Origin of the sequence: Bacillus sp. 17RED48 (assembly GCF_019837545.1) — a bacterium.
Lineage (GTDB): Bacteria > Bacillota > Bacilli > Bacillales > Bacillaceae_G > Bacillus_A > Bacillus_A wiedmannii.
Map to the genome: position 1 here is coordinate 1077999 of NZ_JADAXG010000001.1, position 57671 is coordinate 1135669.

At 36.3% G+C, this 57671-nt stretch carries 55 protein-coding genes, 2 pseudogenes and 1 riboswitch (2 of these 58 cut by a window edge); of the genes and pseudogenes, 49 read left to right on the forward strand and 8 right to left on the reverse strand.

Annotated elements, in window-relative coordinates:
• The 28 genes and pseudogenes from hslU to dpaB all read left to right on the forward strand — a co-directional run.
• Positions 1-454, forward strand: the 3' portion of a protein-coding gene (gene hslU, locus ILT06_RS06045) for an ATP-dependent protease ATPase subunit HslU (RefSeq protein ID WP_222654922.1). It extends 938 nt beyond the left edge of the window; only the last 454 of its 1392 coding nucleotides appear in the window; its start codon lies off the left edge, out of view; it ends in the stop codon at positions 452-454.
• A 77-nt stretch (positions 455-531) separates the two neighbouring features.
• The gene (gene codY / locus ILT06_RS06050; protein ID WP_000421290.1) at positions 532-1311 is read left to right on the forward strand and encodes a GTP-sensing pleiotropic transcriptional regulator CodY; all 780 of its coding nucleotides are present in this window, start codon (positions 532-534) and stop codon (positions 1309-1311) included.
• 350 nt (positions 1312-1661) lie between these two features.
• Complete coding sequence (gene rpsB / locus ILT06_RS06055; RefSeq protein WP_000111485.1) at positions 1662-2363, forward strand: 30S ribosomal protein S2; 702 nt, start codon at positions 1662-1664, stop codon at positions 2361-2363.
• 103 nt (positions 2364-2466) lie between these two features.
• Positions 2467-3354, forward strand: coding sequence for a translation elongation factor Ts (tsf, locus tag ILT06_RS06060; protein WP_098110641.1), 888 nt, complete (start codon positions 2467-2469; stop codon positions 3352-3354).
• Positions 3355-3420: 66 nt separating this feature from the next.
• A complete protein-coding gene (pyrH, locus tag ILT06_RS06065) occupies positions 3421-4143 on the forward strand; it encodes a UMP kinase (RefSeq protein ID WP_000042666.1) in 723 nt (240 codons plus the stop codon).
• Between the two features lie 2 nt (positions 4144-4145).
• Entirely contained in the window at positions 4146-4703 is a 558-nt protein-coding gene (gene frr / locus ILT06_RS06070; protein WP_000531506.1) for a ribosome recycling factor, read from the forward strand.
• Between the two features lie 85 nt (positions 4704-4788).
• Positions 4789-5565, forward strand: coding sequence for an undecaprenyl pyrophosphate synthase (gene uppS / locus ILT06_RS06075; RefSeq protein WP_064475012.1), 777 nt, complete (start codon positions 4789-4791; stop codon positions 5563-5565).
• Between the two features lie 17 nt (positions 5566-5582).
• Positions 5583-6374 carry a phosphatidate cytidylyltransferase gene (gene cdsA / locus ILT06_RS06080; RefSeq protein WP_064475013.1) on the forward strand — a complete coding sequence of 264 codons (792 nt, stop codon included), beginning with the start codon at positions 5583-5585 and terminating at the stop codon, positions 6372-6374.
• Between the two features lie 23 nt (positions 6375-6397).
• Positions 6398-7540, forward strand: a complete 1143-nt coding sequence (gene dxr, locus ILT06_RS06085; RefSeq protein WP_064475014.1) for a 1-deoxy-D-xylulose-5-phosphate reductoisomerase — start codon at positions 6398-6400, stop codon at positions 7538-7540.
• 17 nt (positions 7541-7557) lie between these two features.
• Positions 7558-8814, forward strand: a complete 1257-nt coding sequence (gene rseP, locus ILT06_RS06090) for an RIP metalloprotease RseP (protein WP_142315321.1) — start codon at positions 7558-7560, stop codon at positions 8812-8814.
• Positions 8815-8923: 109 nt separating this feature from the next.
• Positions 8924-10624, forward strand: a complete 1701-nt coding sequence (locus tag ILT06_RS06095) for a proline--tRNA ligase (protein ID WP_064475016.1) — start codon at positions 8924-8926, stop codon at positions 10622-10624.
• A gap of 124 nt (positions 10625-10748) precedes the next feature.
• A complete protein-coding gene (locus ILT06_RS06100; RefSeq protein ID WP_064475017.1) occupies positions 10749-15050 on the forward strand; it encodes a PolC-type DNA polymerase III in 4302 nt (1433 codons plus the stop codon).
• A gap of 333 nt (positions 15051-15383) precedes the next feature.
• Entirely contained in the window at positions 15384-15854 is a 471-nt protein-coding gene (gene rimP / locus ILT06_RS06105; RefSeq protein WP_000359098.1) for a ribosome maturation factor RimP, read from the forward strand.
• 17 nt (positions 15855-15871) lie between these two features.
• A complete protein-coding gene (gene nusA, locus ILT06_RS06110) occupies positions 15872-16978 on the forward strand; it encodes a transcription termination factor NusA (RefSeq protein WP_000102596.1) in 1107 nt (368 codons plus the stop codon).
• A gap of 11 nt (positions 16979-16989) precedes the next feature.
• A complete protein-coding gene (gene rnpM, locus ILT06_RS06115; protein WP_000071127.1) occupies positions 16990-17262 on the forward strand; it encodes an RNase P modulator RnpM in 273 nt (90 codons plus the stop codon).
• Complete coding sequence (locus ILT06_RS06120) at positions 17263-17574, forward strand: YlxQ family RNA-binding protein (RefSeq protein WP_001286521.1); 312 nt, start codon at positions 17263-17265, stop codon at positions 17572-17574.
• Between the two features lie 4 nt (positions 17575-17578).
• Entirely contained in the window at positions 17579-19639 is a 2061-nt protein-coding gene (infB, locus tag ILT06_RS06125) for a translation initiation factor IF-2 (RefSeq protein ID WP_064475018.1), read from the forward strand.
• A complete protein-coding gene (locus ILT06_RS06130; RefSeq protein WP_000582364.1) occupies positions 19636-19917 on the forward strand; it encodes a DUF503 domain-containing protein in 282 nt (93 codons plus the stop codon). The genes infB and ILT06_RS06130 overlap by 4 nt, the downstream gene beginning before the upstream one ends.
• Positions 19918-19932: 15 nt before the next feature.
• On the forward strand, positions 19933-20289 hold the full coding sequence (rbfA, locus tag ILT06_RS06135; protein ID WP_000776445.1) for a 30S ribosome-binding factor RbfA: 357 nt from the start codon (positions 19933-19935) through the stop codon (positions 20287-20289).
• A gap of 86 nt (positions 20290-20375) precedes the next feature.
• Entirely contained in the window at positions 20376-21299 is a 924-nt protein-coding gene (truB, locus tag ILT06_RS06140; protein ID WP_076539679.1) for a tRNA pseudouridine(55) synthase TruB, read from the forward strand.
• A gap of 43 nt (positions 21300-21342) precedes the next feature.
• Positions 21343-22314 (forward strand): bifunctional riboflavin kinase/FAD synthetase, encoded by a 972-nt coding sequence (gene ribF, locus ILT06_RS06145; RefSeq protein WP_064475019.1) that lies wholly within the window; start codon positions 21343-21345, stop codon positions 22312-22314.
• A gap of 100 nt (positions 22315-22414) precedes the next feature.
• Positions 22415-22684: a 30S ribosomal protein S15 gene (gene rpsO / locus ILT06_RS06150; RefSeq protein ID WP_001229392.1), complete on the forward strand. Its 270-nt coding sequence runs from the start codon at positions 22415-22417 to the stop codon at positions 22682-22684.
• 160 nt (positions 22685-22844) lie between these two features.
• Entirely contained in the window at positions 22845-24983 is a 2139-nt protein-coding gene (gene pnp, locus ILT06_RS06155; RefSeq protein WP_046957398.1) for a polyribonucleotide nucleotidyltransferase, read from the forward strand.
• A gap of 152 nt (positions 24984-25135) precedes the next feature.
• On the forward strand, positions 25136-26035 hold the full coding sequence (locus tag ILT06_RS06160; protein WP_064475020.1) for a polysaccharide deacetylase family protein: 900 nt from the start codon (positions 25136-25138) through the stop codon (positions 26033-26035).
• Positions 26036-26121: 86 nt separating this feature from the next.
• On the forward strand, positions 26122-27363 hold the full coding sequence (locus ILT06_RS06165; RefSeq protein WP_000593005.1) for a M16 family metallopeptidase: 1242 nt from the start codon (positions 26122-26124) through the stop codon (positions 27361-27363).
• Between the two features lie 130 nt (positions 27364-27493).
• On the forward strand, positions 27494-27745 hold the full coding sequence (locus tag ILT06_RS06170) for a YlmC/YmxH family sporulation protein (RefSeq protein ID WP_064475021.1): 252 nt from the start codon (positions 27494-27496) through the stop codon (positions 27743-27745).
• 274 nt (positions 27746-28019) lie between these two features.
• Complete coding sequence (gene dpaA, locus ILT06_RS06175; protein WP_000954740.1) at positions 28020-28922, forward strand: dipicolinic acid synthetase subunit A; 903 nt, start codon at positions 28020-28022, stop codon at positions 28920-28922.
• Positions 28919-29344 (forward strand): annotated as a pseudogene (dpaB, locus tag ILT06_RS06180) (dipicolinate synthase subunit B); the annotation flags it as partial. The gene dpaA and the pseudogene dpaB, both read left to right, overlap by 4 nt.
• Positions 29345-29376: 32 nt before the next feature.
• On the opposite strand, the gene ILT06_RS06185 reads toward dpaB, so the two are convergent.
• The 4 genes from ILT06_RS06185 to ILT06_RS06200 all read right to left on the reverse strand — a co-directional run bounded on the left by ILT06_RS06185 (position 29377) and on the right by ILT06_RS06200 (position 32771).
• On the reverse strand, positions 29377-30924 hold the full coding sequence (locus tag ILT06_RS06185) for a recombinase family protein (protein ID WP_098110637.1): 1548 nt from the start codon (positions 30922-30924) through the stop codon (positions 29377-29379).
• A gap of 135 nt (positions 30925-31059) precedes the next feature.
• Positions 31060-31851, reverse strand: a complete 792-nt coding sequence (locus ILT06_RS06190) for a hypothetical protein (RefSeq protein WP_222654923.1) — start codon at positions 31849-31851, stop codon at positions 31060-31062.
• Between the two features lie 20 nt (positions 31852-31871).
• The gene (locus ILT06_RS06195; RefSeq protein ID WP_222654924.1) at positions 31872-32321 is read right to left on the reverse strand and encodes an ImmA/IrrE family metallo-endopeptidase; all 450 of its coding nucleotides are present in this window, start codon (positions 32319-32321) and stop codon (positions 31872-31874) included.
• 12 nt (positions 32322-32333) lie between these two features.
• Positions 32334-32771, reverse strand: a complete 438-nt coding sequence (locus ILT06_RS06200) for a helix-turn-helix domain-containing protein (protein ID WP_098111232.1) — start codon at positions 32769-32771, stop codon at positions 32334-32336.
• Positions 32772-32965: 194 nt separating this feature from the next.
• On the opposite strand from ILT06_RS06200, the gene ILT06_RS06205 reads away from it, so the two are divergent.
• The 3 genes from ILT06_RS06205 to ILT06_RS33025 all read left to right on the forward strand — a co-directional run bounded on the left by ILT06_RS06205 (position 32966) and on the right by ILT06_RS33025 (position 33843).
• On the forward strand, positions 32966-33157 hold the full coding sequence (locus ILT06_RS06205) for a helix-turn-helix transcriptional regulator (protein WP_222654925.1): 192 nt from the start codon (positions 32966-32968) through the stop codon (positions 33155-33157).
• 11 nt (positions 33158-33168) lie between these two features.
• Positions 33169-33417 carry a hypothetical protein gene (locus ILT06_RS06210; RefSeq protein ID WP_222654926.1) on the forward strand — a complete coding sequence of 83 codons (249 nt, stop codon included), beginning with the start codon at positions 33169-33171 and terminating at the stop codon, positions 33415-33417.
• A gap of 90 nt (positions 33418-33507) precedes the next feature.
• The gene (locus tag ILT06_RS33025; RefSeq protein ID WP_374452347.1) at positions 33508-33843 is read left to right on the forward strand and encodes an N-acetylmuramoyl-L-alanine amidase C-terminal domain-containing protein; all 336 of its coding nucleotides are present in this window, start codon (positions 33508-33510) and stop codon (positions 33841-33843) included.
• A gap of 46 nt (positions 33844-33889) precedes the next feature.
• Here the strand turns inward: ILT06_RS33025 and ILT06_RS06225 are convergent, their stop codons facing one another.
• The 4 genes from ILT06_RS06225 to ILT06_RS06240 all read right to left on the reverse strand — a co-directional run bounded on the left by ILT06_RS06225 (position 33890) and on the right by ILT06_RS06240 (position 36769).
• Positions 33890-34318, reverse strand: coding sequence for an SMI1/KNR4 family protein (locus ILT06_RS06225; protein WP_088047308.1), 429 nt, complete (start codon positions 34316-34318; stop codon positions 33890-33892).
• A 601-nt stretch (positions 34319-34919) separates the two neighbouring features.
• The gene (locus ILT06_RS06230) at positions 34920-35153 is read right to left on the reverse strand and encodes a hypothetical protein (RefSeq protein ID WP_179876798.1); all 234 of its coding nucleotides are present in this window, start codon (positions 35151-35153) and stop codon (positions 34920-34922) included.
• A 163-nt stretch (positions 35154-35316) separates the two neighbouring features.
• A complete protein-coding gene (locus ILT06_RS06235; protein WP_000273069.1) occupies positions 35317-35730 on the reverse strand; it encodes a hypothetical protein in 414 nt (137 codons plus the stop codon).
• Positions 35731-35743: 13 nt separating this feature from the next.
• Positions 35744-36769: a WXG100 family type VII secretion target gene (locus ILT06_RS06240; RefSeq protein ID WP_098111236.1), complete on the reverse strand. Its 1026-nt coding sequence runs from the start codon at positions 36767-36769 to the stop codon at positions 35744-35746.
• Between the two features lie 382 nt (positions 36770-37151).
• Here ILT06_RS06240 and spoVFB point away from each other — a divergent pair.
• The 18 genes and pseudogenes from spoVFB to ILT06_RS06330 all read left to right on the forward strand — a co-directional run.
• Positions 37152-37346, forward strand: a pseudogene (spoVFB, locus tag ILT06_RS06245) (dipicolinate synthase subunit B); the annotation flags it as partial.
• Between the two features lie 150 nt (positions 37347-37496).
• On the forward strand, positions 37497-38543 hold the full coding sequence (gene asd, locus ILT06_RS06250; RefSeq protein ID WP_000414854.1) for an aspartate-semialdehyde dehydrogenase: 1047 nt from the start codon (positions 37497-37499) through the stop codon (positions 38541-38543).
• A 23-nt stretch (positions 38544-38566) separates the two neighbouring features.
• Entirely contained in the window at positions 38567-39799 is a 1233-nt protein-coding gene (dapG, locus tag ILT06_RS06255) for an aspartate kinase (protein ID WP_064475022.1), read from the forward strand.
• Between the two features lie 11 nt (positions 39800-39810).
• The gene (dapA, locus tag ILT06_RS06260; protein ID WP_000564777.1) at positions 39811-40689 is read left to right on the forward strand and encodes a 4-hydroxy-tetrahydrodipicolinate synthase; all 879 of its coding nucleotides are present in this window, start codon (positions 39811-39813) and stop codon (positions 40687-40689) included.
• Positions 40690-41465: 776 nt separating this feature from the next.
• Positions 41466-43136 carry a ribonuclease J gene (locus tag ILT06_RS06265; RefSeq protein WP_000823080.1) on the forward strand — a complete coding sequence of 557 codons (1671 nt, stop codon included), beginning with the start codon at positions 41466-41468 and terminating at the stop codon, positions 43134-43136.
• A gap of 104 nt (positions 43137-43240) precedes the next feature.
• Positions 43241-43990: a translocation-enhancing protein TepA gene (gene tepA / locus ILT06_RS06270; protein ID WP_000139828.1), complete on the forward strand. Its 750-nt coding sequence runs from the start codon at positions 43241-43243 to the stop codon at positions 43988-43990.
• On the forward strand, positions 43987-44190 hold the full coding sequence (locus ILT06_RS06275; protein ID WP_000605035.1) for a YlzJ-like family protein: 204 nt from the start codon (positions 43987-43989) through the stop codon (positions 44188-44190). The genes tepA and ILT06_RS06275 overlap by 4 nt, the downstream gene beginning before the upstream one ends.
• Positions 44191-44402: 212 nt before the next feature.
• The gene (locus tag ILT06_RS06280) at positions 44403-46787 is read left to right on the forward strand and encodes a DNA translocase FtsK (RefSeq protein ID WP_222654927.1); all 2385 of its coding nucleotides are present in this window, start codon (positions 44403-44405) and stop codon (positions 46785-46787) included.
• A 203-nt stretch (positions 46788-46990) separates the two neighbouring features.
• A riboswitch (purine riboswitch) is annotated at positions 46991-47092 on the forward strand.
• Between the two features lie 232 nt (positions 47093-47324).
• The gene (locus ILT06_RS06285; RefSeq protein ID WP_064475023.1) at positions 47325-48050 is read left to right on the forward strand and encodes a GntR family transcriptional regulator; all 726 of its coding nucleotides are present in this window, start codon (positions 47325-47327) and stop codon (positions 48048-48050) included.
• 89 nt (positions 48051-48139) lie between these two features.
• The gene (locus ILT06_RS06290) at positions 48140-49216 is read left to right on the forward strand and encodes a BMP family lipoprotein (protein WP_064475024.1); all 1077 of its coding nucleotides are present in this window, start codon (positions 48140-48142) and stop codon (positions 49214-49216) included.
• Positions 49217-49334: 118 nt separating this feature from the next.
• Positions 49335-50867 (forward strand): ABC transporter ATP-binding protein, encoded by a 1533-nt coding sequence (locus ILT06_RS06295; RefSeq protein WP_064475025.1) that lies wholly within the window; start codon positions 49335-49337, stop codon positions 50865-50867.
• Positions 50860-51918 carry an ABC transporter permease gene (locus ILT06_RS06300; RefSeq protein WP_001085261.1) on the forward strand — a complete coding sequence of 353 codons (1059 nt, stop codon included), beginning with the start codon at positions 50860-50862 and terminating at the stop codon, positions 51916-51918. The genes ILT06_RS06295 and ILT06_RS06300 overlap by 8 nt, the downstream gene beginning before the upstream one ends.
• The gene (locus ILT06_RS06305; RefSeq protein ID WP_000008857.1) at positions 51919-52878 is read left to right on the forward strand and encodes an ABC transporter permease; all 960 of its coding nucleotides are present in this window, start codon (positions 51919-51921) and stop codon (positions 52876-52878) included.
• A gap of 198 nt (positions 52879-53076) precedes the next feature.
• A complete protein-coding gene (yfmF, locus tag ILT06_RS06310; protein WP_000772421.1) occupies positions 53077-54351 on the forward strand; it encodes an EF-P 5-aminopentanol modification-associated protein YfmF in 1275 nt (424 codons plus the stop codon).
• Positions 54352-55638: an EF-P 5-aminopentanol modification-associated protein YfmH gene (gene yfmH / locus ILT06_RS06315; protein ID WP_064475027.1), complete on the forward strand. Its 1287-nt coding sequence runs from the start codon at positions 54352-54354 to the stop codon at positions 55636-55638.
• A gap of 255 nt (positions 55639-55893) precedes the next feature.
• Entirely contained in the window at positions 55894-56607 is a 714-nt protein-coding gene (gene ymfI, locus ILT06_RS06320; protein ID WP_048563302.1) for an elongation factor P 5-aminopentanone reductase, read from the forward strand.
• Positions 56608-56682: 75 nt separating this feature from the next.
• Positions 56683-56931, forward strand: a complete 249-nt coding sequence (locus ILT06_RS06325) for a DUF3243 domain-containing protein (RefSeq protein ID WP_000114455.1) — start codon at positions 56683-56685, stop codon at positions 56929-56931.
• Positions 56932-57070: 139 nt separating this feature from the next.
• Positions 57071-57671, forward strand: partial view of a DUF3388 domain-containing protein gene (locus ILT06_RS06330; protein WP_000574107.1) — the 5' portion only. The gene runs 185 nt beyond the window's last position; 601 of the gene's 786 nt are visible here — the first part of the coding sequence; it begins with the start codon at positions 57071-57073; its stop codon lies off the right edge, out of view.

The window sequence follows — 57671 nt, forward strand, 5'->3', positions numbered from 1 at the left end:
ATACGGATCAGTAAAAACGGATTATATTTTATTCGTTGCAGCTGGAGCGTTTCATATGTCTAAACCGTCGGATTTAATTCCGGAACTGCAAGGGAGATTTCCGATTCGAGTAGAGTTAACAAAATTATCGACAGATGATTTTGTTAAAATATTAATCGAGCCTGACAATGCGTTAATTAAACAATATATGGCTTTATTAGCGACTGAAGGTATAGAAATTGAATTTTCAGACGAAGCTATTCGTAAGATTGCTGAGATTGCTTATCAAGTTAATCAGGATACAGATAATATTGGAGCAAGAAGACTTCATACGATTATGGAGAAACTCCTTGAAGATTTATCGTTTGAAGCATCTGAAATTACGTTAGAGAAAATAACGATAACACCTCAATACGTTGAGGAGAAATTAGCAACGATTGCTAAAAATAAAGATGTGAGCCAGTTTATTTTGTAATAGTGTCATCAGGTGACTCGCCCTAGTTTCCAAGTGATGAAAAAATATGTAAGTAACATGTAGGAGGAACTTTTGAAATGGAATTATTAGCAAAAACAAGAAAATTAAATGCGTTATTACAGAGCGCAGCAGGAAAGCCTGTAAACTTTAGAGAAATGTCTGACACAATGTGTGAAGTAATCGAAGCGAACGTATTCGTAGTAAGTCGTCGTGGTAAATTACTAGGTTATGCAATTCACCAACAAATTGAGAATGAGCGTATGAAACAAATGCTTGCAGAGCGTCAATTCCCGGAAGAATACACGCAAAGCTTATTCAACATTACAGAAACATCTTCGAACTTAGATGTAAACAGTGCTTACACAGCATTCCCAGTAGAAAATAGAGAATTATTCGGTCAAGGTTTAACTACAATCGTACCAATCGTTGGTGGCGGTGAGCGTTTAGGCACATTAGTGTTAGCTCGTCTTGGTCAAGAGTTCTTAGACGATGATTTAATCCTTGCTGAATACAGTTCAACTGTAGTAGGTATGGAAATCTTACGTGAAAAAGCAGAAGAAATCGAAGAGGAAGCACGTAGTAAAGCTGTTGTTCAAATGGCGATTAGCTCATTATCTTACAGTGAGTTAGAAGCAATCGAGCATATCTTCGAAGAATTAAATGGAACAGAAGGTTTACTTGTTGCAAGTAAAATTGCTGATCGCGTAGGAATTACTCGTTCTGTAATCGTAAATGCACTACGTAAATTAGAAAGTGCTGGTGTTATTGAGTCTCGCTCTTTAGGTATGAAAGGAACATACATTAAAGTGCTAAACGACAAATTTCTACAGGAACTTGCTAAATTAAAAACAAACTAATTTATAAAACTCTCCTCGTTTTTTGAGGAGAGTTTTTTGTGTATAAAAGATTAATGGTGTTTGTAAAAAGCGTCATAATCGTGTTCTTTGGAAAAGCTATGAATTGCATTTCATTTTTTTGCTTAAAAGAAATGCAGGTTGGTAATACTAGAATTCGAGTATAAACAAAGAAAGTTTTACATTGTTCGCATTTTCGACTTGATTGTAATATTTCAGTATGATATAGTAAGCAGTGGTGTCAGTACAAAGTACACACGTTTACTGATTTAAGTGTTGGTGCTACGTTTGTAGTTTCGCTTAGAGATGAAGTAAACGGAGGATATCAAAAACCATTTAGGAGGAACTATATTATGTCAGTAATTTCTATGAAGCAATTGCTTGAAGCTGGTGTTCATTTCGGACATCAAACTCGTCGTTGGAACCCAAAAATGAAGCGTTACATTTTCACAGAGCGTAACGGTATCTACATCATCGACTTACAAAAAACTGTGAAAAAAGTTGAGGAAGCTTACAGAACGATGCGTGACATCGCTGCTGAAGGTGGAGACATTTTATTTGTAGGTACTAAAAAACAAGCACAAGAAGCTATTAAAGAAGAAGCAACTCGTGCTGGTATGTACTTCGTTAACCAACGTTGGTTAGGTGGAACTTTAACAAACTTCCAAACAATCCAAAAGCGTATCAAGCGTCTTAAAGACATCGAAAGAATGCAAGAAGATGGTACTTTCGAAGTACTTCCTAAGAAAGAAGTTGTTCAACTTAAAAAAGAGTTAGAGCGTCTTGAGAAATTCTTAGGCGGTATTAAAGATATGAAAGGTCTTCCAAGTGCATTATTCGTAGTAGACCCTCGTAAAGAGCGTATTGCAGTTGCTGAAGCGCGCAAATTACACATTCCAATCATCGGTATCGTTGATACAAACTGTGATCCAGACGAAATCGATCACGTTATCCCAGCAAACGATGATGCAATTCGTGCTGTAAAACTTCTTACATCTAAAATGGCAGACGCGATCCTTGAAGCAAAACAAGGTGAAGAAACTGTTACTGCGTAACAAATTTGGAAAGGTGATAAGGGGTTCGGCCTTTTATCACCTTTTTTAAGGTATAAACACCTTTATAAAAGGTATAAATACATATTTTAGGAGGATGAAAAATATGGCAATCACTGCACAAATGGTAAAAGAACTTCGTGAAAAAACAGGCGCAGGTATGATGGACTGCAAAAAAGCTTTAACAGAAACTAATGGCGACATGGAGAAGGCAATTGACTTCTTACGTGAAAAAGGTATTGCGAAAGCTGCTAAAAAAGCAGACCGCATTGCTGCTGAAGGTTTAACTTTCATCGAAACAAACGGTAACGAAGGTTTAATCTTAGAATTAAACTCTGAAACTGATTTCGTTGCGAAAAACGAAGGTTTCCAAGCATTAATTAAAGAATTAGCTGCTCACTTATTAGCTAACAAACCAGCTAACGTTGAAGAAGCTATGGCTCAAACAATCGAAGGCGGTAAAACAGTAGAAGAGCACATCAACGAAGCAATCGCTAAAATTGGTGAAAAACTTACACTTCGTCGTTTCGAAATCGTAACAAAAACTGATGCAGATGCATTCGGTGCTTACCTACACATGGGTGGACGCATCGGTGTATTAACAGTTCTTGAAGGTTCTACTGATGAAGCAGCTGCTAAAGATGTAGCAATGCATATTGCAGCAGTTAACCCTAAATACATCGACCGCGATGCTGTAACAGCTGAAGAAGTTGAGCATGAGCGTCAAGTATTAACACAACAAGCTTTAAACGAAGGCAAGCCTGAAAAAATCGTTGCAAAAATGGTTGAAGGCCGTCTAGGCAAATTCTTCGAAGAAATTTGCTTACTTGACCAATCATTCGTTAAAAACCCTGATATGAAAGTTCGTCAGTTCGTTGAGTCTAAAGGCGGAACATTAAAAGGATTCGTTCGCTACGCTGTTGGTGAAGGTATCGAAAAACGCGAAGACAACTTTGCTGAAGAAGTAATGAACCAAGTAAAAGGTAGCAACTAATAAAGATTAGGGAACACATTGTGTTCCCTTTTTTAAAATAAAGATGTAAGCAATTGGAGGTTCATTATGAGTAAACCGAAATATAATCGTGTCGTATTAAAGCTAAGCGGAGAAGCGTTAGCTGGCGAACAAGGATTTGGAATTAACCCGTCTGTTATTAAATCAGTTGCGGAACAAGTGAAAGAAATTGCAGAACTTGATGTAGAGGTTGCTGTTGTTGTTGGTGGCGGAAACATTTGGCGTGGAAAAATCGGAAGTGAAATGGGAATGGATCGTGCTGGAGCAGATTACATGGGTATGTTAGCAACAGTTATGAACTCATTAGCTCTTCAAGATAGCCTAGAGAACATTGGAATTCAAACTCGTGTTCAAACTTCAATCGAAATGCGTCAAGTAGCAGAGCCTTACATTCGTCGTAAAGCAATTCGTCATCTAGAGAAAAAACGTGTTGTGATTTTTGCAGCAGGTACAGGTAACCCATATTTCTCTACAGATACAACGGCAGCACTACGTGCAGCGGAAATCGAAGCAGACGTCATCTTAATGGCGAAAAATAATGTAGATGGCGTATATAATGCAGATCCATCTCTTGACCCAACAGCTACGAAATACGAAACACTTACTTACTTAGATGTATTAAAAGAAGGTTTAGGTGTAATGGATTCAACAGCTTCTTCTTTATGTATGGACAATGATATTCCATTAATTGTATTCTCGGTTATGGAAAAAGGTAACATTAAACGTGCCGTTTTAGGCGAAAATATCGGAACAGTTGTAAGGGGGAAATAAATATGGGACAACAAGTATTGAAGTCTTCAAATGAAAAAATGGAAAAAGCAGTTGCTGCTTACTCTCGTGAATTGGCAACAGTTCGCGCAGGTCGTGCAAGCTCGTCTGTATTAGATAAGGTACAAGTTGATTACTATGGTGCACCAACACCTGTTGTGCAATTAGCGAACATTACAGTTCCAGAAGCACGTTTACTTGTAATTCAACCTTATGATAAAACTTCTATCGGTGATATTGAAAAAGCAATCTTAAAAGCGGATTTAGGCTTAAATCCTTCTAATGATGGAACTGTAATTCGTATTGCATTCCCTGCATTAACAGAAGAGCGTCGTCGTGATCTTGTAAAAGTTGTAAAAAAATATGCTGAAGAAGCAAAAGTTGCTGTTCGTAATGTACGTCGTGACAGTAACGATGATCTTAAGAAGCTTGAAAAAGCTGGCGATATTACAGAAGATGATTTAAGAGGATATACTGAAGATATCCAAAAAGAAACAGATAAATATATTGCAAAAGTTGACGAAATCGCAAAAAACAAAGAAAAAGAAATCATGGAAGTGTAATAGCGATACCTTCGCAAATATGACCCTCTTCTTAAGGGGGTCTTTTTACACTTTTAGGCATACGTCTGCTTGCTGGAGGGTATGAATGATGTTTAAAAACTTTCCTTTTTTTAAAAGTAAAAAGGTCGCATCGTTTGATCATCTCGTTGAAAAAGTGAAAAAAGGATACGTCCCAGAACATATTGCCATCATTATGGATGGTAATGGAAGATGGGCAAAGAGGAGAGCGATGCCTCGTATTGCGGGACATCATGAAGGCATGCAAGTTGTAAAGAAAATCACAAAATTTGCAAGCAAACTTAATGTCAAAGTATTAACTCTTTATGCTTTTTCAACTGAGAACTGGAAAAGACCGAAAAAGGAAGTTGACTATTTAATGAGGCTTCCAGAAGAATTTCTAGGTACATTTTTACCAGAATTGATTAAAGAGAACGTACAAGTCCGAGTAATAGGACAACAAGATCGTCTTCCTACGCATACACGCAGAGCGATGGAAAAGGCCATGGAAGATACGAAAGAGAATACGGGATTAATTCTTAATTTCGCGTTAAACTATGGAAGTCGAGATGAGATCGTTTCTGCTGTGCAACATATGGTGAAAGATAGTGAGGAAGGAAAAATTCGTGTTGAAGATGTAAGTGAAGAAATGCTTTCTTCTTATTTAATGACGAGTTCTTTACCTGACCCAGAGTTGTTAATCCGTACGAGCGGAGAGCTACGTATTAGTAATTTCATGTTATGGCAAATTGCATATTCGGAATTTTGGTTTACAGATGTGTATTGGCCAGATTTTACCGAGGAACATTTGCTAAATGCGATTACAGACTTTCAGCATAGAGGGCGCAGATTCGGAGGCGTGTAGAAAGAGAGGGTTTGGTAGTGAAACAGAGAATTATTACTGGAGTGGTTGCTGCCGCGCTATTCATTCCCATCGTAATTTACGGTGGCGTGCCTTTTACGGTTTTAGTGTATGCACTTGCTTCTATAGGTTTATATGAATTAATTCGTATGAATAAGCTTACGCTTATTTCAATACCAACAGTTTTAGCTGCAGTATTATTATGGATCATTTTAATTCCAAGTAGTGCATCAGAACTATTTACGCAGATTGGATTAGGTAAATTAGAAATCACATTTGTGATTGTTTTATTACTTTTATCATATACAGTCCTTTCTAAGAATACATTTACTTTTGACAATGCTTCATTTTTACTAATGGCAACAACATATGTTGGAATGGGATTCCTATATTTGAATGAAACGAGAATATTAGGAATTAAATATGTGTTTTGTGCATTATTTGTTATATGGGCTACTGATTCAGGCGCATATTTCGTAGGAAAGGCATTAGGAAAGAGGAAATTGTGGCCAGAAATTAGTCCAAATAAAACGATTGAAGGTTCAATAGGTGGCATCGTTTGTGGAATTGTTGTGGCACTCGTTTACAATATGTTCTTCCCTGTTGAGGCTAATGTAGGGATTTTAATTGTGTTGACAATTATCATTTCTATTTTTGGACAAATTGGTGATTTAGTACAGTCTGCATTTAAACGTCATTATGGCGTAAAGGATTCAGGTACGATTTTACCTGGACATGGTGGTATATTAGATCGAACAGATAGTTGGTTATTTGTTTTACCAATTCTCTACTTCTTATTACAATACAATTAATAAATGAACGAGGGGTTGGAGTCATGAAAAACATTAGTTTATTAGGTGCAAGCGGATCAATTGGTACACAAACTTTAGATGTATTACGCTCGCACCCAGACCAATTCCGTCTCGTTGCTTTTTCTGTAGGGAAAAATATTGACTACGCAGTAAATGTAATTCAAGAATTTTCTCCGCAAATCGTCTCTGTGCAAAGAGAGGAAGATGTTTTAAAATTACAAGCTGTCTCTGGTAATACAAAAGTTGTATATGGTAGTGAAGGGCTTTTAGAAGTAGCATTACATCCAGATGCGGAGATTGTAGTAAATGCTGTTGTAGGTAGCGTAGGGTTGTTACCAACACTTCGTGCAATTGAGGCGAAAAAAACAATTGGAATTGCAAATAAAGAAACATTAGTAACTGCAGGGCATCTTGTAATGGAAGCGGCACGAAAACATAATGTTTCGTTACTTCCGGTAGATAGTGAACATTCAGCTATTTTTCAATGTTTGAATGGTGAAAATGAAAAAAGAATTTCTCGACTAATTATAACGGCTTCCGGTGGAAGTTTCCGTGATAAAACGAGAGATGAATTGCATCATGTGACCGTAGAAGATGCACTTCGACATCCAAACTGGTCAATGGGTTCGAAAATTACAATTGATTCTGCTACAATGATGAATAAGGGGCTAGAAGTAATTGAAGCACATTGGCTTTTTGGTATCCCTTATGAGCAAATCGATGTTGTTTTACATAAAGAAAGTATTATCCATTCTATGGTTGAATTTGAAGATCGTAGTGTAATGGCACAGCTTGGCTCACCTGATATGCGAGTACCAATTCAATACGCGCTTACATATCCTGATCGATTGCCTCTAACAGACACAAAACAGTTAAACTTATGGGAAATAGGGACGTTGCATTTTGAAAAAATGAACCAAGAACGATTCCGTTGCCTACGTTTTGCGTATGAAGCTGGAAAAGCAGGTGGAAGTATGCCAGCTGTAATGAACGCAGCGAATGAAGTAGCTGTTGAAGCTTTTTTACAAAAGAGAATTGGTTTCTTAACAGTGGAAGACCTCATTGAAAAAGCAATGAACCATCACAATGTCATTGCACGTCCGAGCTTAGAGGAAATTTTGGAAATTGATGCAGCCACAAGACGGTTTGTGATGGAACAAATTTAGCAAAGGTGGTTATGGAATTGAATACAGCGATTGCCTTTATATTAATTTTCGGTGCACTCGTATTTTTCCATGAGCTAGGGCATCTATATTTCGCAAAAAGAGCAGGTATTTTATGCCGTGAGTTTGCGATTGGTTTTGGTCCGAAAATATTCTCATTTGAAAAGAATGAAACGGTGTATACGATTCGATTACTGCCCCTTGGTGGCTATGTAAGAATGGCTGGCGAAGATGCAGACACAGTTGAGTTAAAGCCTGGAAAAAAGGTTGGCCTTGTATTAAATGAAAAAGACGAAGTTGCGAAATTAGTTTTTGATGGATATGAAAAGTATCCAAATGTTCGTGTCATTGAAGTCGAACAAGCTGATTTAGAGCATAATTTAACAATTTCGGGCTATGAAGAGTACGAGGAAGAGCTTCAAACATTCCGAGTGAATGAAAAGGCTCGTATTATTACTGCTGGTGAAGAAATACAAATTGCTCCGTACAATAGGCAGTTCGGCTCCAAGAAATTGGGTCAACGTGCCTTAACAATCTTTGCAGGTCCTGCAATGAACTTCATTTTAGCATTTGTTATTTTTGTGATTCTTGGATTTGTACAAGGTGTTCCTGTTGACAAGCCAATGGTCGGAAAAGTAATGGAGAATAGTGCAGCCGAGCAAGCTGGATTAAAAGAAAATGATACAATTCAAGCAATCGATGGGAAAAACACAAGTACATGGAAAGATGTTGTTACCGTTGTACGTGAAAACCCAAATAAAGAAATTACGTTACAAGTAAAGCGTGATAATGAACAGTTTAATGTAAAAGTAACGCCAACACTCGATAAAGAAGGAAAAGACGAAGTGGGTAGAATTGGTGTTTACTCTCCAGTAGAGAAAACAGTAATGGGTTCTATTAAATCAGGATTTGAACAAACATACCAATGGACAAAACTAATTTTTGATTCACTTGTGAAATTAGTAACTGGTCAATTCTCTATTAATGAGTTGTCAGGTCCAGTAGGAATTTATAATCTAACAGATCAAGTTGTAGATTATGGATTTACGCGTGTATTAAGTTTAGCAGCAGTTTTAAGTATTAACCTTGGTTTATTTAATTTACTACCAGTCCCTGCTTTAGACGGTGGACGTTTGTTCTTCTTCTTAATTGAAGCGTTACGAGGGAAACCAATTGACCGCCAAAAAGAAGGAATGGTTCACTTTATTGGTTTTGCATTATTAATGTTACTTATGTTAGTTGTAACTTGGAATGACATTCGTAAGTTTTTCTTGTAAAATAAAGTGAAACTTATAATGAAATAGAGCTCGTAGAATAAAATCCCTCACCTAACTCGAGGTGAGGGGTTTTACTGCGTGAAAGAGTAAAATGAAGAGGTGCGAATAAATGAAACAAAGTATGGTATTCAGTCCTACATTACGTGAAGTTCCAGCTGATGCGGAGATTAAGAGTCATCAGTTATTACTTCGCGCAGGTTTTATGCGTCAAAATGCTTCTGGTATTTATAGTTTTCTACCATTTGGATTAAAAGTACTACACAAAGTAGAACGTATCGTTCGAGAAGAAATGGAGCGCGCAGGAGCTGTAGAATTATTAATGCCAGCGATGCAAGCGGCAGAATTATGGCAAGAATCAGGCCGTTGGTATTCTTACGGATCTGAATTAATGCGTATGAAAGATCGTAACGCTCGTGAATTCGCATTAGGAGCGACACATGAAGAAGTAATTACGGATCTTGTACGTGATGAAGTGAAATCATATAAAAAATTACCGTTAACATTGTACCAAATTCAAACAAAATTCCGTGATGAACAAAGACCTCGTTTCGGTTTATTACGTGGAAGAGAGTTTCTAATGAAAGATGCATACTCTTTCCATGCTACACAAGAGAGTTTAGATGAAGTATACGATCGTTTATACAAAGCATACTCTAACATTTTTGCTCGTTGTGGCTTGAATTTCCGTGCAGTTATTGCTGACTCTGGAGCAATGGGCGGAAAAGATACGCATGAATTTATGGTATTATCTGAAGTTGGTGAAGATACAATTGCATACTCTGATACATCTAATTATGCAGCAAACATCGAAATGGCTCCTGTTGTAGCTACGTATACGAAGAGTGATGAAGCAGAAAAGGCACTTGAAAAAGTAGCAACACCAGATCAAAAAGCAATTGAAGAAGTATCTGCATTCTTAAACATTGAAGCTGACAAGTGCATTAAGTCTATGGTATTTAAAGTAGATGAGAAATTAGTAGTTGTACTTGTACGTGGTGATCATGAAGTAAACGATGTAAAAGTGAAAAATGTATACGGCGCTTCAGTTGTTGAGCTTGCTTCTCATGAAGAAGTGAAAGAATTATTAAACTGTGAAGTTGGTTCTTTAGGACCGATTGGTGTAACAGGTGATATCGAAATTATCGCAGACCATGCTGTAGCATCAATTGTTAACGGTTGTTCAGGAGCGAACGAAGAAGGATTCCATTATGTAAATGTAAATCCAGAACGTGACTTTAAAGTAAATCAATATACAGATTTACGCTTCATTCAAGAAGGAGACCAGTCTCCAGATGGAAACGGAACAATTCTTTTCGCACGCGGAATTGAAGTTGGTCATGTATTCAAATTAGGAACTCGTTATAGTGAAGCAATGAACGCAACATTCCTAGATGAAAACGGAAAAACACAACCACTTATTATGGGTTGTTACGGTATCGGTGTATCTCGTACAGTGGCAGCAATCGCAGAGCAGTTTAATGATGAGAACGGTTTAGTTTGGCCAAAAGCTGTTGCACCGTTCCATGTGCATGTAATTCCAGTAAATATGAAATCTGATGCACAACGTGAAATGGGTGAAAATATCTACAACTCATTACAAGAACAAGGGTACGAAGTATTACTAGATGATCGTGCAGAACGTGCGGGTGTTAAATTTGCAGATGCAGATTTATTCGGCCTTCCAGTTCGCGTGACAGTTGGTAAAAAAGCAGACGAAGGTATTGTAGAAGTGAAAGTACGTGCTACAGGCGAGTCTGAAGAAGTGAAAGTAGAAGAACTTCAAACATATATTACAAATATTTTAAAATAAGAAGAGGTACCTCGTAATGAGGTACCTTCTCTTTCTTTGTAAACGTATTTTGTAAAAGAAGAAGGGAGAAATCTTTCTTTGTAGTACGTTTCAATTTATAATAGCAAATGGAAGGAGAGTGCTTATGTCTTTAACAAATGAACAACAAGAGCGATTTCAAATTTTGCTCCAGCAGTTGCAAATACCAGACGACCTTATAAATCAATATTTACAAGGTGGTGGTATTGAAAGGCTCGTTATTGATAAAGCGAATAAAAGTTGGCATTTTGATCTACAAGTGCCACGTATTTTGCCTACAGAATTATATGAATTGCTAGAAACAAAGCTTAAGCAATCATTTTCTCATATTGCAAGAACAACATTTGCATTAGAAACAGAGAATAAACAATTTACAGAAGAAGAAGTGAGGGCGTATTGGCCGCTTTGTACGGAACGAATTACATTTTCACCTATGTTTGCTTACTTAAAGAAGCAGCTTCCGCAGGTGAATGGAGTGAAGTTGCTAATAAATGTGAATAATGAGCTGGAATCTACTGCTTTAAAGAAAAACGTTGCGAAACCAGTAGGGGATCAATACGAAACTTTTGGATTCCCGCGTTTTCAGTTAGACACACATATACAGCAAAATACAGAAGAAATGCAAAAGTTTCGTGAGCAAACGCAGCAAGAAGATCGTGAACGTGTTATACAAGCTATGGAAGAAATGGCGAAGAAGCAAGCTGAAGAAAGTAGCGTTGTGCATGAAGGACCGGTTGTACTCGGATATCTCATTAAGCCGGATGAAGAGATTACACCGATGCGAGAAATTCAAGATGAAGAAAGAAGAAAAACAGTTCAAGGATACGTCTTCCATGTAGAAACGAAAGAGCTGCGTAGTGGCCGTACGTTATTAACTTTAAAAATAACAGACTATACGGATTCAATTATGATCAAAATGTTCTCGCGTGACAAAGAAGATATTCCAATGCTGCAATCCTTGAAAAAAGGAATGTGGGTGAAAGCGCGTGGTTCTGTTCAAAATGATACATTCGTTCGAGATTTAGTAATGATTGCAAATGATATAAATGAAATAACAGGACCGTCTCGTAAAGATAAAGCGCCAGAAGGTGAAAAACGTGTAGAGCTGCATCTTCACACACCGATGAGCCAAATGGACGCTGTTACTCCTGTTTCTAGACTTGTTGCCCAAGCAGGTAAATGGGGACATGAGGCAATCGCTGTTACAGACCATGCTGTTGCGCAGTCTTTCCCAGAGGCATATTCTGCGGGTAAAAAGGCTGGGGTTAAAGTTATATATGGTGTAGAAGCGAATCTAGTTAATGATGGTGTACCAATTGCATATAACGAAGCGCATCGTTTACTTGCAGAGGAAACATATGTTGTTTTCGACGTTGAGACGACAGGTTTATCAGCTGTATATGATACTGTTATCGAGTTAGCGGCTGTAAAAGTAAAAGGTGGCGAAATTATTGACCGCTTTGAATCTTTCGCAAATCCACATCAGCCATTATCTGCGACGATTATTGAATTAACAGGTATTACAGATGATATGTTAACGGATGCACCAGAAGTGGACGAAGTGTTTAAAAAGTTTGAAGAATGGATGGGCGACCATACACTTGTTGCTCATAACGCAAGTTTTGATATGGGCTTTATTAACGTAGGTTTTAAAAAGGCTGGGCTAGAAAAAACGAATAATCCTGTTATTGATACGTTAGAACTTGCAAGATTCTTATTCCCAGAAATGAAAAACCATCGATTAAATACGATGTGTAAAAAGCTTGATATTGAATTAACGCAACATCACCGTGCGATTTATGATACAGAAGCAACGGGATACTTACTTGTGAAAATGTTAAAAGATGTGATTGAAAAGGGATTTGAATATCACGATCAATTAAATGATAGCATGGGGCAAGGGGATGCGTATAAGCGTGGACGTCCAAGTCATATGACGTTACTTGCCACATCAGATGTAGGGTTGAAAAATTTATATAAACTTGTTTCCTATTCTCACCTAAATTACTTTTATCGTGTACCACGAGTACCAAGGTCACTATTAAAAAAATATCGTGAAGGAATTTTAGTAGGAACGGCTTGTGATAAAGGTGAAGTGTTTGAGGCGATGATGCAAAAAGCTCCTGAAGAGGTAGAAGAAATTGCGCAGTTCTATGATTACATTGAAGTAATGCCTCCAGAGGTGTTACGTCATTTAGTAGAACGTGAACTGGTTCGAGATGAGGGACAATTAAAAACAATTATTTCTAACTTAGTAAAACTAGGTGAGACGTTAGATAAACCAGTTGTTGCTACAGGAAACGTGCATTATATAGATCCAGAGGATGCAATGTATCGCAAAATTTTAGTCAGTTCGCAGGGCGGAGCCAATCCGTTAAACCGACATTCATTACCACCTGTACATTTCCGTACAACGGATGAAATGTTAGAGTGTTTTTCATTCTTAGGTGAAGACGTAGCGAAAGAAATTGTTGTAACGAATACACAAAAGGTTGCATCATTGATTGGTGATGTTCATCCGGTGAAAGATGATCTATATACACCGAAAATTGAAGGTGCAGATGATGAGACGCGTGACATGAGTTATAAAATGGCGCGTAGCATTTATGGTGAAGAGTTACCTGAAATTGTAGAAGCGCGTTTAGAAAAAGAATTAAAAAGTATTATTGGGCATGGATTCGCCGTAATTTATTTAATTTCACATAAGCTTGTGAAGAAATCGTTAGTAGACGGATATTTAGTAGGTTCGCGTGGATCGGTAGGTTCATCGTTCGTTGCAACGATGATGGAAATTACAGAAGTAAACCCATTACCACCACACTATGTATGTCCGAAGTGTAAGCAATCAGAATTCTTTAATGATGGTTCTGTAGGTTCTGGTTTTGACTTGCCGGATAAAGAATGTCCTGCATGTAATGTTCCATACGTGAAAGATGGACATGATATTCCGTTCGAAACGTTCCTTGGATTTAAAGGAGATAAGGTACCCGATATCGATCTGAACTTCTCCGGGGAATACCAACCACGTGCCCATAACTATACGAAAGTACTGTTCGGTGAAGATTATGTATACCGTGCGGGTACAATAGGTACAGTCGCGGAAAAAACGGCTTATGGATATGTAAAAGGTTATGCAAATGATCATAATTTAACGATTCGAAATGCAGAGATTGACCGCTTAGTAGCAGGATGTACGGGCGTAAAACGTACAACCGGACAGCATCCAGGTGGTATTATCGTTGTACCAGATTACATGGATATCTTTGATTTCTCACCAATTCAGTTTCCGGCGGATTCAATAGGGGCTGAGTGGAGAACGACACACTTTGATTTCCACTCCATTCATGATAATTTATTGAAACTTGATATACTAGGACACGATGATCCGACTGTTATTCGTATGTTACAAGATTTAAGTGGTATTGATCCGAAAACAATCCCGACAGACGATCCAGAAGTAATGAAAATTTTCTCAGGCCCGGAATCATTAGGGGTAACGGAAGAACAAATTAACTGTAAAACAGGTACACTTGGTATACCAGAGTTTGGTACGAAATTCGTAAGGCAGATGTTAGAAGAGACGAAACCTACGACATTCTCTGAGTTAGTCCAAATCTCTGGACTATCACATGGTACAGACGTATGGCTTGGTAATGCAAACGAGTTAATTTATAACGGTACATGTACGCTGAGTGAAGTTATCGGTTGTCGTGATGACATTATGGTATATTTAATCTATCAAGGTTTAGACCCATCATTAGCCTTCAAAATCATGGAGTCAGTTCGTAAAGGTAAAGGTGTACCGGAAGAATGGGAAGATGACATGAAAAGTAATAATGTACCAGGTTGGTATATTGATTCATGTAAGAAAATAAAGTACATGTTCCCTAAAGCCCATGCGGCTGCTTACGTACTTATGGCTGTACGTATTGCATACTTTAAAGTACATTTCGCGCTTCTATTCTATGCGGCATACTTTACAGTTCGTGCAGATGACTTTGATATAGAGGCGATGGCGAAGGGTTCAGCATCTATACGTGTAAGAATTGATGAAATTGCGCAAAAAGGTTTGGATGCAGCGCCGAAAGAGAAAAGTTTATTAACAGTACTAGAAATGACACTTGAAATGTGTGAGCGTGGATACTCATTCCAAAAGGTTGATTTATACCGTTCGCATGCAACAGAATTTATTATTGATGGGGATACTTTAATTCCTCCATTTAATGCAGTGCCTGGACTTGGTACAAACGCAGCTTTAAGTATTGTAGAAGCACGCAAAAATGGAGATTTCTTATCAAAAGAAGATTTACAGCAGCGCAGTAAGGTTTCGAAAACAATTATTGAGTATTTAGATAGTCAAGGTTGCTTAGGCGATCTACCTGATCAAAACCAGTTATCACTGTTCTAATAGGTAGGAAAAGTCTTTGCAAATCAACATTTGCTATGGTATACTATTAACCGAGATAACCATGTCATGTATATTGTGTAAAAAAAAGAGTGGGGAAACCCACTCTTTCGTGTTACTATCTACGTTTTATTGATGTGGAGAGGTAAGAAATTTCTGTCGTATATACATATTTTGTTACAAGTTTTACTTCTTAAATTTGGTAATACTAAGACAGATATTCCCTGCTTAACGGCAGGGGCTTTTGTTAGCTAACGAGAAAGAATAAGATGGACCGTTTTTATGGACGGGGTCTTTTCTTGTAAATGGTACATGGCGGCAGGAAGGAGGCTGTTTATGGATAAGAAAGTCACAGAAGTTGTAGAAGCATTTGCGCAGCCAATCGTTGAAGAGTTAAATCTTGAACTTGTAGATGTAGAGTATGTGCAAGAAGGACAAGACTGGTTCTTACGCGTATTCATCGATTCTGAAAAGGGAGTCGACATTGAAGAATGCGGTGCGGTAAGTGAACGTTTAAGCGAAGCTTTAGATAAAGAGGATCCAATTCCTCATCTTTACTTTTTGGATGTATCATCTCCTGGAGCGGAACGCCCATTAAAGAAAGAGAAAGACTTCCAGCAAGCGGTAGGAAAACAAGTGGCAATTAAAACATATGAGCCGATTGATGGTGAAAAAATGTTTGAAGGAAAGCTACTTTCCTACGATGGTACTACAATTACATTATTATTAACAATTAAAACACGTAAAAAAGAAATCCAAATTCCAATGGATAAAGTTGCAAATGCGCGACTTGCTGTTACGTTTTAGTTAGAAGGGGGATCTTCATGAGCACTGAGTTGTTAGATGCCTTGCTCGTATTAGAGTCAGAAAAAGGAATCAGCAAAGATATTATTATTGATGCGATTGAAGCAGCGTTAATCTCTGCTTATAAACGCAATTTTAATCAAGCACAAAACGTTCGTGTGAGCTTTAACCCAGAAGTGGGAACAATTCAAGTTTTAGCACGTAAAGACGTTGTAGATAATGTGTTTGATCCACGTCTTGAAATTTCTGTTGAAGAAGCAAGACAAATTAATCCAAACTATCAAGATGGTGACGTACTAGAGATTGAAGTAACACCAAAAGATTTCGGTCGTATTGCAGCACAAACTGCAAAACAGGTTGTAACACAACGAGTGCGCGAAGCAGAGCGTGGTGTTATTTACTCTGAGTTTAGTGACCGTGAAGAAGATATCATGGTGGGTATCGTACAACGTCAAGATGCTCGTTTTATCTATGTAAGCTTAGGGAAAGTAGAAGCTTTATTACCTGTAAGTGAGCAAATGCCAAACGAACAGTACAAACCACATGATCGTATTCGCGTATTCATTACGAAAGTAGAAAAAACAACAAAAGGACCACAAATTTACGTATCACGTACACATCCTGGTCTTTTAAAACGTTTATTCGAAATGGAAGTTCCTGAAATTTATGATGGAACTGTTGAAATTCGTTCTGTAGCACGTGAAGCTGGCGATCGTTCTAAAATTTCTGTACATGCAGAGAACATTGATGTTGATCCAGTAGGTTCTTGTGTAGGACCGAAAGGACAACGTGTACAACGCATTGTAGACGAATTAAAAGGCGAAAAGATTGACATCGTTCGCTGGTCAAATGATCCAGTAGAATATGTTGCAAATGCTTTAAGCCCATCACAAGTTGTTAAAGTGCTTGTAGATGAAGAAGAAAAAGCAACAACTGTTGTTGTTCCAGACCACCAACTGTCATTAGCTATTGGTAAGCGTGGACAAAATGCACGTCTTGCAGCTAAATTAACAGGTTGGAAAATTGATATTAAGAGTGAGTCTGATGCGAAACAACTTGGTATTGTAACAGAAGAAGATAGCGTAATCGCATTCGGATTCGATTCAGTTGAAGACGAAATCGAATAGAGGTGATGAGTATGAGCAATCGAAAAGTTCCGTTACGAAAATGTGTTGCAACGCAAGAAATGAAATCAAAACGAGAGCTCGTTCGCATTGTTCGTTCCAAAGAGGGAGAAGTGTCCATTGATTTAACTGGAAAGAAATCAGGACGAGGTGCTTATTTATCAAAAGATAAAGAAAGTATTCTTCAAGCCCAAAAGAAAAATGTTTTGGAACATCATCTAAAAGCGAAAATCGACGGTTCTCTATACGAAGAGCTTCTTGAGCTTGTTGAGAAGGAGTCGAAATAAGTGTCCGATTGGAAATCGTTTTTAGGACTAGCAAACCGGGCTCGGAAAATTATTTCGGGTGAAGAACTTGTTTTAAAAGAAGTACGAAGTGGCAAAGCAAAACTTGTATTGCTATCTGAAGATGCGTCAGCAAATACTACAAAACGCATCACGGATAAAGCGACGTATTACAACGTACCAATGAGAAAGGTCGAAAATCGACAACAATTAGGGCATGCGATTGGGAGAGACGAGCGAGTCGTTGTAGCTGTGTTAGATGAGGGCTTTGCGAAAAAGCTGCGTAGCATGCTCGATACAAATTACCGGGGGTGAAGGTATGAGTAAAATTCGAGTGCATGAATATGCAAAACAACATAATATCTCAAGTAAAGATCTTATGACAAAACTAAAAGAAATGAATATCGAGGTTTCGAATCATATGACAATGTTAGACGATGAAGTAGTAAACAAATTAGATAATGCGTACCAAACTGAAAAACCTTCTGTTGCAGATGAGTTTGAAGTAGAAGAAAAAGTTGTTCGTAGTAAAAAGAACAGCAATAAGAAAAAGAAAAAAGGCAAAGGAAATGAAGACAAACGTCAAGATAACTTTGCTGGAAGACAACAAACACAAATTGTAGAAACACCAGATAAACTTACTTTCTCTGGAAGTCTTACAGTAGGTGAGCTTGCTAAAAAATTAAGCAAAGAGCCGTCTGAAATTATTAAGAAGCTCTTTATGCTTGGAATTATGGCAACAATTAACCAAGACTTAGATAAAGATACAATTGAGTTAATTGCTACTGATTATGGTATTGAAGTAGAAGAAGAAGTAGTTGTAAGTGAAACTGAATTTGAAACATTCATCGATGAGCAAGATGATGAAGAGAACTTAAAAGAGCGTCCAGCTGTAGTTACAATTATGGGGCACGTTGACCATGGTAAAACAACTTTACTTGACTCTATCCGTAATTCAAAAGTAACTGCAGGCGAAGCAGGTGGAATTACTCAGCATATTGGTGCATACCAAGTTGAAGTAAATGACAAGAAGATTACATTCTTAGATACGCCTGGTCACGCGGCATTTACAACGATGCGTGCTCGTGGTGCGCAAGTAACGGATATTACAATCCTTGTTGTTGCAGCTGATGACGGTGTTATGCCACAAACAGTTGAAGCGATTAGCCATGCGAAAGCAGCTGGAGTACCAATTATTGTAGCTGTGAATAAAATGGATAAACCAGCGGCAAATCCTGATCGTGTAATGCAAGAATTAACAGAATATGAATTAGTTCCAGAAGCTTGGGGCGGAGATACAATTTTCGTACCAATTTCTGCAATTCAAGGTGAAGGAATTGACAACTTACTAGAAATGATTCTTCTTGTAAGTGAAGTAGAAGAATATAAAGCAAATCCAAACCGTTATGCAACTGGTACTGTAATCGAAGCACAGCTTGATAAAGGTAAAGGAACTATCGCGACATTACTTGTTCAAAACGGTACACTTCGAGTTGGAGATCCAATCGTTGTTGGTACTTCATTCGGACGTGTTCGTGCAATGGTAAGTGATATTGGTCGTCGTGTGAAAGTTGCTGGTCCATCAACTCCTGTTGAAATTACAGGTTTAAATGAAGTACCACAAGCGGGAGATCGTTTCATGGCATTCGCTGATGAGAAGAAAGCTCGTCAAATCGGTGAATCACGTGCACAAGAAGCGTTACTTGCTCAACGTGGTGAAAAATCTAAATTAAGCCTTGAAGATTTATTCCAACAAATCCAAGAAGGCGATGTAAAAGAAATTAACTTAATTGTGAAAGCAGACGTACAAGGTTCTGTAGAAGCAATGGCAGCGTCACTTCGTAAAATTGATGTTGAAGGTGTTAAAGTTAAAATTATCCATACAGGCGTAGGTGCGATTACAGAATCTGATGTTATTTTAGCTTCTGCATCTAATGCAATTGTAATTGGATTTAACGTACGCCCTGATGTGAATGCGAAGCGTACAGCTGAATTAGAGAATGTTGATGTTCGTTTACACCGTATTATCTATAAAGTAATCGAAGAAATCGAATCAGCAATGCAAGGTATGCTGGATCCAGAATTCGAAGAAAAAGTAATCGGTCAAGCGGAAGTACGCCAAACATTCAAAGTAACAAAAGTTGGAACAATCGCAGGTTGTTACGTAATTGACGGTAAAATTACACGTGATAGTGGCGTGCGTATTATCCGTGATGGCGTAGTAATTTTCGAAGGACAACTTGATACGTTAAAACGTTTCAAAGATGACGTAAAAGAAGTTGCACAAAACTATGAGTGTGGTATTACAATTGAGAGATATAATGATCTTAAAGAAGGGGACATCATTGAAGCGTACATTATGGAAGAAGTGAAGCGATGATTATCGCTTCACTCTCATTCGAGTGTATGATTTACGATGTGCATTCTTTAAAAGAGAAACGAGCAATTTTGCAACGGGTGCTAACTCGTGTGAAGCAGCGTTATAATGTAGCTGTTTCAGAAGTAGGGCATCAAGATGTATGGCAACGTACAGAAATTGCAATTGTTTCTGTATCCTCTAATCGTGTTATTTGTGAAAAAGAAATGAATCGTGTACTCGAGTACATCGATTCATTTCCTGAAATTGAACGTACAATAACACAATTGGAATGGTATTGAATGAGGTGAAGAGTTATGAAATTACGTGCAAACCGTGTAGGCGAGCAAATGAAAAAAGAATTAGGCGACATCATCAGTCGTAAAATTAAAGATCCACGTGTTGGATTTGTTACAGTAACAGATGTACAAGTGAGTGGAGATTTACAAATTGCTACAGTATATATTTCTGTTTTAGGTGATGAGGAACAGAAAGAAAGTACATTAAAAGGTTTAGCGAAGGCAAAAGGTTTCATTCGTTCAGAAATTGGCCAGCGTATTCGTCTTCGTAAAACACCGGAAATTTCCTTTGAGTTTGATGAGTCTATCGGATATGGTCATCGAATTGATACACTTTTACATCAAATTAATAAAGACGGTAAACGTGAAGAATAATGGATAGACATTTGTCTATCCATTTTTTCAATGCAAAATAAATTTTGGATAATTACTATGAAAGAATTATGATGAGGTGAACATATATGGAAGGTGTAGTATTATTACATAAGCCAAAAGGCATGACATCACATGATTGTGTATTTAAATTAAGAAAGATATTGCGTGAGAAACGAATTGGTCATACAGGAACATTAGATCCAGATGTAACAGGAGTATTACCTATTTGTGTAGGACGAGCAACGAAGATTGCACAATTTTTAACGAGTGAGACGAAAACATATGAAGGTGAAGTAACACTTGGATTTTCAACGACAACTGAAGATGCTTCTGGTGAAGTTGTTGAAACGAAAAATGTAGATCGTGTTATTACTCGTAAGGAAGTAGAAGGGGCTCTTGCTGCATTAACAGGTACGATTGAACAAATGCCTCCGATGTTTTCAGCTGTAAAAGTTAACGGAAAAAAACTATATGAATATGCAAGAGCAGGACAAGAAGTTGAACGTCCAGTTCGTACAATTACAATTCATGAATTTGTATTACTAGATGATCGTGAAGTGTTTGAGGGGGAAAATATTTCATTTCGTTTCCGTGTAACGTGTAGTAAAGGGACATATGTAAGAACATTAGCAGTAATGATTGGTGAAAAACTTGGTTTCCCATCACATATGTCTCACCTTGTAAGAACAGCTTCGGGTGAATTTTTATTAGAAGATTGCATATCATTTGAAGAAATTGAAGAAAACGTGCAAAATGGAACAGTAGAGTCTATCTTCATTTCAATTGATGAAGCATTAAGTAAGTTTCCAAAAATGGTTGTAGATGAAAAGCAAGCAGAGAAAATAAAGAATGGTATGTTCTTAAAAAATGAATTGCAAATAACGGCGCCATTTATAACAGTGTTTGATAAAAATAATCGCTGCCTTGCAATTTATGAGCACCATCCAAAACACCCTGGTATGCTAAAGCCGATGAAAGTACTTGTGAATAATCAAGAACTAAAGCTATAATGAATTATTGGAAGGATTATTACAGAAAAAGGTGAATTCAAGCGTGAAACTTATTCATTTAACTCATCCACATGAACAAAATAAATTAGAATTACCACCTACTGTAATGGCATTAGGATTTTTTGATGGCATTCATTTAGGACATCAATGTGTGATTCGAACTGCGAAACAAATAGCTGATGAACGAGGATATAAAAGTGCAGTTATGACATTTTATCCGCACCCATCTGTTGTTTTAGGAAAAAAGGAAGCGCATGCGGAGTATATTACACCAATGTGTGATAAAGAAAAAATAGTCGAAAACTTAGGGATCGATATATTATATGTTATTAAATTTGATGAATCGTTTGCAGGCTTATTGCCACAACAATTTGTAGATGATTATATTATTGGTTTGAATGTAAAGCATGTAGTAGCAGGGTTTGATTATTCATATGGACGTTTAGGAAAAGGAAAGATGGAGACTTTACCATTTCATGCAAGAGGGGAGTTTACACAGACTGTGATTGAAAAAGTTGAATTTCAAGAAGAGAAAGTAAGTTCTACAGCATTACGAAAGTTAATTCGAAATGGCGAAATGGAACAAATTCCATCTATTTTAGGTAGAGCATATACAGTAGGGGGAACGGTTGTACACGGTGATAAGCGTGGACGTCAAATTGGTTTTCCTACAGCTAATATAGGTTTAAGTGATGAGTATCTATTACCACCTGTAGGTGTTTATGCAGTGAGATTAAAAGTTCACGATGAATGGTACGATGGTGTATGTAATATTGGATATAAACCAACTTTTAAAGAAGATGAGCGTCAATTATCTATTGAAGTGCACTTATTTGAATTTAACAAAGACATATATGAACAAAATGTTACAGTAGAGTGGCATATGCGTATAAGAGAAGAAAAGAAATTCAATGGCATCGATGAGTTAGTTGAACAAATTGCAAAAGATAAGAAAACAGCACAAGAATATTTTGCGAACGAAAAGAATATACTTGCTTTTTCAAATGAAAAGTAGTATTCTATGTTATGTACTTTATGACAACCATTGCTTGGCATTGCGACTCACCGACGCTTGCTAGGTAATTGGGGGTTTAATTAATAGGAGGTGAAATAGGATGGCTTTAACACAAGAGCGTAAAAATGAAATCATTGCACAATTTAGAACTCATGAGACTGATACTGGTTCTCCAGAGGTTCAAATTGCTGTCCTAACGGAGCAAATTAACACTCTAAACGAGCACTTACGTACTCACAAGAAAGATCATCATTCACGTCGTGGTCTATTAAAGATGGTTGGTAAACGTCGTAACTTACTAACTTACCTTCGTAATAGCGATATCACACGTTACCGTGAATTAATTACAAAGCTTGGCTTACGTCGATAGTCAAAGAAGCGGGAATATTCCCGCTTTTTTGTTAGGTAAAAATATATCTTCTACCCTTTATAGCTTACTTCATTTTCGGTAATACTAGAGGTAGAATATTGTGATATACTATCCATTTACATAGAAGAATTGAATACTTTAAATTGAGAGGGGTACTTAAATGAGTCAAGAAAAGCAAGTCTTCTCGATAGATTTAGCTGGTCGCCAGCTAACAGTTGAAACAAGTCAGCTTGCGAAGCAAGCGAACGGAGCAGTATTAGTAAGATATGGCGATACAGCGGTTCTATCTACAGCAACTGCATCAAAAGAACCAAAAAATGTAGATTTCTTCCCACTTACAGTAAACTATGAAGAGCGTTTATATGCAGTCGGGAAAATTCCTGGCGGTTTCATTAAACGTGAAGGTCGTCCGAGTGAAAAAGCAATTTTGGCAAGTCGTTTAATCGACCGCCCAATTCGTCCACTTTTCGCAGATGGTTTCCGTAACGAAGTACAAGTTGTCAGCATAGTAATGAGTGTTGATCAAGATTGTTCTTCTGAAATGGCAGCTATGCTTGGTTCTTCATTAGCGTTATCGATTTCAGATATTCCATTTGAAGGCCCAATCGCGGGTGCAACAGTTGGTCGTATTAACGGCGAATTCGTTATTAATCCAACAGTAGAACAGCAAGAACAAAGTGATATTCACCTTGTTGTGGCTGGTACGAAAGATGCAATTAACATGGTTGAAGCAGGAGCAGATCAAGTGCCTGAAGAAACAATGTTAGAAGCAATTATGTTTGGACATGACGAAATTAAACGTCTAATTGCATTCCAAGAAGAGATTGTACAAGCTGTAGGTAAAGAGAAATCAGAAGTGAAACTGTATGAAGTTGACGCTGATCTTAATCAAGCTGTACGTGAAATGTCTGAGAAGGATATGCATTCTGCAATTCAAGTACATGAGAAACATGCACGTGAAGATGCAATTAACGAAGTGAAAAAGCGTGTAATTGAGCATTACGAAGCGCAGGAAGCTGACGCTGATACATTAGGACAAGTAAGTGAGATTTTATATAAAATTGTAAAAGAAGAAGTACGTCGTCTTATTACAGTTGAAAAAATCCGCCCAGATGGCCGTAAAGGTGACGAAATCCGTCCATTAGCATCAGAGGTTGGCATTTTATCTCGTACACACGGTTCTGGTCTGTTCACACGTGGACAAACACAAGCATTAAGTATTTGTACATTAGGTGCATTAGGCGATGTGCAAATTTTAGATGGTCTTGGTGTAGAGGAATCAAAACGCTTTATGCACCATTACAATTTCCCATCATTTAGTGTTGGTGAAACAAGACCGATGCGTGGACCAGGTCGTCGTGAAATTGGTCACGGTGCACTAGGAGAACGTGCTCTTGAGCCTGTAATTCCATCTGAAAAAGATTTCCCATATACAGTACGTCTTGTATCTGAAGTTTTAGAATCAAATGGTTCTACTTCACAAGCAAGTATTTGTGGTAGTACTTTAGCAATGATGGATGCTGGTGTTCCACTTAAAGCTCCAGTTGCAGGTATTGCAATGGGCCTAGTTAAAACTGGTGAGCATTACACAATTTTATCTGATATTCAAGGTATGGAAGATCATTTAGGTGATATGGACTTTAAAGTAGCAGGTACAGCAAAAGGTGTAACTGCACTTCAAATGGACATTAAAATCGATGGTCTATCTCGTGAAATTTTAGAAGAGGCATTACAACAAGCGAAAGTCGGTCGTGTGCACATTCTAAATCATATGTTATCTGTTATTGCAGAGCCACGTACTGAATTATCAGCTTACGCTCCAAAGATTATTACAATGACAATTAACCCAGATAAAATCCGTGACGTTATTGGGCCGAGCGGTAAACAAATCAATAAAATTATTGAAGAAACTGGCGTTAAAATTGACATCGAGCAAGATGGTACAGTATTCATTTCTTCAATAAATCAAGAAATGAATGACAAAGCTAAGAAAATTATCGAAGATATCGTTCGCGAAGTACAAGTAGGTGAAATCTACGAAGGAAAAGTGAAACGTGTTGAGAAATTCGGTGCTTTCGTTGAATTATTCAGCGGTAAAGACGGATTAGTTCACATTTCTGAACTTGCACTTGAGCGTGTAGGTAAAGTAGAAGACGTTGTAAAAATCGGTGATGTAATTACAGTTAAAGTTATCGAGATTGACAAGCAAGGTCGCGTGAATCTATCTAGAAAAGTATTGCTAAAAGAAGAGCAAGAAAAAGAAGCTGCTAAAGAAGAAAACAAACAAGAGCAGCAATAAGTAAAAGCCAGTTAAACTGGCTTTTTTTGTTATGTAAAAAATATGATTTACATATATTTTTATGTCAGTATAGGTATAGTTTTCATTATAACGCTCAAATTAACAAAGATAAGAAGAAAAAAGGTTTTTATATAGTTAATGGGAGGGTTTATATGAAAGCTCGTATATTGGCATACATATGTATAGTTTTTTTATATGTCAGTGTAGGCTCTTATTCCGTTTTTGCACAGGATAACTTGTATGAAGAAATTCAAAAACATGCAAAACAATATGAGATTGCACCTCAAAATGCGATGATTGATAAAATATGGAAAGCAACACCAGGATATAATGGAAGACAAGTTGATATCGAAGCATCCTATAATAATATGAAGAAGCTAAAGAAATTTGATCAAAAAAATCTTGAATTCAAGGAAGTATCACCGGGTGTCCACTTAAAAGATTTATCACCAGCTCCAATTTATAGGGGACATCCAAATAAAAAGATGGTGGGATTAACAATAAATGTGGCATGGGGAAACGAGTATTTGCCACGTATATTAGAGATATTGAAAAAACATGATGTGAAGGCGACTTTCTTTTTAGAAGGACGCTGGGTGAAAGAAAATTTACGATTTGCAAAAATGATTGTCGATGCAAATCAAGAAGTCGGAAATCATTCTTACACACACCCTAATATGAAAACGTTATCTTCTGATGAAATACGAGATCAGTTACAAAAAACAAATCGAATGATCGAAGCAGCTACGAATCAAAAGGTGAGATGGTTTGCTCCGCCGAGTGGAAGTTTTCGGGATGAAGTCGTGAAAATTGCTGATGATTTCCAAATGGGAACGATTATGTGGACTGTCGATACAATTGATTGGAAGCGACCTGATCCAGATGTACTATTGCAGAGAGTAATGAGAAAAATACATCCAGGTGCTATCGTATTAATGCATCCAACTTCATCAACAACAGAAGCATTAGATACAATGATTACAAAATTGAAGGAACAAGGATATAAAGTAGGGAATATAACAGAATTACTGGATGAAAAACGTGTGGATTAAATACATTTGCATGACATTCATCCTTAAACTTGTTATCATTAAATAATAGCACTTATTTAGAGAAACTGGCAGTAGGAGGAAAGTTTTTGATTAAAAAATATACTTGTAAAAATGGTGTAAGAATAGTTATGGAGAATATACCAACCGTAAGATCGGTTGCGATTGGTATTTGGATCCATGCGGGATCAAGAAATGAAAATGAAAAAAATAATGGGGTTTCCCACTTTTTAGAGCATATGTTCTTTAAAGGAACGGAAACACGTAGTGCACGCGAAATTGCAGAATCATTTGATAGCATTGGTGGGCAAGTGAATGCTTTTACTTCAAAAGAATACACTTGTTACTATGCAAAAGTGCTAGATGAGCATGCTAAATATGCTTTAGATGTATTAGCAGATATGTTCTTTAATTCAACATTTGATGAGGAAGAACTGAAAAAAGAGAAGAATGTCGTATGTGAAGAAATTAAAATGTACGAAGATGCTCCAGATGATATTGTGCATGATATGTTAACGAAAGCAACATATGAAACGCATCCGCTTGGATATCCTATTTTAGGAACTGAAGAAACGCTTGATACGTTTACAGGTGATACGCTACGCCAATATATAAAAGATCATTACACACCTGAAAATGTCGTTGTTTCAGTTGCAGGAAATATTGATGAAGCCTTTTTACAAACGGTAGAGCAATATTTCGGTAGTTATGAAGGAACAACAAACCGTGAACAAGTACATAGCCCAATTTTCCATTTTAATAAAGTAGCACGTAAAAAGGAAACAGAACAAGCTCATTTATGTTTAGGATATAAAGGCTTACAAATGGGACACGAAGATATTTATAACTTAATTGTATTAAATAACGTTTTAGGCGGTAGTATGAGTAGCCGTTTATTCCAAGAAGTACGTGAGCAACGCGGGTTAGCCTACTCAGTATTTTCTTACCATTCTTCTTATGAAGATACAGGTATGTTAACGCTGTATGGTGGAACAGGTAGCCAACAATTAGATACACTGTATGAAACAATGCAAGAAACATTAGACACATTGAAAAATACAGGTATTACAGAAAAAGAGCTTATTAATAGTAAAGAGCAATTAAAAGGAAACTTAATGTTAAGTTTAGAAAGTACGAATAGCCGTATGAGCCGTAATGGTAAAAATGAATTGCTACTTCGTAAGCATCGTTCACTTGATGAGATTATTGAAAGTGTAAACACAGTAACAAAAGAAAATGTTGATGAGTTAATTCGTAACATGTTTACAGATGAATTCTCTGCAGCATTAATTAGTCCAGATGGAAAACTTCCAAAAGGAATAAAACTATAATTGCTTTATATGAAGTATGTAAAAATAACCGTATCTCTTTTAAATGAGATACGGTTATTTTTTTTGGATATACAGAATAGGTACTAATTATGGATAACTTAAATTCACAATTTCGGTAGGGGGAGAGTGTATGCGTTTAAGCGAATTAAGTGGTAAAGAGATCGTAAATTTAGAAAGTGCCGAGAAAATGGGGGTTTTAGGATATGTGGATTTAGAGATTGATGAGAAGGATGGCCAAATACAGGCTCTTATCATACCTGCTGGAAAATGGGGAGGTTTTAAAAAGGAACCACAAGAAATAAGAGTAGGGTGGAGCCAAATTAAAAAAGTGGGGTATGATATGATCCTTTGTGATATTACGGATCGTTCAAATTCGAAGTGAAAGATGGCCATTTTGGTCATCTTTTTTTGTTCATTTCCCTTTGATTATTAGCTCACATGAATTGAGCTTTTACCGGCAATCAATTTCTCGCATAATGTCCTCTAATATGCCGAATTTTCAGACGGTTGTCTTACTGCATACAAATAGCAGGATAAATCATACGTGCTTTTTGTTTTTCAATCACCTAAAACTCGTACATTACATAAGATGTGGAGGAAAAAGAAAAAGTAGGCACTTTTCTTATAAATGACAGAAAAAGAAGGTGAATTAGGGAATGTTGACTGAGATGCATATTGCTGTCATAGGAGGAGATGCAAGACAGCTAGAAGTAATTCGCAAGCTAGTTGAATTGGATGCGAAACTTTCATTGATAGGGTTTGATCAGTTAGATCATGGCTTCACAGGGGCAGCAAAAGAAAGTATACAAAATTTAGATTTCACTTCTGTAGATGCAATTATTTTGCCAGTTGCAGGTACAAATGCCAAGGGAGAAGTAGATACTATTTTTTCAAACGAAAAAGTTTCAATAACGAAAGAACAAATTGAAAATACACCAGAACACTTTACTATATATTCAGGTATTGGTACGCCTTACTTGGAAAATCTCGTATCTACTACAAACCGCAAACTTGTTAAATTATTTGATCGTGATGATGTGGCAATCTACAATTCTATTCCAACTGTAGAAGGTACATTAATGATGGTAATTCAACATACCGACTATACAATTCATGGTTCCAATGTAATGGTTTTAGGATTTGGTAGAACAGGGATGAGTGTTGCCAGAGCATTTCAATCATTAGGGGCCCATGTCAAAGTTGGAGCAAGACGATCGGAACATATTGCACGTATTACAGAAATGATGTTTTCTCCTTTTCATATGCAAAACATTGAGAAAGAAGTAGGAAATATCGATATTGTCATTAATACAATTCCGCATCTCGTCGTGACAGCGAATGTCATTTCAAAAATGCCAGCTCATACGTTAGTAATTGATTTAGCTTCTAAACCAGGCGGTACCGACTTTAGATATGCGGAAAAAAGAGGAGTCAAAGCGCTGTTAGCACCTGGATTACCTGGTATTGTTGCTCCAAAAACAGCAGGACAAATTTTAGCGAACGTTCTTTCTCAGTTACTAGCAGAAGACGTAATAGCAAGAAAGGAGAATGGGGAATGAATTTAAAAGGGAAAAGAATAGGGTTTGGTTTTACGGGTTCACATTGTACGTACGAAGAAGTAATGCCTCATTTAGAAAAATTAATTGCTGAGGGAGCAGAAGTACGCCCCGTTGTTTCTTACACTGTTCAATCAACAAATACGAGATTTGGCGAAGGAGCAGAGTGGATTAAAAAGATTGAAGAAGTAACAGGTTTTAAAGCGATTAATTCCATCGTTGGTGCAGAACCACTAGGACCTAAAATTCCACTAGATTGTATGGTGATTGCGCCACTAACAGGAAATTCTATGAGTAAATTTGCAAATGCAATGACAGACTCTCCAGTATTAATGGCAGCAAAAGCGACGCTAAGAAATGGCAAGCCTGTCGTATTGGCTGTTTCGACGAATGATGCTTTAGGGCTGAATGGCGTCAACCTAATTACACCAACAAGGTGACAACAAAGCGTGAACGCTTATATGTCGCCATCTTGAGGGAGCTTAGGGTAAAGCACAAGTTCGAAATCATCGAGCCTTTGCCACTTTTCTTTCTTATAAACAGCTTTTTCTAAAACCGACTTTAGGAGGCTGTTTTTCTTTTTGGGATCATCTGTTTTAAAGTACAGATCAAGAACATGCTCCACTTGAGGTATTGTATCTTTCTTAACTTTTTCCTTCTTAATTTCGGTTTTAATTTCTTTCTTTAAGTTTTCCATCGTGGAAGTAATTTCAGTTATACGGTCAGAAACTACATTCGAGCGTTCTAAAAACATATCGACTGTGTAAACGCCACGTTCTAATAAATCATGTAAATTATTTTTTTGTTTTTGGACATCCACTAATTCTTTTTCAAGCTTGCGTAATGCAGCTTCATTCATTTGAATAACTTGTGTTTCTTTTAACTTGTCATCTTGCTTATGTTTTTCAAAATCAGCTTTATAATTGATGTACCATTCTTTTAATGCCTCGAGTAAACGCTTCTCAATTAATTCAGTATAGCTTGATTTGTTTTCGCAACCACGGTGCTTACAATCCATCGTTTCTTTGCGGTTCTTCGGATAACGTTGGACCATGCTATAACCACATTTACTACATTTAATAATACCAGCTAGTGGATTTTTAATTCCATTCGTATTGTAAGGAACGTGATACCTTGAATTTAATTTTTCTTGCACTTGCTCAAATAAGCTTGCAGGTATGATAGGCTCATGTTTACCATCAGCAATAATCCAATCTGATTTATCTTGACGAGCACAACTTCTTTTTACGGCATCAGGTTGTTTTACTTCTTTTCGTTTTTGCCACGTTACTTTTCCTATGTACACATTATTTTTTAATATATCCAAGATGCTATAAGGATTCCATTCATTACCTAACTTACTTTTGTAGCCAAGTTCATTTAACTTGTTTCTGATTGCGCTAGCGCCCATATCCTCGTTTGCATACCAATCAAATATCATTCTTATGACAGAAGCTTCTTCTGAATTAATCGTTAACGTACGCTCTCGCTTATTTAAACGGTGGATATCATAGCCATAAGGCGCATGGGTACCGAGGTAATTACCAGCCTCCACGCTTGCTATACGGCCTCGTTGCATACGTCGTGTAATAATCTTTAACTCCTTACGAGCCATAAACGCTTCAAATTCGCTGTATTCTTCATCCCACTCATCATTAAGGTCATAAGTCTTCCTAGGTGTCATAATCTTCGTATTCGAGCGTTTAAACGTCTCTAAAATGATTCCTTGCTCTTTCATACCACCACGACCTAAACGGTCCATATCCATACAAAGAACAACATCATATTTATTATCTTCAATTTCTTCAAGCAATGCTAACATTTCAGGTCGTTTCACTAAACTTTCACCAGAAACGATTTCTTCACGAACAGCTAAAACATTTAAGTTCATTTCCTTGGCAATTTTCAGCAGGGTAGATCGGTGCTTTGCTAAAGTTTCACCTTCGCCGCGTGCTTCGGCTTCGAGATCGGCGCGGGATTTACGTAAGTAGATTGCGGTTTTCATAGAAATTCCTCCCTTTAATAGCTATTATAAACTCTAATAATGAATATAGAAGTATTCTTTTTTTAGAGAATGTATGTTCTTTTTGTATTAGAAGAAAAGCCCACAAAGGGGCTTTAAGAAACTATTTTTGTTAGTTTAATTTGAATGTGTTATTACAGTATCCATATCATTCTCATGCTTGTTCTCATTTACAATCTTTTGGTATTTCAAATATACTTTTGAATCGAAATCACATATAAAGAATACATCGGTATTTTTATAAAACTCTGAGAAGTAAACAGTTCTTTTATTATCGATTATATATCCATGTTTTAATTTCTCAGTTTTAATTTTCGCTTCACTTACTAGGGATACAGAGTATTCTTGTTGTACTTTAATTTTGTGTTTATTAATTATTATAGTATATAAAGGGAAAAGCATAATTAAGAAGAAAAATGCTGTGATTATAGTTTTAACACTAGGATCTATATATAAAGAATAGCTAAATAAAATACTATGTGCGAAAACCCCGCTAATCATTGTGAGCATAAATATATTATCGAATTTTGTTTTATCAATTTTTTTCGATTCCGAAGTACGTAAAGCAGATATAAGAATTTTAATTAAGTAAAGTCCCCATATTATTAGTGGTAGTAAAAAAGCAATGATAACAATCCAATCATTATTTAACTGAAAGCTTTCAAAACCAAGGTACAGTAGCATCGTAATAGAAATATTTAAAATAACAAATAGTATGTCTCCCATAATTAAACGCCATATTTGTAGGTTTTTTTGTTGTGTTTTTTCTAAAAATAGTTGATCAATTTCACTTAGGGTTATGATTTTAAGGTTTTTATTAAAAATAAAACCAATTAGGGCAAGAGCCGCTGTTCCAAGTGTCGCTATTGCAGTGACTAATTTTATAAGAGTTTCAATTGATAAATTCAAGTTGTATTTCCTTCTTTCATTTAATTTTTCTTACAAGAACCTTTATACATTTTTAAACGAGCGAATCCTCCAGGAATCCCATGAGCCTCCGCAATTTCTTGAATAGATAAACGAGTATCTTTATAAGCAGAAATCATTTCATCGGTAAGTAACAATTCTACAGCAAATGTATTTGCTTCGATTTCTAAGCGATCCACTGAAAAAAAGGTTTGGTTACGCAAGAAGGGGGTATTTGCTTTAGGATGAAGTACAGCATGACCTAATTCATGTGCACAAACAAATTGTTGAGTGGTTTCGTTAATTCGATTATTAATATGAATGAATTTAAAGCGTTTATAAGTGTTGTAAAAACCAAGAGTATTCCCAAGGTCTTCGAACAACACTATAATACTTTTTCGTTTAGCAATTTCAAAGGGGTTTGTTGTGCCGTGCTTTTTTACGATTTTGAGTACGTATTCTTTAATTTCCATTTCTCGCTCCGTTCAATCTTTTTTATACTTGTTTGGAGTGAATTTTTGTTTTGCTAATTGTTTTGCCATGCGCATAGAGTTTTCTAGAGAAATACGAATCATTTCTTTTGTGTGTTCGTCTATTGGTTCTCCGTCAAACATTAACGCTTCATCGCTGTTTTCTAGCTCTTCTAAGGTTTTTTCTAAATCACGTGCGATATCACGTTCTTCCTTAATTGATAATTTAGATGAATTATTAGATACCATTTCTTTTGTTTGTGTTCTATCTAACAGATAATCTGTTGATACCTCAAAAAAGTCTGCAATTTTCTTTAAAGTATCATAATCTGGTTCGCGCTGACCTTGCTCATAATTAGCTAATTTTCCTCTTGAAAAGCCCAAACGATCAGCAAGTTCATATTGACTTAGTTTTTGTTTTTTTCTAAGTTCTGAAATCTTTTTTCCAAGCATAAATTCTTCCTTCTTTCCCAATAAGAATAGGCGCTTTTTATTAATTATAGAAACGTTTAGTTTCTAAATCCACTAAGGAAACGAAATGTTTCTAATAAAAATTTACAGAAACATTTCGTTTCTGTATATTGTGGAGTATAAGGAAACAAAATGTTTCTTTCGGGGGTGGAATATTAGATAAAAAAAGAAATAAAATGATTGAACTTAGAAGTGATCAATCAAGATTAGTCGTAGCAAAGGATTTGAAAATTACTCCTCAAATGCTAGGGGCAATTGAGCGTGGTGATAGGACGCCTTCATTAGAATTGGCTAAAAGAATAGCTGATTTTTATAAAACTACAATTGATGATCTTTTTTTAGTTAAAAAGGAAACGAAATGTTTCTGAGAGGTGGGGAAATGCCATCAACTAACATGGCAGTACCAACAGAACCGTCGCATAAACATATAAAAAGCACTTCAAGAGGTGAAACCATGAGCCAACAAGAAGAATATGCGGCGACTTATGAATTTGGAAAAACGAAAGTCCATGTTGTGGCTCCTGAGCCAAAATCACAAAAGGATATTGATAAAATCCGTCAAGCATATTACAAGGCTGGTTGGGCCATCATCAAAGAAATACAAGTAAAAGCAAACGTTGAGGAATAGTTCCTCTCTTTTTACATGAAAAATAGACAAGTTACATATGCACTAAGTTCATTGTAACCATTTGAAAACTAAATATGGAGGCGAACAGATATGGGAACAAGCATATACTGCAATTCAGCAATAGGGGAATTATTACAGAATGCTAGAGAATGTTGCGACAATGTTCAGCTGAAAACAAAGAAAGGGTTATCTAAGTACCTTGGTATTACACATGAACGATTAACCCGTATTGAATCTGGGCTTTCTAAACCAGAGTTTGAACTTGCGATGGATTGGTGTCATGCAACAGGAGCACAAATGACAGGTACGTTTCTTCTCCAAGGAGATGGATTAACTTTCGTAGTAACAGATCCTACGAGTGATGCGCAATTAAAAGCAATGAAGGAATACCTTGACCGTAAAGGTTGGTGGTATGAAGTTAAATAAAAATAAGAGCCGATTCCAATTCAGGAGTCGGCTCTTATTATTTTAACTATGACAACAATTCCTCTACTCCGACACCATCTATTAACAATGCTTTTAATGAAGGAGCTATTTTAATTGTCTCTTCAATATCTAAATCTCCAAAATCCACTGTATATAATCCGAATCCTTCTTTTCCATCTACATATAGTAATGCTTTTCCGCCTTCATCATCACCGATTGCCAGTGAATTTGGTATATATTTTTGAATATCATGTGCTTCATTCATCTCTATGCAATCAGTAGGGCTCCAAATACGTATGTAAAGTTCATTTTGTACATTAATCTCTGCATTTGTACAATGTTGGATTACTTCTAAATAATCTAATGGTACATCTATTGATGAGAACTTTTGTAATTCTTGAATGGCCTCTTTACTCGCTGGTGATTCCTGAGCTTCTAATGTGAAGGCTTCATTTAATTTTTCTAGAATATTCATTAATAATCAATCCTCTCATACTTTACTTTTAATTTATCAAGCATTTTATATTGCTGTTCTAAAGTTTCTGAAATGTTTTCTTTAGGGAATCCTGCGCGTTCAAAATCAGATACAAGATTCAGTATCTGGACCGAAACTGTAAATCACACTTTCTTTATCCTCATTTTCTTTCATTATTGCTAATAGTGGATATCTCCCCATTGTTCTCAGCACTCCTTAATCAAAACTTTATCAAGAGGAACTGTTAAATGCTCATCAAAAGGTATCATTGGCTCAGTTTTAGGTGAATCCCATGGGCGTCTTGAATCAACTGTCTTACGATGTGCTGTTACATAATCTGTTTTAAAAATTCTTTCAAATCGAGATTCAAAGTATTCTTGTTTTGAAATTATGTAGGAAAGGGAAGAGATTGTAAATATAAAATACAAAAATGAAGACTATGTGTATGTGAAATATGATATAAAGGTGTATTCAGACTCTGGAAGAACAAAATTAGTTGATTTGTATTCAGAACAGTTTGCTGAAAGATATGGATAATACTTTTCTTTAAAATAAAAAACTGAACTAGGTAATTTCCTAATTCAGCTTTTTTAACATGATTTCACCCATATAGAATTTTTCTACCAACAAAATTAAGCTTCCATTTTTTACAAGAAGGACATAAATATAATTCAATAACAACAATACTGTCCTCAACTAACTCTTCAAACTTATCAAACGGCATTGTATCAACCATTTTATATACATCCATACATTCACCACATTCACACTTCGCACTTTCTATAGAACGAGAATTAAATACTTCTAAAGCATTATTACATAAGAAGTAAACCAATTCATGTGAAGGCTCTATTTCAGACGCTTCAGCTTCACGCCATACGCTTCTGGGAATCTCAGGTGATACACTTACTAGTCAATCCTCTATTATTTGACGCCAATCGAATAATAGAGTTCGTTTTTATTTAGTTTAAACAATTCTGTTTCTAAAGATATAAATACTAAGACTGTGTATTTTGTTGTAAAAATGCTTCTAAAATTCTTTTAACTGGCAGACTCGATTTTTTCAGTAGACTCTCTGCTTTATCCATTATTTTCTTGTTGGAAGCGATTATTTTTTTATATTCTTCATTGTTAAAAGAACGCAAAGAGTCTATTACATATTCAGCTAATTCATCATTCGCATTGAGTAAATCTAGTAATAAATTGAATCCATTCATCCCAGTATCTTCATCTATACAATATACTAATCTAATTTTATATTTATCATCTCTGTCCTTTAGATTTTGAAGCAATTTATCCCAATCATTTTCAGTAAATTCACTTATCAACTCTTGTACATACATAAATTCATCATCATAGAAGTAGTTATCTGAGCTATTTTCAGATAATACTGCATCTACTTTTTCATACATTTATGTTCCTCCTCTATTTGGTAAATCCACCTGGTAATGGTGCATTAATTTGACCTGTTGGATATCCACTAACCACATTGTCACCTATTTTTATTACATCAATTTCTACGCCGTCAATAATTTCCCTATGAAAAGTTGCTCCATCTCTCCCTCTAATACCTAACGGGGAAGAGTTACCTATATCAGTTATACTATCTAAAATCTTTGTATCACTCCAACTATCTGGAAATATTGTACTATTTTTTATTTTAGCCAATTTCCCGTCAGGGAATTGAGTCGTATATTTGATATCTTTCGTACCATTTGGATTGACCTTAATCGTCTCTGTAGCATAATTAGGATGACTATTTTTAATATTTGATGAATGTCCTCCAATAATTTCATTTTTATTAGGATTTTTTCTCTGTCCCAAAAGAATTTTCTCTTCCATTTCGGATGAAATAATTGACTTAGTCCCGCTGGCTTTCCCAACAGGTACTTTTTTAGCTGTATTTACAGCCTCAGTAGCCTTAGCAGTCATTTTAACTCCTTTTCCTACTTTAGCTATCTTTCCAAAGGGTGTAAGTCCGGCTACAGCCATGACACCTGCTCCAGCACGTTCCCACCCCGAAAGTTTTTCGCCAGTAGATGGATCAATACCATCCCAAACACGACGAACATCATACTCACCACTTATTTCACCCGCTATATCCCTAGCTAGTTTTTTACCATCAAAACCCTCTTTTTCTGATGATAGTGGTCCACACATTGCACCTTTTTCCATTGTAACATCTTGATTATCTGTATTGCGGAATTTTTCGGCAATTCGTTTCAAATCTTCTTCCACTTGTATAAGTGAATTGATAGATGTAAAAGCTTTTGGTCTCGCATCATTGAACATTTGAATGAATTGTTGATTAGAGGCACCAATCCATTGAAAACACAAATGATCAATTTCATTACATAAATTATTATGTATAGATTCTAATGCGATTCTGGTATTACTTGCACGATTAGCAACTTCTTCTAGCGTTTCAGGTGTTACTTTGATTTGAACCATTTCTTTCCTCCCTTTCCCAATTAAAATTATGGGACAAGAAGAAAAAAATGTAAATATCTAATGTAGAGATAGAAGAAAGAGAAGGTGTAAATAGGAAAAAACGTCTATTTATATGAAGATTTTTATTTTAACGATATTTAAAATTTACTTTTAGATAATGCTTTTAATATAGGGTTTATGATTTTATTAAATAAACGAAATCCCCTAATTGTTATAAATAACTGTATTATTATACCGAATTTTGGGGATATGTGGATTATTTATGAAATAATAAAATGTATGCTTAGAGATTTTTGGTTCCACATAAAATCAAAATGGATTTAACTAACCATGATTTTTATATATAATAGAAGAAAGTGAAATGGATTTATTTTGTTATCACCTTGTTGGTGTCAACCTCATGCGCCTAATGGCAACAAAAAACATCTACTTCGTCCCATTCGGTCAAGATGCACCAGAGAAAAAACCGAACTCAATGGTAGCTCGTATGGAGCTGCTTGAAGATACAGTATTAGAAGCGCTGCAAGGAAAGCAATTGCAACCGGTTGTCGTAGAAAAATTCAGATATATGAATTAAAAAACGAAAAAAAACGGACAATTTTTGATGAAACCATCATTCTTACTGTAGAATATGATAAAATTAACGTTATTAAGATTAGAAGGGGTATTGTATACTCCTTCTGATTCTAAGTTATAGAAGGATTGGTATCTAGAAAGGGGCATAGTGATGGAAAAGCAAAAAACTTTTCATGTCGCTGTAGTTGGAGCAACCGGCGCAGTTGGTGAACAAATGTTAAATACTTTAGAGAAACGAGAATTTCCAATCGGGAAGTTAACGTTACTTTCATCTAAACGATCTGCAGGTAAGAAACTTGTATTTAAAGGCGAAGAATTTACAGTTCAAGAGGCAACTCCTGAAAGTTTTGAAGGAGTAGATATCGCACTATTTAGTGCTGGTGGATCTGTATCAAAACAATTAGCGCCAGAAGCAGCAAAGCGCGGTGCGATTGTTGTTGATAATACAAGTGCATTCCGTATGACAGAAAACGTGCCACTTGTTGTACCTGAAGTAAATGAAAACGACTTAAAAGAACATAATGGTATTATTGCAAATCCAAACTGTTCTACAATTCAAATGGTAGTAGCTCTTGAGCCAGTTCGTCAGCAATATGGTTTAAAACGAGTAATCGTTTCCACATATCAAGCTGTATCAGGTGCTGGTGCGGCAGCGATTGAAGAACTTCATGAACAATCACAAGCAATCTTAAATGGTGAAGAAGTGAAGGCAAATGTTTTACCTGTATCAGGTGATAAAAAGCATTTCCAAATTGCTTTCAACGCGATTCCACAGATTGATAAATTCCAAGATAATGGATTTACGTTTGAAGAAATGAAAATGATTAATGAAACGAAAAAAATTATGCATATGCCTGAATTAGAAGTAGCGGCAACATGTGTACGTTTACCAGTTGTATCAGGTCACTCTGAGTCTGTTTACATCGAAGTAGAAAAAGAAGGTGTAACAGTAGAAGAATTCAAGAGCTTACTTGCAAATGCGGAAGGTATTGTTCTACAAGATAATCCAGAAGAGCAGTTATATCCAATGCCAGCTACTGCAGTAGGTAAAAACGAAGTATTCGTTGGAAGAATCCGTAAAGATTTAAATAATGATAAAGGATTCCATCTTTGGGTCGTATCTGATAACTTATTAAAAGGCGCTGCATGGAATTCTGTTCAAATTGCAGAGCGCTTAGTAAAATTACAATTAGTGTAAACGGCTAAGAGAAGGTGCAAAATATGAAAATTATTGTTCAAAAATTTGGTGGCACATCCGTACGTGATGAAAATGGACGTAAGCATGCGCTTCATCATATAAAAAAATCGCTAGATGCGGGTTATAAAGTAGTTACTGTCGTATCTGCTATGGGCCGTAAAGGTGAACCATATGCAACTGATACTTTGTTAAGTCTTGTAAATCAAGAGGAATCTCGCATTTCTAATCGTGAGCAAGATTTATTATTATCATGCGGAGAATTAATCTCAGCAATCGTCTTTTCTAACATGTTAAATGAGAACGGTATAAAAGCAGCGGCATTAAATGGTGCACAAGCTGGTTTTGTAACAAATGAGGATTTTACGAATGCTAAGATTATTGAAATGAATTGCGATCGTGTACATGAAGAGTTAGAAAATGTAGATGTAATCGTCGTTACAGGATTCCAAGGACAAACGAAAAAAGGTGATACGACAACACTTGGACGCGGAGGTAGCGATACTTCAGCTTCTGCATTAGGTGTTGCGCTTCATGCTGAATTTATTGATATCTTTACAGATGTAGAAGGTGTTATGACTGCGGATCCTCGCATTGTAAAAGATGCACGTCATCTTCAAACGGTAACATACAATGAAATTTGTAACATGGCATATCAAGGTGCAAAAGTCGTTCATCCACGTGCAGTTGAAATTGCGATGCATGCCAAAGTACCACTTCGTGTACGTTCTACGTATTCTGATAGTGAAGGTACGCTTATTTCAGCATCGGACGGTGCTACAAAAGGCCGTGATGTAGAAGAACGTCCTGTTACAGGTATCGCTCATGTATCAAATGTGACGCAAATTAAAGTGCTGGCAAAAGAAACAGCATATGATTTACAACAGCATGTGTTTAAAGAAATGGCGAATGAAGGAATCAGTGTCGATTTAATTAACATTTCACCTACTGGGGTAGCTTATACGGTGAGTGATAATGTATCAAGTCGTGCAGTTGAATTATTAAGAAACCTTGGATATGAGCCAATTGTGACAGAGCATTGTGCAAAAGTATCTATTGTAGGAGCTGGAATGGCAGGATACCCAGGGGTTACTGCGAAAATCGTTACAGCTTTAGCGGAAAAAGGTATTCAAATTTTGCAATCGGCAGATAGCCATACGACAATTTGGGTTCTTGTAAAAGAAACTGATTTAGTGGAGGCTGTAAATGCATTACATAGTGCGTTTGAGCTTTCAAAAGAAAAGCAACTGGAACAATAAGGAGTGAGACCATGATAGATTTTGGGACAATTGCAACCGCGATGGTAACTCCGTTTGATAAAAACGGAAATATCGATTTTGCGAAGACAACGAAATTGGTAAATTATTTAATAGATAACGGTACAACAGCAATCGTGGTAGGAGGAACGACAGGAGAATCTCCTACATTAACTTCAGAAGAAAAAGTAGCGTTATATCGCCATGTCGTATCTGTTGTCGATAAAAGGGTGCCCGTAATCGCTGGAACAGGTAGTAATAATACGCATGCTTCTATTGACTTAACTAAAAAGGCAACAGAGGTTGGTGTTGATGCAGTAATGCTAGTAGCACCGTATTATAACAAACCGAGTCAAGAAGGAATGTATCAGCACTTTAAAGCAATTGCTGAAAGCACGCCGCTTCCGGTTATGCTATATAACGTTCCAGGACGATCTATTGTACAAATCTCCGTTGATACAGTTGTTCGTTTATCAGAAATAGAAAACATTGTTGCGATTAAAGATGCAGGTGGCGATGTGTTAACAATGACAGAAATCATTGAAAAAACAGCGGACGACTTTGCAGTATACAGCGGTGATGATGGTTTAACGTTACCAGCTATGGCAGTTGGAGCGAAAGGTATCGTTTCTGTAGCATCTCATGTGATTGGAAATGAAATGCAAGAAATGATTGCAGCATTCCAAGCAGGAGAATTTAAAAAGGCGCAAAAATTACATCAATTACTTGTAAGAGTAACGGATTCATTATTTATGGCGCCAAGCCCAACGCCAGTAAAAACAGCGTTACAAATGGTTGGATTAGATGTAGGTTCTGTACGTTTACCGCTTCTTCCATTAACAGAAGAAGAAAGAGTAACGTTACAATCTGTAATGCAATCTATCCCTCGTTAATAAAAAATGACCTAGTGTAGAACTAGGTTATTTTTTTATGTTATGAAAATCTTTGCCTCTCGTTTCTCACCTACATGTGTTCTTATAAGATCATATTATGCCACTTGTTTAACCGCTTCTTCATTATGTGTTGCAACATGTATAAGAAAATAATCGTACACCTTTAAATGAATCAAAAAATCATAGTTATTATAGGATAAACATTTGTATAAACGTAATAAAATATCGATTCTGTTTTTTAGAGGGATTGTCTCAAATGTGACGTGATTCATAAAAAAGATTCATTTTATAAGTGTTTTTGTTCGATTCTAGAAAAATAAGTCTTGAAAATCCATATTATGAAATTAATTTAGCGTATGTATGGTTATTTCTTCAAAATAATATGGAGTATAAAATCGGAGTAAATATAAAGGAAATACGTTCGATATTTTTGTTGTAATTCCGTTCTTTTACTTCTTCTTTCGCACGATTTAACTTGTGTTCTATTTCTTGTATCAGGTATAATATGGCTAAGTAGCTTAGTACGGGTATGCTTAGCAAAATTGGTAAAAATTATAATTTGATTACATTTTCATATCATATCGAATAAGATATTTGATTTATATAATGAAAGAGAGGTGAAACCTGGTTTAAAAAATAAACAAGGACATGATATCGCATAACGGTAAGGACATTCGTCTTGGACGGTGAATATATGGTGGTTGTAGAGTTTCCCCTGGTGTCTCTGCAATTTTAGTGAAATCAGTGTTTGAAAGATTTTTAAACCAGGCAACAACATGAAGAGAAAAGAGAATGAGTCTGTTAAAGTATTTGCTCTTGGTGGAGTAGGTGAAATCGGGAAAAACATGTACTGTGTTGAAATTGATTCTGAAATCTTTATTGTAGATGCAGGGTTAATGTTCCCGGGAGATGAAATGTTTGGAATTGATATCGTTATTCCTGATATTACATATTTAGTGGAAAACCAAGAGCGAGTAAAAGGTTTATTTATTACTCACGGTCATGAAGATCATATTGGTGGAATTGTTTACGTACTTCGTAAATTATCAATTCCAGTGTATGCAACGAAATTAACAGTAGGACTTATACAAGAAAAACTTGGCGAAGCGGGTATGTTAGGCCGTGTAGACTTAAAAACAATCGATTCAAATTCAACAGTAGAGTTTAATACTACAACGGTGTCATTCTTTGGAACGACACATAGTATTCCAGATTCTGTTGGTGTTTGTTTCCATACATCAAAAGGTGCTATCGTATATACGGGAGACTTTAAATTCGATCAAACTCCAATTGGAAATAGTGGAGCAGACCTTGGAAAAATGGCACAAATCGGAAATGAAGGCGTACTGTGCTTATTATCTGATAGTACAAATGCTGAGCGTCCAGGCTATACAGGTTCTGAAAAAGAAGTTGGTGTAGAAATTTCTAAAGTGTTCTACGGCGCAGAAGGACGTATTATCGTTGCTTCATTTGCATCGAATGTACATCGTATTCAACAAGTATTTGATGCAGCTGCTGAAACAGGACGAAAAGTAGCGGTTGTAGGACGTAGTATGGTGAAAGTGGTAGATATCGCAAGACGTCTTGGTTATTTAGATGTTCCAGAAGGTATGGTTATTTCACTACAAGAAGTAGACAATTTCCCAGAGAAAAAGGTAGCTATTTTAACGACAGGTAGCCAAGGTGAACCGATGGCAGCCCTTTCTAGAATGGCGAAGCAAGCTCATAAACAAATTTCAATTCGTAAAGGTGATACGGTTATTATTGCGGCTTCTCCAATTCCGGGTAATGAAATATCTGTATCGAAAATTATTGACTTGTTATTTAGAGCTGGAGCTGATGTTATTTATTACGGTGAAAGAAAAGTTCATGTTTCAGGTCACGGTAGCCAAGAAGAATTAAAATTAATGTTAAATTTAATGAAACCTAAGTATTTTGTACCCGTACATGGTGAGTTCCGTATGCAAAAAGCACATGCATATTTAGCTGAAGATGTAGGTATTGCAAGAGAGAATATCTTTATCGTAGAAAAAGGCGATGTGATTGCTTTTGGTGACGATGAAGCAAACTTAGTTGGCAAAGTACAAGCTGGTAATGTGTTAATTGATGGATTAGGTGTAGGTGACGTTGGTAATATCGTTCTTCGAGATAGAAAAATGTTATCTCAAGATGGAATATTAGTAGTTGTTGTAACACTTGGTAAAGATGAAAAGAAAATTATCTCTGGTCCAGAAATCATTTCACGTGGTTTTGTGTATGTTCGTGAATCAGAAGCGTTAATTGACCGCTCTACAGAGATTGTACGTATGATTGTTGAGCAATCGATTAAAGAGTATTCAATTGAATGGTCTATGTTAAAACAAAATATTCGTGAATTATTAGGGCAGTTCTTGTACGAAGAGACAAAGAGAAAACCTATGATTTTACCGATTATTATGGAAGTATAAAAAAGATCACCTTTACGGGTGATCTTTTTTTCTTTTTAAACTCTATCGAATGAAATTTATAACTTAAGAAATAATAGTTATATACGAGTGAAAGGGGATGCGATATGACAGAACGTGATCGTTATACAAATGAAGGGAAAGAGGCTGAGCCGAAAGAAACTGGGAAAGAAGCCTCGATAGTGGAAAAAATTCAACAGCTAGGGCAAACGAATGTACCACAAATGAATGAATCGAGTATTCATTGTTTAACAATCATTGGGCAGGTGGAAGGTCATGTTCAGTTGCCGCCGCAAAATAAAACAACAAAATATGAGCATATTATTCCGCAAATTGTTGCGATAGAACAAAATCCGAAAATTGAAGGTTTGCTTTTAATATTAAACACGGTCGGAGGTGACGTTGAAGCAGGTTTAGCAATTTCTGAGATGGTAGCTTCGCTTTCAAAGCCAACGGTATCACTTGTTCTGGGCGGCGGGCATTCTATCGGTGTACCAATCGCCGTCTCTACGGATTATTCATTTATTGCGGAAACTGCGACGATGACAATTCATCCCATTCGTCTAACAGGTCTTGTTATAGGTGTGCCACAAACATTTGAGTATTTAGATAAAATGCAAGAAAGAGTCATTCGATTTGTGACGAAGCATTCGAAAGTAACCGAAGATCGTTTTAAAGAACTTATGTTTGCGAAAGGGAATTTGACGCGAGATATTGGGACGAATGTAATTGGTGGCGATGCAGTGAAATATGGTCTTATAGATGATGTCGGTGGTATTGGGAATGCGATTCGAAAGCTGAATGAATTAATAGATGCTCGCATGGATGATAGTGCAGAAGGGACAATGTTACAATGATTTTATACACAATTATGCCAGAGCAACTTGTATATCCAACTGATTATTCGCAATGTGAAAGCCAAAAAGTTGTAAATATAAACGGTGTTGAATTAATGGTTTCTGAAGAAGAACATGGGTGTTATTCTATTGTACGTGTGTTAAGTACGGATCCGCTACACTACTTAGAGTTTGAGCCCGGCCAAAAAATAACCTTTTAGCAAAAAGAAGGATTTTGTTTAGAAGCTATGGTATAATATAAAAAACAAGACGGTTGAGCAGCCATGAGAGGGCTGCTTTCTTCTGTTTATTTAACAATTTACAAGAAGTGTAAAAATAGAAGATATAAGACCTGAAAAAATAGAGAAAACAGACATATAAGTAGAGCTTTTTTAAGGAAGCCCTGCTTACATGTAGAACACGAGGTGAAGAAATGGCAAAACAAAAGCAAAGAGGGACGAAGGCAAAAGCAAGACGCACGATAAAGCCAACTTTGTATTATGAAATCGTCGGTTTAACTCTTTTTGCACTTTCAATCATTACGATTTTACAGCTAGGTGTTGTAGGGAAATCGTTTGTGTTATTTTTTCGCTTCTTCTTTGGTGAGTGGTACATAATTGGTGTGTTAGGTGTAATAGCTTTATCGGTTTCGTTTGTTATCAAACGTGGATGGCCGAACCTTTTAAATAAACGGTTAATCGGTTTTTATTTAATAGTATTGGCGATATTAATGTTTAGTCATATTACATTATTTAACCTTCTTACGAAAGATGGAGCAGTGCAAAATACTTCTGTTATTGTGAGTACGAAAGATAACTTCTTTCTTGAAATGAAAAAGGGGCCGGATAGCGTTCATTTAGGCGGTGGTATGTTTGGTGCGCTTATGTTCGCGACGTGTTACTTCTTATTTGACGAAGTAGGAGCTTATATCATTGGTATTATTTTAGTGATTCTCGGTATACTTTGTATAACAAATAAGCATATCGGAGAAGTACTTGCCCCTGTAGGGAGAATCCTTAGAAGTCAATTTGAAGTAATGCAAGGGGATTATAAAGATTGGAGATCCAAAAGGACGGCTGAACAAACAGAAAAGAAAAAAACAACGAGAAGCACAAGGAGCAAACGTTCTGCAGAACAAGAAGAGATTATTGAGCCGATGGAAGAAATTTCAATTGATCCTCCCATTATTTCGAATTTCACTGAGAATTATCCTGTAAATGAAGAAGAGAATAAACGAATTAGCGAAGAACAGGAAGTAGAGTTAATAACTTCACCGTCTATTGAAGAGGCTCCGCCTGTTGAAGAATCTAAGAAAAAGCGTGGAGAAAAGATTGTAGAATCTTTAGAGGCGGAAACAAGTGCCCCGCCAATGCAATTTTCAAATGTAGAAAATAAAGATTACAAGCTTCCTGCACTTGATATATTGAAATTTCCTAAGAATAAGCAAGTTACAAATGAAAATGCAGAAATTTATGAGAATGCTCGTAAATTAGAACGTACATTCCAAAGCTTTGGAGTGAAAGCGAAAGTAACAAAAGTACATAGAGGTCCTGCAGTTACAAAATATGAAGTATATCCTGATATGGGAGTAAAGGTAAGCAAAATCGTTAGTTTAAGTGATGATTTAGCACTTGCTTTAGCTGCGAAAGACATTCGTATTGAAGCACCTATTCCCGGGAAATCAGCTGTAGGGATTGAAGTTCCGAACTCAGAAGTTTCTATGGTAACGCTTAGAGAAGTTCTTGATTCTAAGGCTAATAATCATCCGGAAGAGAAGTTGTTAATTGGTCTTGGACGAGATATTACAGGTGAAGCTGTATTAGCGCGTTTAAATAAAATGCCCCATTTACTAGTAGCTGGTGCGACAGGTAGCGGGAAAAGTGTATGTATTAATGGTATTATTGTTAGTATTTTAATGCGTGCAAAACCACATGAAGTAAAATTAATGATGATTGATCCAAAAATGGTAGAGTTAAATGTATATAACGGTGTTCCGCATTTATTAACACCAGTTGTAACTGATCCGAAAAAAGCATCACAAGCTTTGAAAAAAGTCGTGAGTGAAATGGAACGACGTTATGAATTATTTGCTCATAGTGGCACGCGTAACATTGAAGGATATAATGATCATATTAAAGAACATAATAGTCAATCAGAAGCGAAACAACCGGAATTACCTTATATTGTAGTAATAGTGGACGAGTTAGCTGATTTAATGATGGTTGCTTCATCAGATGTAGAGGATGCGATTATGCGTTTAGCACAAATGGCTCGTGCGGCTGGTATTCATTTAATTATTGCGACGCAGCGTCCATCGGTTGATGTTATTACGGGAGTTATTAAAGCGAATATTCCATCACGTATTGCATTCGCGGTATCTTCTCAAACGGACTCTCGTACAATTCTTGACGGTGGTGGTGCAGAGAAACTGCTAGGTCGTGGAGATATGCTGTTTATACCAATTGGTGCATCGAAGCCTGTACGTGTACAAGGTGCATTTTTATCCGATGATGAAGTTGAGAGAGTTGTAGAGTATGTTATTGGTCAGCAAAAAGCGCAATATCAAGAAGATATGATTCCACAAGATGTTCCTGATACGAAGCAGGAAGTAGAAGATGAATTATATGATGAAGCAGTTCAGCTTGTAGTGGAAATGCAAACAGCATCTGTTTCTATGTTGCAACGTAGGTTTAGAGTAGGTTATACGCGAGCTGCCCGTTTAATTGATGCAATGGAAATGAATGGTGTAGTAGGTCCGTATGAAGGTAGTAAACCACGAGAGGTGCTCATTAATGATGTACAAGAAAAAAGTTCATAAAAAAAGCCTAATTGTTTTTACAATTAGGCTTTTTTATATGCTAGTTTTGTTATATACTATATTCAGCGATAAAGAAAGGGCTTACATTTAAAGCGATTCTTTAGAATACGAATACTTTGATTATGTTTTTAATGAATGTTCGATATTTAATGTAGAAAAATGTTAAATTTTGTTGACACGTATGGGAGCAAGTGGTAAGATTACTTCGAAAAGAATCACTGCCTCATATAATCTTGGAGATAAGGTCCATAAGTTTCTACCCGGCAACCATGAATTGCTGGACTATGAGGGGAAAAGTGTGTAACAAAGGATGTAAGAGATCTTTGTGCCGAACTTTTTCTCGAAATGAGGAATGTTTATGGTGCAAAGTTTTTTTTATGCAGTAAAGAGTGAAAATTTCATCTTAAAAAATTATTAATATTTATTCGACAATTATGCTTATTTTTAGTATTTAGTAATTTTATTATGTTGTAAGTTGAAAAAAGAGAAAAGAAGTCTTACATCAGAGGTCGAATAATTGAAATGCGGGGGAGTCTTATGTCAGTAAAATCCGATAGTCGTCACCTATATTTACGGGTGATTGATCACATTAAAGAAAAAATTAAAGATGGAGCTTACAAAGAAAGACAGAAGTTACCATCAGAGTTTGATTTAGCGAAAGAACTTGGTGTAAGTAGGGCGACTTTAAGGGAAGCACTGCGTATTTTAGAAGAAGAAAATGTTGTCATTCGTAGACATGGTGTAGGAACATTTGTAAATGCAAAGCCGTTATTTTCTTCTGGGATTGAACAACTTTCTAGTATTACAGATATGATTTCTAGTGTGGGGAAAACACCAGGAACTATCTTTTTATCATCATCTACAACAAGTTTAACAGAAGAAGAAAAAGAGAAGTTTAATAGTGAAGATGGTTTTAATGCAGTAATGATTGAGCGTGTGCGTACAGCAGATGGGGAACCTGTTGTATATTGTATCGATAAACTTGCAAAAGAAATATTGCCAGATTTATCGGGATACAACGAAGAATCATTGCTTACAGTGATACATAACAACACGCACAAACGTATCACATACGCAGTTGCTCACATTGAGCCAATTGGCTATCATCCGAAAATTTCACCGATTTTAGAATGTGAACCGGAAACGGCACTGCTAGTTTTAAAACAAATGCACTATGATCAAAATGATGAGCCAATCTTATATTCTCTCAATTACTTTAGAGCTGATAAGTTTAGCTTCCACGTATTAAGAAAACGTATGTAGGTAAGTTCCTTTTTGGGGAGGTGACAGCAAGAAGTTAGGGACAGCAGCGTATAAAAAATAGACAAATCATTTCAGGAGGGGTTTCTAGTATGAAGAAAAAAACAGGTCTTTTATTATCATTAACATTAGCAGCAAGCGCGGTTTTAGGTGCATGTGGTAACTCGGATAAGGCGAGCAGTGACAAGAAAGAAGATAAAGAATTCAAAGTTGGTATGGTAACGGATGTTGGGGGCGTTGATGATAAATCATTCAACCAATCTTCTTGGGAAGGTTTGAAAAAGTTTGGTAAAGATAATGGATTAAAGGAAAAAACAAATTATCGTTACCTACAGTCTGAAAAAGAAGCAGATTATATTCCGAACTTAAAGAAATTTTCAAAAGATAAGTATGATTTATCTTTCGGAATCGGTTATAAATTAGAAGGTGCAATTAAAGAAGTTGCAAAAGAATCTCCAAAACAACAATTCGCAATCGTTGATACTGTTGTAGAAGCACCGAACGTAACAAGTATTACATTTAAAGATCATGAAGGATCATTCCTTGTAGGTGCGGTAGCGGCTATGTCAACAAAATCGAATAAAGTAGGATTTGTTGGTGGAATGAAGAGTGATTTAATTAGTAAATTCGAAAATGGATTTAAAGCTGGTGCAAAGGCAGTAAATCCAAACATTGAAATCGTATCTGAATATGCGGAAGCATTTGATAAACCTGAAAAAGGTACAGTTCTTGCATCAGCAATGTATGGTCAAGGTGTAGATGTAATTTATCATGCTGCTGGTGGTACAGGTAACGGCGTGTTCACTGAAGCGAAAAACCGTAAGAAAAAAGGTGAAAATGTTTGGGTAATCGGTGTTGACCGTGACCAAAACCAAGAAGGTATGCCTGAAAACGTAACATTAACTTCAATGGTAAAACGTGTAGATATCGCTGTTGAAAAAGTAGCACAAGAAGCGAAAGATGGTAAATTAAAAGGCGGTAAAGTAGAAGCGTTTGGTTTAAAAGATGACGGTGTTGGTATTGCAAAAACAACTGACAACGTGAAAAAAGTTAACCCTGAAATTTTAACAAAAGTAGAAGCGTTTGAAAAGAAAATTACAGATGGTGAAATTAAAGTACCAGCTACAGATAAAGAGTATAAAGAATATGAAGCTTCTCTAAAAAAATAAATAGAGAAATAGCAAAGGTTAGTTCATAGAACTAACCTTTGTATGTATAAAACTTCCAAATTGCTTAATAAGTTAATAGTGTAATAGGGGAATGTTCCCTGTTAAAAGGAGGAACAAAATGGAATACGTAATTGAGATGAATAACATTACGAAAGTATTCCCAGGCATTGTAGCGAATGATGATATTACGCTGCAAGTAAAGCAAGGAGAAATACATGCTTTACTTGGAGAAAATGGTGCAGGGAAATCCACATTGATGAATGTACTATTTGGTTTGTATCAACCAGAACAAGGTGAAATTAAAATTAAAGGAAAGTCTGTAAACATTACCAATCCGAATGTGGCAAATGACCTTGGTATTGGAATGGTTCATCAGCACTTTATGCTTGTTCATAATTTTACAGTTACAGAGAATATTATTCTCGGAAATGAACCGAAGAAAAACGGGAAAATTGCTGTTGAGGAAGCTGCTAAAGAAATTCAAAAACTGTCTGAACAATACGGATTAGCTGTAGATCCATACGCGAAAATACAGGATATTTCAGTTGGTATGCAGCAGCGTGTTGAGATTTTAAAAACACTTTACCGTGGGGCAGAAATTTTAATATTTGATGAACCGACAGCTGTGTTAACACCGCAAGAAATTCATGAGCTAATTCAAATTATGAAAAAGCTTGTACAAGAAGGGAAATCTATTGTTCTTATTACACATAAGTTGAAAGAAATTATGGAAGTTTGCGATCGTTGTACGATTATTCGTAAAGGAAAAGGGATTGGAACGGTTGACGTTGCAAATACGGATGAAAATAAACTTGCAGAATTAATGGTCGGACGTCAAGTGAATTTTAAAACAGAAAAAATAGACGCGAAGCCAAAAGAAGAGGTACTTTCAATTGCAAATCTTGTTGCTCACGATGCACGTCAACTACCTGCTGTAAAAGGCCTTGACTTAACTGTTCGTGCGGGGGAAATTGTTGGAATTGCAGGGATTGATGGAAACGGACAAAGTGAATTGATAGAAGCAATTACTGGTTTACGAAAAGTTGAGTCAGGTTCTATTGCAATTAAAGGAAAAGAAATAACAAATTGGCCTGTTAGAAGGATAACAGAAGAAGGAATTGGTCATATTCCAGAAGATCGTCATAAACACGGCCTTGTTCTTGATTTTTCTGTTAGAGATAATATCGTTCTGCAAACGTACTATAAAAATCCGTTTTCAAAGAAAGGGATTTTAAATTTTAGTAAAATTACAGAAAAAGCAAAGGCACTTATTGAACAGTTTGATGTACGTACACCTAGTGAGCAAACGTTAGCGCGCGCTTTATCTGGGGGGAATCAACAAAAAGCAATTATTGCACGTGAAGTAGACCGTGATCCAGATTTATTAATCGCGGCACAGCCAACACGTGGTTTAGATGTAGGAGCAATTGAATTTATTCATAAGAGATTAATAGAGCAAAGGGATAAAGGAAAAGGTGTATTACTTTTATCTTTAGAGTTAGATGAAATCTTAAATGTTAGTGACCGAATTGCTGTTATTTATGAAGGGAAAATCGTAGCAATTGTTGATGCGAAAGAAACGAATGAACAACAGCTTGGATTGTTAATGGCTGGAGGAACAAAGAAGGAGCAGGTGGGTACAAATGGCTAAAAAACTTTTAACAGAACGAACGATAAATATTTTAGTCCCAGTACTATCCGTTATTTTCGGCTTACTTGTCGGAGCAATTGTAATGCTAGTTAGTGGCTATGATCCAATTGTTGGTTATAGTGCACTTTGGACAGGAATGTTCGGTAGCCCAAGTGCAATAGGTGAAACGCTTCGTACAATGATCCCGCTTATTCTTGCCGGCTTATCAGTGGCGTTTGCATTTCGTACAGGTTTATTTAATATCGGGGTAGAGGGTCAATTACTAGTTGGTTGGCTTGCAGCGGTTTGGTTCGGTTATGCAGTTTCGCTACCAGCTGTTCTTCACATTCCGTTATCTATTTTATTTGCAGCATTGGTAGGTGGAATTTGGGGTTTCATCCCTGGATATTTAAAGGGGAAATTTCAAGTTAATGAAGTTATTGTAACAATTATGATGAACTATATTGCGTTATACGTAACATATGACATTATTAAGCGTTTCTTGCACGAGGGTAATGATAAAACGTACGACATCAAAGCGAGTGCGTCATTATCTTCAGACTGGCTTGCTGCCATCACTGACGGTTCGCGCCTTCACTGGGGAATTGTTGTAGCAATTTTAATCGCTATTTTAATGTGGTTCTTATTAGATCGAACAACTTTAGGGTATGAATTAAAGTCGGTAGGATTTAATCAACATGCCTCCCAATATGCTGGTATGAAAGTTTCTCGCAATGTAGTATTCTCTATGACAATTGCTGGTGCATTTGCGGGGATTGGTGGTGCGATGGAAGGGTTAGGAACATTCCAAAGTATGACAGCAATGTCTTCGTTTACAGGAGTAGGATTTGACGGGATTGCCGTAGCCTTACTTGGGGGGAATAATCCGTTTGGTATTATCCTTTCAGCTTTATTATTTGGTGGTTTGAAAAGTGCTTCCCCTCAAATGAACTTTGAGGCAGATGTACCATCAGAGCTTATTAATGTGATTATTGCATGTATCATCTTCTTTGTTGCATGTAGTTATGTGTTAAGATGGGCGCTTACACGCATGAGCAAGGAGGGGAAATAAATGAGCTTTTTAGATATATTAGCCATTCTTGTGACGGGTACGTTATATACATCAGCACCTATAATTTTTACAGCACTAGGTGGTGTATTTAGTGAACGATCGGGTGTTGTAAATATCGGATTAGAAGGACTAATGCTATTTGGTGCATTTATTGGAGTTGTTACAAACTTATTAATGGGTGATACATGGGGAACGATGACTCCGTGGATTGCGTTATTATTTGCGGCAATTGGTAGTGGGTTATTTGCATTACTTCATGCGGTAGCATCTATTACATTCCGAGCGGATCAAGTTGTAAGTGGTGTAGCGATTAACTTCTTATCTCTTGGATTAACGGTATTTGCAATTAAGAAGATTTTTGATAAAGGACAGACTGACTTTATTCAGTACCGTATTGAAAAGATTGATATTCCAGGCCTTTCGGATATCCCAGTTTTAGGGAAAATATTCTTCTCTAACGTACCGATAACGTCGTATATTGCTATTATTTTAGCATTCGTTGTTTGGTATGTTATTTATAAAACACCGTTCGGTCTTCGTCTTCGTGCGGTTGGTGAGCATCCAATGGCAGCTGATACGATGGGAATTAACGTATATAAAATGCGCTATATTGGTGTTTGTATATCAGGTGTGTTTGCTGGAATTGGTGGAGCAATTTTTGCAATGTCAATTTCTAATAACTTCTCAGGGGCAACTATTACTGGACAAGGTTTCTTAGCGTTAGCTGCCATGATCTTTGGGAAGTGGAATCCACTAGGTGCATTAGGTGCAGCGCTATTCTTTGGTTTTGCACAATCGTTAAGTGTAACAGGTGGAACAATTCCTGTATTAGATCAAATTCCGAGTGTTTTATTAACGATATTACCATATGTATTCACAATATTAGCGCTTGTTGGTTTTGTAGGTCGTTCTGAAGCTCCGAAAGCGTTAGGAACGCCGTATGAAAAAGGAAAACGATAAGTATAAAAAAGCTCGCACATTAGTGCGGGCTTTTTTACATAGAATATATGTAATACGGAATTTTACTATGTTCCTTACATATAAAAGTTTTTAGAAAGAGCCTGATGTAAGTATAGTGAGGAAGAAAAGTTGATTTTTCATTTCTAAAAACTGTATATTGAAGAGGAATATTCCTATATACGTAAAGGAGGGCTATAAATGAAACTAATGGAACAACAGTTACATGAGTTAGGTGGTTTGCGAGTACATATTATTCCGACTGATAAATATAAAACAAATACTTTTGTATTTCGTTTTAAAGCACCTTTAAATGAGGAGACGGTGACAGAGCGTGCCCTATTGCCATACGTATTGCAAAGTGCGACAGAAAAACTTCCTTCTGTAATTCGTCTTCGTCAATATTTAGAAGAATTATATGGATCTTCTTTGGCAGTAGATGTAAGTAAAAAAGGAGAAGACCATATCATCTCTATTTATGTAGACATTGCAAATGAAGTATATTTACATGATGCACCACCGTTATTTGAAAAAGCACTTTCTATGTTATCGGATATAGTTTTACATCCAGCAACAGAGGGGAATAGTTTTCTACCTTCTATTGTAGAAAGTGAAAAGAGAGCGCTCTTGCAACGAATTGAAGCTACGTATGATGATAAAATGCGCTATGCAAACGAGCGTTTAATTGAAGAAATGTGCAAAGTAGAACCGTATCGATTAAGTGCAAATGGAAAAAAAGAGAGTGTTGCATCTATTACAAATGAAAGTTTGTATCAATATTATCAAAAAGTGTTAGCGGAAGATGAAATGGATCTATACATTATTGGTGATATTTCAGAAAACGCAGTTGATCTTGTAAGTAAGTATTTTTCTATTTCAGCGCGTCCTGTGAGAGAAAGAAATGTACTTCTTCATAAGAGAAATAATGAAGAAAAAGAAGTTGTGGAAAAACAAGAATTAAAACAAAGTAAATTACACATCGGTTATCGTACGTTTATTACGTATAAAGACGAAGATTATTTTGCACTGCAATTGTTCAATGGACTGTTTGGAGGATTCTCTCATTCAAAGTTATTCGTTAATGTTCGTGAAAAAAATAGTTTAGCGTACTATGCAGCATCCCGCTTTGAAAGTCATAAAGGCTTATTGTTTGTCATGTCAGGAATCGAAGCGAAAAATTATGAAAAAGCTGTTGAGATTATTAAAGAACAAATGTTGGCGATGCAAAATGGTGATTTTTCAGAAGAAGAGATGCATCAAACGAAAAGTGTTATTCAAAATCAAATATTAGAGGCGATTGATACACCGCGCGGATTTGTGGAAATGCTGTATCATGGTATTATTTCAGACCGTACGCGTCCGGTTGAAGAATGGCTTTCAGGTATTGAAAGTGTGACGAAAGAAGAGATTGTGAAAGTTGCTAAAAATATTGAACTAGACACAATTTACTTTTTACATGGAACGGAGGGAGAATAAATGGAGAAAATTGTTTATGAGCAATTAAAAGAGACACTCTATTATGAAAAACTTCCTAATGGATTAGATGTATATATTTTACCGAAGCAAGGATTTAATAAAACATTTGCAACGTTTACGACAAAATATGGTTCTATGGATAATACATTCGTACCACTAGGTAAAGAAGAAATGATTCGTGTGCCTGATGGAATTGCTCATTTTCTTGAGCATAAATTATTTGAAAAAGAAGATCACGATGCTTTCCAATTGTTTAGTAAACAAGGAGCATCAGCAAATGCTTTCACATCTTTCACAAGAACAGCTTATCTGTTTTCATGTACATCAAATGTAGAACAAAATTTAAATACATTGTTAAACTTCGTACAAGAGCCTTACTTCTCTGAAAAAACAGTTGAAAAAGAGAAGGGGATTATTGGGCAAGAAATTCAAATGTATCAAGATAATCCAGATTGGCGCTTATACTTTGGATTAATTGATAGCTTGTTTGTAAAGCACCCAATTAAAATTGATATCGCAGGGACAATCGAGTCTATTAGTAAAATTACGAAAGACTTATTATATGAATGTTATGAAACATTTTATCATCCGAGCAATATGTTATTATTCGTTGTGGGGGCAATTGATCCAGAGGAAACAATGGATTTAGTACGTGAAAATCAAGCGAAAAAAGATTATAAAAACCAGTCAGAAATTGTACGTTCATTTGAGGAAGAACCTGATGAGGTAAATGAAAAGAAGAAAATTATTTCCATGCCTGTACAAACACCGAAATGTTTAGTTGGTATTAAAGCGACAAATTTAAAAGAAAAAGGGAAAGCCCTTTTAAAACAAGAAATTGCGCTTACGTTACTTTTAGATTATTTATTTGGGAAAAGCTCCGTTCATTACGAATCTTTATATAATGAAGGTCTTATTGATGATTCGTTCTCGTATGATTATACGGAAGAGAATAACTTCGGTTTTGCAATGGTTGGCGGCGATACGAAGCAACCTGATGAGCTGGAAGAGCGTTTGAAAAGCATTTTACTAAATACAAATTATGATCAATTAGATGAGGCGGCATTAGAACGAGTAAAGAAAAAGAAAATAGGTGGCTTTTTACGCTCGTTGAATTCGCCAGAATATATCGCGAATCAATTTACACGATATGCGTTTAATGAATCTAGTCTGTTTGAGGCATTGACTGTATTAGAAAGTCTAACTGTTCAAGATTTACAAGAAGTAGCCAAATTATTATTATCAGAAGAAAGAATGAGTGTTTGTCAAGTTTTACCGAAAAAATAAAAGGTTTCATAATAATACCCTCATCTTATCATTGATAAATTGTAAGATGAGGGTATTATTTACCCCGCATTAACGGGCAGTAAGACCCCCCACTTAAAAATTCAGTGAAAGCACAGAAGTAGGTGGGGGGATCAACTGCCCGTAAAAGCCCGATTGGTTCAACTAATAATCAGTGGGGGATGTTCATCCACCCACTGATTAAAGTTTCACTTTATTTATAGGAAAAAGATTTTGTTGAGATAAGAGAGGAATTGTATGAAGAAGTATGCATTAGTAACTGGAGGAAGCGGAGGGATTGGCTCTGCTATTTCAAAACAATTAATTCAAGATGGATATACAGTATATGTTCATTATAATAACGGTGAAGGGCAAGTGAATGAGTTACAGAAAGAGTGGGGGGAAGTGATTCCTGTTCAAGCGGATTTAGCTTCTAGTGATGGAGCGGAGCAATTGTGGGAACAAATTGAACATCCTCTTGATGTTATCGTATATGCAGCTGGGAAGAGTATTTTTGGACTCGTAACAGATGTAACGAACGATGAATTAAATTATATGGTAGAACTTCAAGTGAAGAGCATCTATAAACTATTATCAATGGCACTGCCATCAATGATTCAGCGGAGAAGCGGTAATATTGTACTTGTTTCGTCTATATGGGGCCAAATCGGCGCATCATGTGAAGTGCTTTATTCGATGGTAAAAGGTGCACAAAATTCATATGTGAAAGCATTAGCAAAAGAAGTTTCATTAAGTGGAGTAAGAGTGAACGCGGTAGCACCAGGTGCAATTGAAACGGAAATGTTAAACGTATTTTCAGAAGAGGATAAGAATGAAATTGCTGAAGAGATTCCGTTAGGACGATTAGGATTACCAGAAGAAGTAGCGAAAACAGTGTCATTTCTCGTGTCACCAGGTGCCTCTTACATAACTGGACAAATTATCGGAGTGAATGGCGGTTGGCATTGCTAAAAAATTTTTACATAAAAAATAAAAAACTGTACAAATTAAGCATGATTCTATTACTAAGTAGTGAGGTGCTTAAACATGTCAGTTTTAGATAATTTTGATCAATGGAAGAGCTTTTTAGGAGAACGTTTAGAACAAGCATCAGGAAAAGGTCTTGATGGTGGTGCTGTATCAGATATGGCATTTCGTGTTGGAGATTATTTAGCAAATGAAGTAGAAGCGCGCAACGATCAAGAGAAATTATTGTCTGAGCTTTGGAAAGTCGCTGATGAACAAGAGCAACATACAATCGCAAACTTAATGGTGAAGTTTGTACAGCATAAGTAAAAAATAGAGAGGAGATTCTCCTCTCTATTTTTTTTGTATAATAATAACGCAGGATAGATTATACATTTAGCTTCCCTATTAAGGTGAAATCATATAATATAGTACGTAGGTGTAAAGTAAGCAAGGGGAGTGATCTTGGATGATTGAATGGTATTTTGAATATGAAATACATAAAAACCGACCTGGCTTGCTTGGTGACGTTTCTTCGTTAATCGGTATGCTCGGCATTAATATTGTCACAATTAATGGTGTAGATAATGCACGACGTGGATTACTCCTTATGTGTGATAATCAAGAGCAAATCTCTAGACTTGAATCAATTTTAAATACGATGGATAACATAACGGTAACGAAATATCGTCCGCCAAAGCTAAGAGATAAGCTAGCGGTTAGACATGGTAGGTACATACAACGAGATGCAGATGATAAGAAGACATTTCGATTTGTACGTGATGAATTAGGGTTACTTGTAGACTTTATGGCTGAAATAATGAAAAAAGAAGGTCATAAACTAATCGGGATACGAGGAATGCCTCGTGTCGGAAAAACAGAATCCATTGTTGCCGCAAGTGTTTGTGCAAATAAAAGATGGTTATTTGTATCATCTACTCTTATTAAGCAAACTGTTCGTAGTCAATTGATTGAAGATGAGTATAGCGACGACAATATTTTTATCTTAGATGGAATCGTGTCAACAAAGCGTGCTAACGAAAGGCATTGGCAGCTTGTTCGTGAAATTA

Bases quoted from the DNA above. Each gene is read 5' to 3' on its own strand.
- codY (WP_000421290.1), top strand. From the start codon at position 532: ATGGAATTATTAGCAAAAACAAGAAAATTAAATGCGTTATTACAGAGC.
- rpsB (WP_000111485.1), top strand. From the start codon at position 1,662: ATGTCAGTAATTTCTATGAAGCAATTGCTTGAAGCTGGTGTTCATTTC.
- tsf (WP_098110641.1), top strand. From the start codon at position 2,467: ATGGCAATCACTGCACAAATGGTAAAAGAACTTCGTGAAAAAACAGGC.
- pyrH (WP_000042666.1), top strand. From the start codon at position 3,421: ATGAGTAAACCGAAATATAATCGTGTCGTATTAAAGCTAAGCGGAGAA.
- frr (WP_000531506.1), top strand. From the start codon at position 4,146: ATGGGACAACAAGTATTGAAGTCTTCAAATGAAAAAATGGAAAAAGCA.
- uppS (WP_064475012.1), top strand. From the start codon at position 4,789: ATGATGTTTAAAAACTTTCCTTTTTTTAAAAGTAAAAAGGTCGCATCG.
- dxr (WP_064475014.1), top strand. From the start codon at position 6,398: ATGAAAAACATTAGTTTATTAGGTGCAAGCGGATCAATTGGTACACAA.
- ILT06_RS06095 (WP_064475016.1), top strand. From the start codon at position 8,924: ATGAAACAAAGTATGGTATTCAGTCCTACATTACGTGAAGTTCCAGCT.
- ILT06_RS06100 (WP_064475017.1), top strand. From the start codon at position 10,749: ATGTCTTTAACAAATGAACAACAAGAGCGATTTCAAATTTTGCTCCAG.
- rimP (WP_000359098.1), top strand. From the start codon at position 15,384: ATGGATAAGAAAGTCACAGAAGTTGTAGAAGCATTTGCGCAGCCAATC.
- nusA (WP_000102596.1), top strand. From the start codon at position 15,872: ATGAGCACTGAGTTGTTAGATGCCTTGCTCGTATTAGAGTCAGAAAAA.
- rnpM (WP_000071127.1), top strand. From the start codon at position 16,990: ATGAGCAATCGAAAAGTTCCGTTACGAAAATGTGTTGCAACGCAAGAA.
- infB (WP_064475018.1), top strand. From the start codon at position 17,579: ATGAGTAAAATTCGAGTGCATGAATATGCAAAACAACATAATATCTCA.
- ILT06_RS06130 (WP_000582364.1), top strand. From the start codon at position 19,636: ATGATTATCGCTTCACTCTCATTCGAGTGTATGATTTACGATGTGCAT.
- rbfA (WP_000776445.1), top strand. From the start codon at position 19,933: ATGAAATTACGTGCAAACCGTGTAGGCGAGCAAATGAAAAAAGAATTA.
- truB (WP_076539679.1), top strand. From the start codon at position 20,376: ATGGAAGGTGTAGTATTATTACATAAGCCAAAAGGCATGACATCACAT.
- rpsO (WP_001229392.1), top strand. From the start codon at position 22,415: ATGGCTTTAACACAAGAGCGTAAAAATGAAATCATTGCACAATTTAGA.
- pnp (WP_046957398.1), top strand. From the start codon at position 22,845: ATGAGTCAAGAAAAGCAAGTCTTCTCGATAGATTTAGCTGGTCGCCAG.
- ILT06_RS06160 (WP_064475020.1), top strand. From the start codon at position 25,136: ATGAAAGCTCGTATATTGGCATACATATGTATAGTTTTTTTATATGTC.
- ILT06_RS06170 (WP_064475021.1), top strand. From the start codon at position 27,494: ATGCGTTTAAGCGAATTAAGTGGTAAAGAGATCGTAAATTTAGAAAGT.
- dpaA (WP_000954740.1), top strand. From the start codon at position 28,020: ATGTTGACTGAGATGCATATTGCTGTCATAGGAGGAGATGCAAGACAG.
- ILT06_RS06185 (WP_098110637.1), bottom strand. From the start codon at position 30,924: ATGAAAACCGCAATCTACTTACGTAAATCCCGCGCCGATCTCGAAGCC.
- ILT06_RS06195 (WP_222654924.1), bottom strand. From the start codon at position 32,321: ATGGAAATTAAAGAATACGTACTCAAAATCGTAAAAAAGCACGGCACA.
- ILT06_RS06200 (WP_098111232.1), bottom strand. From the start codon at position 32,771: ATGCTTGGAAAAAAGATTTCAGAACTTAGAAAAAAACAAAAACTAAGT.
- ILT06_RS06205 (WP_222654925.1), top strand. From the start codon at position 32,966: ATGATTGAACTTAGAAGTGATCAATCAAGATTAGTCGTAGCAAAGGAT.
- ILT06_RS06210 (WP_222654926.1), top strand. From the start codon at position 33,169: ATGCCATCAACTAACATGGCAGTACCAACAGAACCGTCGCATAAACAT.
- ILT06_RS33025 (WP_374452347.1), top strand. From the start codon at position 33,508: ATGGGAACAAGCATATACTGCAATTCAGCAATAGGGGAATTATTACAG.
- ILT06_RS06225 (WP_088047308.1), bottom strand. From the start codon at position 34,318: ATGAATATTCTAGAAAAATTAAATGAAGCCTTCACATTAGAAGCTCAG.
- ILT06_RS06235 (WP_000273069.1), bottom strand. From the start codon at position 35,730: ATGTATGAAAAAGTAGATGCAGTATTATCTGAAAATAGCTCAGATAAC.
- ILT06_RS06240 (WP_098111236.1), bottom strand. From the start codon at position 36,769: ATGGTTCAAATCAAAGTAACACCTGAAACGCTAGAAGAAGTTGCTAAT.
- asd (WP_000414854.1), top strand. From the start codon at position 37,497: ATGGAAAAGCAAAAAACTTTTCATGTCGCTGTAGTTGGAGCAACCGGC.
- dapG (WP_064475022.1), top strand. From the start codon at position 38,567: ATGAAAATTATTGTTCAAAAATTTGGTGGCACATCCGTACGTGATGAA.
- dapA (WP_000564777.1), top strand. From the start codon at position 39,811: ATGATAGATTTTGGGACAATTGCAACCGCGATGGTAACTCCGTTTGAT.
- ILT06_RS06265 (WP_000823080.1), top strand. From the start codon at position 41,466: ATGAAGAGAAAAGAGAATGAGTCTGTTAAAGTATTTGCTCTTGGTGGA.
- tepA (WP_000139828.1), top strand. From the start codon at position 43,241: ATGACAGAACGTGATCGTTATACAAATGAAGGGAAAGAGGCTGAGCCG.
- ILT06_RS06275 (WP_000605035.1), top strand. From the start codon at position 43,987: ATGATTTTATACACAATTATGCCAGAGCAACTTGTATATCCAACTGAT.
- ILT06_RS06280 (WP_222654927.1), top strand. From the start codon at position 44,403: ATGGCAAAACAAAAGCAAAGAGGGACGAAGGCAAAAGCAAGACGCACG.
- ILT06_RS06285 (WP_064475023.1), top strand. From the start codon at position 47,325: ATGTCAGTAAAATCCGATAGTCGTCACCTATATTTACGGGTGATTGAT.
- ILT06_RS06290 (WP_064475024.1), top strand. From the start codon at position 48,140: ATGAAGAAAAAAACAGGTCTTTTATTATCATTAACATTAGCAGCAAGC.
- ILT06_RS06295 (WP_064475025.1), top strand. From the start codon at position 49,335: ATGGAATACGTAATTGAGATGAATAACATTACGAAAGTATTCCCAGGC.
- ILT06_RS06300 (WP_001085261.1), top strand. From the start codon at position 50,860: ATGGCTAAAAAACTTTTAACAGAACGAACGATAAATATTTTAGTCCCA.
- ILT06_RS06305 (WP_000008857.1), top strand. From the start codon at position 51,919: ATGAGCTTTTTAGATATATTAGCCATTCTTGTGACGGGTACGTTATAT.
- yfmF (WP_000772421.1), top strand. From the start codon at position 53,077: ATGAAACTAATGGAACAACAGTTACATGAGTTAGGTGGTTTGCGAGTA.
- yfmH (WP_064475027.1), top strand. From the start codon at position 54,352: ATGGAGAAAATTGTTTATGAGCAATTAAAAGAGACACTCTATTATGAA.
- ymfI (WP_048563302.1), top strand. From the start codon at position 55,894: ATGAAGAAGTATGCATTAGTAACTGGAGGAAGCGGAGGGATTGGCTCT.
- ILT06_RS06325 (WP_000114455.1), top strand. From the start codon at position 56,683: ATGTCAGTTTTAGATAATTTTGATCAATGGAAGAGCTTTTTAGGAGAA.